The following is a 57,671-nucleotide window of genomic DNA, read 5'->3' on the forward strand; positions in this document are numbered from 1 at the left end:
TGCAGTATCGGTTAATAAACTGGAGTTTGCATAATTACTATATATGCTTATCAAAACCATATAAATTGTTAAAATGCACTTTTGAAAGAGAGGTACAGTATGCACAAAAGCAATTATGATCTTCCGTATGAATTAAGCGACGAGCTTTTACATAACCCATTTGTCGGTATATGTATTGCCGACGGCAAAGGCATTGTACTTGCCGTAAACGAAGCGCAAACAAGGATTACATCGCTTCCTAAAGAAACATGGGTTGGCAAATATATGAAAACCCTTGTAGAGCAGAAATTAATCTCTATCTCATCAACCGTCGAAGTATTGAAAGAAAAGCGTCCGATAACGCTTCACCAGGTCGTCAGCAACGGAAAATCATATGATGTAAGCGCAAAACCGATTTATGACAATCACGGCAATATCAAATTTGTCATAAGTTATCTGCTTGACATAACAACTCTTGTACAAACGCAAAACACAATAGAAAAACTCCAAAAAGACAAAGAACAGATTGAATATAAATATCAGCAGCTTCAGGAAGCTTTGGGACGACTTGGCAGTGTAGTGTACCAAAGCCCCGCAATGCATGATATTGTGGAATTGGCTAAAAAAGTGGCAAATACCCAAGCAACCGTCCTTATAACAGGACCCACAGGTTCGGGAAAAGAAGTAATCGCAAACTTGCTTCATGAAGAAAGCATGCGTAAGGATGAACCTTTTATAAAAGTAAACTGTTCGGCTATACCGGAGTCCCTGTTGGAAAGCGAACTTTTCGGATATGAACCGGGAGCCTTTACCGGCAGCGACAAAAAAGGGAAAAAAGGGCTTTTCGAAAGCGCCGACGGAGGCACTCTGCTTCTTGATGAAATAGGAGAAATGCCAATTTCATTACAAGCAAAGCTTTTGCGCGTTCTCCAAGATCAGCAGGTCAGGAGAATCGGCGGCAGCAAAACCATTCATGTTAACGTACGCCTTATAGCCTCGACAAACGCTTCGCTTAAAGCCATGATAGCCCAAAAAAAATTCAGAGAAGATTTATATTACAGAATAAACGTAATAGAAATAAAAGTTCCTCCTTTAAGCCAGCGCAAAGAGGACGTTCCTCTCTTAGCCGAACATTTTGTTAATATATTTAATACAAAGTATAATTGTAATAAAAAGTTATCTTACGACGCGCTTCAATATATCTCTTCAATGAATTATCCCGGAAATGTCCGTGAATTGAGAAACATAATAGAACGGCTTATCGTACAAAGCCACAGCGACGAAATCACATTGAGCGACACATTTGAGGCTTTGGGAATTATAAGCATTAAAACCGCGGCAGATGAAATTTCACTTGAAACGCAAATTCAAAAAGATATGTCTTTAAAAGAAATAATGAACCAATACGAAAACAAAGTTATAAAAGAATATATGAAAGTATACGGCAGTGCGGCCGCAGTTGCAAAAAAGCTTAAAACCGATCGTACTACAATATCAAGAAAAATAACCAAATATACTGTCGAAAATAAATCCGAAACTGAAAATTAAATACATTATTCTGTTTTTATACCACTATTATTTTTAAATGGTATATTAAAATTCTGCATTTTCTTCAAACTAAACATATAGGAAATGATTGCCGCCTCATAGTTTCCTGTAAGCTTTGTCAAATTTCCAAAATGCAAAATCTTCATATTTCCGGAAAATAACAAATTGCTGTTATTCCATCATATAATAAAACCCATACTTTCGTAATAAATTGAAAGTATGGGTTTTCCATATGTATGTTTGAAATAAAAATAAATTATGTCAATAGGGTTACAACAAACCAATATCTTTCATAATATCAACAAGTTTTTTCTCCTGGTTCTCATCAGGCATGATAAAAGGAGGCGTCACATATTCGCTTATATTTAAACCTCTTAAATTCAGAGCTCTTTTCATAACAGGTATATAAGGCGAATTTATTGTATATATCCTCATTGCTTTATTAACAATCTTTTGACATTCGGCCATTTTATCAAAATCTTTATTACCTACAGCTTTAACAAAATCAGCAAAAAGTTCCGGCATAAGGTTTGAAAGCCCGCCGATAACGCCGGCCCCCCCTCCCAGAACAACCGAAGCAAAATTTTCATCAAATCCGCTGTAAACTTCAAAATCAGGAAATTCCGGCAAAACCGTATTCATAATTTCCCGTGTGTGTGATATAAGGCTTATGGTGTCTTTGCATCCAACTATATTTTTATGTTTTTTTAGAAGGTTAAGTATAATTTGAGGCTTAAGATCATGCCCCGTTATATCAGGATAATTATATAAATATATATTCCCTTTAATTCCTTCGGCAACTATATCATAGTATTTCTCAATACTGTCGTCGGTAAGCCGGAAATAGTAAGGGGAAATAATCATAACGCCGTCGGCTCCCTTATCAAGGGCATAGTTTCCAAGCTCTATAGTTTCCTCGGCGATCATCCTGCTTGTGCCTATGTAAAGTTTTGTTTTGCCTTTGCAAAATTCAGCTGCTATGTCAATAAGACGTTTTATTTCACATATTTCCATGTTGAAAAATTCGCCTGTGCTTCCCATTATTACAATGCCGTCTATGCCGCCTTTTATAAGGTGATCATAAAGCTTAATATTGCCATCTTTATCGACTTTGCCATTTTCATCAAAAATAGTCACAGCCGGCGTTAAATACCTTGCCTTCATAAAAAATCCCCCTAACCGCTTAATAATCTTCAGTCAAATTTCTTTAAGGCATTGTTGGCCGCATTTTGTTCCGCTTCTTTTTTGCTCCTGCCCTTTCCCGTTCCAAGCGTTTTTCCACAGTGCGAAACCTGGGCTGTAAACTCCTTAACATGATCCGGACCGTTTTCGCCGACAATAGAATAAACAAGCGGTTCTTTACTTTCTTTCTGTAAAATTTCCTGAAGCTTTGTTTTATAATCGGCATCCCTAAAACTGTCTTTCAGTTCTTCAATTACGCCGCCCATTAAGTTAAGCACATATTTTTCGGCTTCATCTATGCCGCTGTCTAAGCATACCGCCCCAATAACCGCTTCAAAAGCGTCGGCAAGTATAGACGCGCGTTCCCTTCCGCCCGTTAGTTCTTCTCCTTTTCCAAGTAAAAGAAGTTTACCAAATCCTATTTCCTTTGCCTTTTTTGCAAGCGAGCCTTCGCATACTACGCTTGCCCTTAATTTTGAAAGTTCGCCTTCCGGCATATTAGGAAACCTTTTGTATATATATTTGCTGATTATAAATTCCAGCGCCGCATCGCCGAGAAATTCCAAGCGTTCATTATACTCAAGCCTTCCGAGCCTATGCTCGTTGGAATATGAACTATGTGTAAAAGCCAGCATAAGAAGGTTTTGATTTTTAAATCCGTAATTAATCCTTTTTTGAAATTCCTGTAACTGTGTACTATTCATCGCATTATTCCACAATGTTTTTAACATACTCTACAGCGTCGCCTACAGATTTAATCTTCTCCACGTCTTCATTATCAAATTCAATATTAAATTCCTCTTCCAAAGCAGAAATAATCTGGAACAAATCCAACGAGTCGGCTCCCAAATCAGCAAAAACCGTTTCCTCATTAATTTCAGACTCCGATATACCAAGCTGTTCCGCAATGATTGCTATAACCTGTGACTTATCCATATTTTAACTACCTCCAAAAAATTTTAATATTTTTATACAATACATTATAGCTTTTCTTCTATTTTTAATACAATATCATTTTCAACAAAAATTTCGCATTGTTTTATTGCATTTTTTATCCCTTTTGCCTTTGAACTGCCATGAGCTTTAACAACAAGAGATTTGAGGCCCAAAAACGGGGCTCCGCCAACTTCTTCGGAATCAAAACGCTTTTTAATATTCCTGAAAGGCGTTTTAAGCGCCATGGCCGCAAACTTATAAGCCCCCGCCGTAATTTCGCTTTTAATAATGCCTAAAAGTGCAAGGCTTAACCCCTCTGAAAGTTTAAGTATAGTGTTGCCGACAAAACCGTCGCATACGACAACATCGGCGCCGCCAAAAGGTATTTCCCTTGCCTCAATATTACCTGTAAAGTTTATATTTTCGGTTTCCTCCAAAATTTCATATGTTTCCTTAACTAGAGCGTTTCCCTTTTCTTTTTCCGCCCCTATATTTGCAACGGCAATACGGGGATTTTTAACTCCCATAACATTTTCAACATAAACCGACGCCATTTTTGCAAACTGCACAAGGTAATTAGGCTTGCAGTCAACATTTGCGCCGCTGTCAAGAAGGAACGTAAAACCGTTTGCCGTAGGGAGACACGTTCCGAGAGCCGGCCTTTCTATACCTTTAATACGCCCTATTATAACGGTTGCTCCTGTTAAAAGAGCTCCTGTGCTTCCGGCCGATACAAATGCGGCGGCCTGCCCGTTTTTAATAAGGTTAAGGCCGACTACCATTGACGAATCCTTCTTTTTCCTGATTGCGCTTGTCGGAACTTCGTCTGTTGAAATAACCTCTGAGGCGTTAACAACTTCAACCTTGTTTTTATCATATTTATATTTAGCAAGTTCTTCGTTTATAGTCTTTTCTATGCCGACAAGAACAATATTAGAACCAAACTCGTTAACAGCCTCCACAGCGCCCTTTACAATTTCAAACGGCGCATTGTCACCGCCCATTGCATCAACCGCAATTTTAACATTTTCCATAAACGAATACCTCCTAAATGCAAAATATTGTATTAATATAGATATATAGCAGAAAAGACAGCAGTCAAATGCTGTCTTTCCATAAAAAATATAAATTATTCAACGTCTAAAACTACTTTTTTGTTATATGAACCACAAGCCTTGCAAACTTTGTGTGGCATCATTAACTCGCCGCATTTGCTGCATGCAACTAATGTTGGAGTTGCAATTTTCCAGCTCTGGGCTTTCCTTTTATCCCTTTTAGACTTTGATACTCTGCCTTTTGGTACAGCCATTTCTACACCTCCTCATCCAATTTGAAAAGAGAACGTAAACTTTCAAATCTAGGGTCTATATAGTCGGTTCTGCATTCGCAGACGCCGTCGTTCAAATCCTTGCCGCAAATCGGGCAAAGGCCTTTGCAGTCCTCACTGCACACAACCTTCATCGGGAGGCTGGTTAAAATGCCGCGGCTGACTACATCTTCCAAATCAATAATGTCGCCCGAAAAAGTTTCTGCCTCTTTTTCTTTACCTGTATTAGAAAAATTTTCGTTAATCTTGAAATCAAGCTTAAAGCTGACCGGTTTAAGGCATCTGTCGCAAGCGGATTCAACCTCTGCTGAACCGTCGGCCAAAACATTAAAAACGCCGTCAAGATTAGTAACCGTTCCTTCAACCTTTACAGGCGACAGAAACTTATTAATTCCGCGGAAGCTATTTGTATTCAAAATATTTTTTTCAATATTAAAGCACAGGCTTGCGCCGTTTTGTTTTAATATTTCCGAAATATTAATTACCATTTAATCACTCCCACAGTCATACCTATAGTATTATACATATATCAAGTAAATTCGTCAACTATTTCTTTATCGAAACCTTAAATTATTTACATACAAGATCCCTTGTATCTCTTGCAATAACAAGTTCTTCATTAGTAGGAATAACAAAAACAGGAACCCTTGACTGTTTTGTCGTGATTTCGATAGCTTCTCCCCTGAGGCTGTTTTTATAGCTGTCAAGCGTAATTCCGAGATACCTGAGGTAATCGCAGATTATCTGGCGTGTCGCGCCGCTGTTTTCACCAAGGCCCGCCGTAAATACAATAGCGTCAACGCCTTTCATAACGGCAACATATTCGCCGATTGTTTTTGCAACCCTGTAAGCAAATGTGTCAAGTGCAGTAGCAGCCCTTGCATTACCGCTGCTTTCAGCTTCCTCTATGTCCCTGAAATCGCTTGAAACGCCTGAAATACCGAGCACGCCGCTTTCTTTGTTAAGTATCCTGTCCATTTCGGAAGGCGAGAGGTTTTCTTTCTGCATTAAGTAAAGCACAGCGGCAGGGTCAACGCTTCCGCTTCTTGTACCCATTGCAATACCGTCAAGCGGCGTAAATCCCATTGAAGTGTCAACCGAAACGCCGTTTCTTACGGCACAGATTGAACCGCCGTTTCCAAGGTGGCATGTAATAATCTTAAGTTCTTCAATAGGAATATTCATCATCTTAGCACATTCCTGTGAAACAAACTTGTGGCTCGTTCCATGGAAACCATATTTCCTGATTTTATATTTTTCATAGTATTTATAAGGTATAGCATAAAGGTATGCTTTTTCAGGCATCGTCTGGTGGAAAGCAGTGTCGAAAACGCCGACCTGAGGAACTCCCGGCATAAGCTTCTCACATGCCGCAATGCCTATAAGGTTGGCAGGGTTATGGAGAGGCGCAAGATCCGAGCATATTTCAAGCGCTTTTTTAACCTCATCGTTTATAATAACAGAATTTGCGAAATATTCGCCGCCATGCACCACACGGTGTCCTATTGCGTTAATCTCGCTTACAGTCTTTATAACGCCATGGTCGGGATCTAAAAGCGCGTCGATTACGGCCTGAACTGCCACAGTGTGGTCGGCAAGAGGCTCGTCAGATACAAATTTATCTTTTCCCGGAACTTCATGTTTAAGTCTGCCGTCAATTCCAATCCTTTCGCAAAGACCTTTTGCAAGCACTTTTTCCGTATCGCCGTCAATAAGCTGGTATTTTAATGATGAACTCCCACAGTTTAATACTAATATATTCATTTATTATTCTCCCCTTCTATCTCAAAAAATACTTATTATTTACTAATCTGCGCCTGTACGGCTGTCATTGCGACAACAGCTACAATATCCTCAGCCGAGCATCCTCTCGAAAGGTCGTTAACCGGCTTTGCGATTCCCTGAAGAACAGGTCCGTAAGCTTCCGCTCCTGCAAATCTTTGTACAAGTTTATAGCCGATATTGCCCGCGTCAATGTCAGGGAATATAAGGCAGTTTGCTTTTCCTGCAACCGGGCTTCCCGGAGCTTTCTGAGCGCCGACTTTTTCCACAATAGCGCTGTCAAGCTGAAGTTCCCCGTCAAGTTTAATTTCAGGAGCTTTTTCTTTTGCAATTTTTGTTGCTTCAACTACTTTATCAACATCCGGATGTTTTGCGCTTCCTTTTGAAGAATGGCTTAACATTGCAACCCTCGGTTCTCCTCCTACAAACGCTTCATAGCTCTTTGCGGAATCAACCGCTATACATGCAAGTTCAGCCGGGTTTGGATTCTGGTTCAAAGCGCAGTCGGCAAAAAGAAGTACGCCGTCGTCGCCGTATGTTGTATCTTTGCACACCATAATAAAGAATGAAGATACAAGCTCTGTTCCCGGTTTTGTTTTAAGTATCTGGAGCGCCGGCCTTAAAGTATCGGCAGTTGAATGAACGGCGCCCGACACCATGCCGTCTGCAACGCCCATTTTTACAAGCATAACGCCAAATGCCATAGGATCCATAAGCGTTTTAAGCGCCTGTTCAGGAGTTACGCCTTTGCTTTTTCTTATCTCGCAAAATTCCGAAACAAATTCGTCCATCCTGTCATAGTTTTCAGGATCTATAAATATCGCCTTTTCAATATCAAGGCCGCCTGCTTTTTCAATAATTTCATCTTTCTTTCCTATAAGCACGATGTTTGCAAGGCCTTCTTCCAAAACAGCCGCAGCCGCTTTTATATTCCTTTCTTCATAGGACTCCGGCAGAACGATTGTCTGAAGTTCTTTTTTAGCCTTTTCTTTCATTTGTTTTAAAAAATCCATTTTAAAACCTCCTAAAATTTTATTAATATTTGATGTACATAAACTGATATATACCTTAATGTATTAAAAATAAAACACTATTTCTAATTATATACAATCGACGTTTTTTGTACAATACTTTTACAAAATTTTTATGTTTATTTTTCCTTTTTGCTGATATAATTATTCTGAATAAATGCACACAGGAGGAAAAAATGAAAATTTCCGGAATAATATCCGAATACAACCCGTTTCACAACGGCCATAAATACCACATAGAAAAAACAAAAGAACTTGCCGGCACTGACGATATTGTTGTGGTTATGAGCGGAAATTTTGTACAGCGCGGAGAACCTTCCATAGCCGACAAATGGCTTCGCGCAAAATGGGCTCTTTTAAACGGAGCCGGCCTTGTTATAGAACTTCCGACCATATTTTCAACGGCGACAGCGGAAACATTTGCCTATGCGTCCGTTAGGCTTCTTAACGATACGGGTATCATTAAATATATATCGTTCGGAAGCGAAAGCGGCAACATTTCCGACATAAAAAAGGCGGCTTCCATACTTACTAATGAAACCGGCGCATTTTCTGAAAATATAAAAAAACATCTTTTGAAAGGTCTTTCTTTTGCTTCGGCAAGGCAGGCCGCTATGGAAGAAACATACGGAAACGATTTTTCATTCATGGCGTATCCCAACAATATACTTGCCGTAGAATATCTAAAAGCGATAAATAAGCTCAACTCCCCTATCCTGCCGCTAACCGTGAGCCGTTTGGGCGAAGGGTACAATTCTTTGAATATTGCCGAAAACGCTTCCGCAACTGCAATAAGGAAAGCCATTTCAGAAGGAAAATTCAAAACAATATCGTCGTCGATCCCAGAAAACGTATATGAAACCCTTTCCCAATGTATATCAAATGGATCCGCACCTATATACTTCAACAATTTTTTTCAAAGCCTTTTATATATTTTGAGAACGTCTGCTCCTGAAAAGCTTTCCAAAATTTCGGGCATAACGGAAGGCCTTGAAAACAGGATTATAAAAGCTTTTGAACTAAGCGGCAGTATAGAGGAAGCGTCTGCATTAATCAAATCAAAAAGATATGCCCAAACCTCCATACAAAGGGCGCTTCTCCACATACTGCTTAATATAAACGAAGACGACGTCAATTTTTATAAAAAAGGGGTTCATTCCCCGTATATACGGATACTGGGCTTTAGAAAAGACAAAGCTTACATCCTTAAACATATTACGGAAAATTCTAAAGTTCCCGTTATAATAAATATTAAAAAATCCGAAAAACATCTCGGCCCGGACGCCCTCAGGCTTCTAAACGCCGAGCGAATATTTACGGATATATACTCTATGGCCGCACCCAACAGCCGTATGAGAAATATCGGCCTTGAATACACAAAACCCATAGTAATTGTTTAACGGCGGTTAAGCATATACTGTTTTAAACAAACTATGGCGGTGTAATCCATTGGCTTTAAGAAAAACATTTTTATCAATAATCATATTAATATCATTTGCATTTTTTGCACTGTATCCGTCTGTTTTGATTTCATCCGTATCAAACAGTCTTATACTTTGGTATAAAGGCGTTTTTCCAACGCTGTTCCCGTTTGCCATGGGCATCTCAATGCTCGGCGAAACGGGATTTGCCGAATATTTAGGCAAAAAGCTCGATTTTTTGGTGCGCGTTATTTTCAAGGTAAATGGATGCGGCGCTTTTCCGCTTATCATGGGGCTCTTGGCCGGGTATCCCACTGGTGCTAAAATTACGGCTGATTTATACGCCAAAAAATTAATTACAAAGGAAGAGGCACAATGTATAATGTCGTTTTGCAATAACCCCGGACCTATATTTATAACGGCGACAGTAGGAGTTTCTTTAATGGGAAGCCGCCGCACAGGGTATATAATGCTGTTTTCAACTGTTTTGTCGAGCATAATAACAGGAATTATATTTTCGCATATATACCCCCATAAAATATCAAATACAGCTTTTATGAACAAGCCGCGCCAAAGTTCTGCAAAATCAATCGGAACCGTTATAAGCGACAGCATATATACCGCCGCCCATATTCTTATACTTATAGGCGGATACATAATACTTTTCGGCATTATAAATTCCATACTTAAAGAAACCGGATTTCTCACGCCGTTCGGCCGTAATATATCCCTTATAATATCCGGGCTTTTGGAAATGACAAACGGAATTAACGCCGTATGCCTTACAGACATGTATACATACGAAAAAGCAATTTTATCAACTTTTTTCCTAAGTTTCGGCGGACTTGCAATACAGCTTCAAATTGCCGGATTCACAGGAGAAATACCTATAAACAAAACGCTTTTTATATTGTCTCAAATTTTTAAAGCATTTACAGCCGCAATTATAATGGCAGTCGTAATATTTTTTTAGCCTATTCTCAGCTTCAGCTTACAAGAACACACAAGGTTTTAACTGGCGTCAGCGGCGTAATATCTGGGTTAAAGCCGCTTGCCGTAGGAGCTGCGGCGCCAGCGCGCCTTTATCTTGCTCTTACGACGCTGACATTCGTTAAAACTTTCCGAACTCACAAGAGGAAAATTTTTTGCGGTTCAAGGCGCATACGTTCCGGCTCCGCGGACCCTACGGCAAACGCATGCAGAACGGAAATGCGTAAAATTTTTTCTTGCATGGTGTGTATGCCCTGTAAACCGAAGCTAAACCATGTCTTAAAATTATATAATTTCTAATATAAATAAACATAAAAAGGCAAAATAAAAAGGCAGATAGATTAAATCCCTATCGCCTTTTTATCCTATTTTTTATTAATACCCCTTAATTCCTGTCTGTTTTCATATATAACTTCCATGCTTTGTCCGAAAAATTCGTCAAGCTTAATGCTTTCCTCCCTCATGCGTTCGCGCATTTCACGGAGCTTCTCGTTTGCGGCCGCAAGTATTTCATCGGCGTATTCCGTTGCCCCAATGCGCATTTCCTTCGCCTGTTTTTTTGCGTTTTCTACTATTTCCGTACTTTGGGCATAAGCCGCTTTTGTTATTTCATGCTCATCTATAAGACGGCGCATTTTATCTTCCGCCTCTTTCGCAATTCCCTCGGCTTCCTTCTGCGCCTCAATTATAATCTTATTTCTCTCCTGAACTATAATCTTACTCTGTTTAATATCATTAGGAAGGCAGTCCCTCAGCTCTGAAACAATATCGTATAATTCTTCTTTATCAACGGCAACCTTATTAGAAAAAGGCACACCCCTGCTGTTGTCAAGTATGTCTTCCAATTCTTCCAACAATCTCATCACGGCATCCATATGTATTCCCTCATTTCCTGTATTTTTCAAGAACAATTTTTTCAATTTCCGGCGGTACCATTCCTTTTATATTCCCGCCAAACATAGCGACTTCCTTAACTGTACTCGAACTTAAATAAAGGTAATTGACACTTGTAGAAATAAAAAACGTTTCAATATCGTTATGGAGACTTCTGTTTATAAGGGCCATCTGAAATTCATTTTCAAAATCAGTAACCGCCCTAAGCCCCCTGATAACAACTTTCGCGTCAATTTTTTCAGCAAAATCAACTAAAAGCCCTTTAAAAGAAGCAACTTCAACATTTTCAAGTTCCCCAGTAACAAGCTTTAAATGCTCAATACGTTCGTCAACCGTAAAAAGGGAATTTTTTTTATTCGGATTTTCCAAAATGCCTACAACAAGGCAGTCCACAAGTTTTGACGCCCTTGTGATAATATCTAAATGCCCATTTGTAACAGGGTCAAAACTCCCCGGATAAATAGCCTTTAACATCTTTTAATCCTCCAATGTCAAAAAAGACATAATAGTCGTTTTAAAGTTCTTTGTTCTGTATACCTTTAAACCGGCAACTTCAGGAATTTCATCTTTTGCAGAATGTTCCGCTATTATAATACCGTTTTCATTTAAAAGCGAAAGCGAAACAATCTCCTTAAATACCGCGCCGTATATCCCCGCTGCATAAGGCGGGTCCATAAAAATAATATCGAATTTTAAACTTTTTGAAGCCATATCCTTCAAAGCGGCAAAAACATCTGTTTTATAAACAACAGCCAAATCCTTAAGTTTCGTATGCCTTAAATTCGCCTCGATAACATCATACGGCTTGCTTGCGCTGTCTACAAAATATGCGGACTGCGCCCCCCGGCTTAACGCCTCAATCCCTATAGCTCCGGAGCCGCTGAATAAATCGAGGAAAACAGAACCGTAAATTTCCTGTGAAATTATATTAAAAAGGGTTTCTTTAATCCTGTCGGTTGTGGGCCTTGTTTCAAGCCCTTCGGGGGCGGCAAGCTTATGACCTTTCGCCCTGCCTGAAATAACTCGCATAAAGCCCTCCAAAAATCAATAAAAATATATGTACATGTGCCTTTAATTATAGCAAAACGGCATATAAAAAACAATATAAACTTTTTACCTGTGTTAATACCGTAAGAAAATAGTAAATATTTATATGCCGATTTCCCTATCCATGAATATTTTAGAAGTTTCATTTTTAAGAAAAATATTCTCTTCCGTCTCAAGTTCCCTGTCTTTCCTTATAATCTCCAATGCGGCATTCTGGGCTTCCTTGAGTATATTCATGTCTTTGTAAAGATTCGCTATTTTAAGCATCGGTATTCCATGCTGTTTCGTCCCGAAAAACTCACCCGGCCCTCTCAGCTTCAGATCCTTTTCGGAAATTTCAAAACCATCGTTTGTTCTCTGCATAGTGCTCATGCGCTCAATTGTAACTTTATTTTTGCTGTCGGTAACAAGTATGCAGTAACTCTGCTCGCTTCCCCTGCCTACCCTTCCCCTAAGCTGGTGCAGCTGGGAAAGGCCGAACATTTCCGCATTTTCTATTACCATTATTGTTGAATTGGGAACATTGACGCCAACCTCAATTACAGTAGTGCTCACAAGTATATCTATCTCGCCGGCAACAAATTTCTCCATCACTTCCTGTTTCTCTTCATTTTTCATTTTGCCATGCAGCGCCGATACATTATAGCCTGCAAAAGGGCCTTCTGAAAGTTTTTCAGCCGTGTCAAGAACATTTTCCGTTTCCCTTTTTTCGCTTTCTTCAATAGACGGGCATACTATATATGCCTGCCTTCCTTTATCTATTTGTTTTTTTATAAAATTATATATCCTTTCATGATAAGATGAATTAACCGCCCTCGTATCTATTTTCTGTCTTCCGGGAGGCAGTTCGTCAATAACCGAAATATCCAAATCGCCGTAAAGTATCAAGGCAAGCGTGCGGGGAATCGGAGTTGCAGTCATAACAAGCACATGCGGGCTGTCGCCCTTTTGTGAAAGGCTTATACGTTGATTAACGCCGAAACGGTGCTGTTCATCGGTTATAACAACAGCCAATTTTTTAAACTCTATTTTCTGCTGTATAACCGCATGCGTGCCTATAACCATTTGCGCCGTCCCGTTCCTTATAAATTCGGCAGTCTCCGCCTTCTCTCTTTTCTTCATGGAACCGCTGAGGAAAACAACGTTAATTCCGAGTTTTTCAAAAACTTCCTTAAATCCTTCGTAGTGCTGCTTGGCCAAAACTTCTGTAGGCGCCATAAGCGCGGCTTGGTATCCTTCCTTTACGGCAATATAAGAAGCAATCATAGCAACGGCCGTTTTTCCGCTTCCTACGTCGCCCTGCACAAGCCTGTTCATCACTTTGCCGTTTTCAAAGTCCTTTTTTATTTCGCCTATAACTCTTTGCTGAGCCTTCGTTAGCTTAAATCCAAGCTGTGACAATATTTCTTTTTCCGCTTTGTCATTTTTAATTATAAATCCTTTTTTCCCTTCCGTAACATTCGTTTTCATTTTAAGCAGGGCAGTCTGCAAAACAAAAAGTTCTTCAAATACAAGGCGGCGCCTTGCAATGAAAAAGCTTTCGTCATTTTCAGGGAAATGTATATTAAAAACGGCAAAATTTCTGTCGCACAGCTTATTTTCCATCCTAACATGCTTTGGAATTATATCGACAAGCTGGTTTTTCGTTTTTTCAAGAGTATCGTATATAAGCCCCCTCAATACTTTCTGGCTTATTCCCCTTGAAACCGTATATACAGGCGTAATTCTCCCGCCTTCAAGCATATGTTCTTTTTCTGCCGACTCATATTCAGGCGAAACTATTTCCCGCCTGCCGTACTTCACCTGATATTTCCCGGTAAATATAAATCTCCTGCCTTTTTTGAACGTGTTTTTTAAATAAGGCTGATTGTACCAAACGGCTGTTATTTCTCCAAAGCCGTCAAATATTTTTGCCTTTGTCACCGCCATATTTTTAAACCGTACGCTTTGCGCGTCTTCCGCAACTTCCCCGATAAACGTATTGATTTCGTCCTTTATTAATTCCGGTATGCTTTTTATACTGCTTCTGTCATCGTAATCCCTCGGGAAATATTCTATTAAATCCTTTACAGTATATATGCCCATATTATTAAGGTATCTGAGCCTTTGTTTGCCTATATTATGAATTTCCTCAACGGAATCATCTAAGTACATACATTTCTCCTCAATCCTATAAACAAAAATATACAAATATTTTTACACCTTGCCGTAAAAATCCCCGGTTCCCATTTGAAAAACCGAAATAGGAAACCGGGGTTAAACTAATAAATTTCAGTTCACAGCTAAAAGCCCGCCAATAAATACCACTCTGTAAAATGCCTTCTTAAAACTGCTTGACCGTTTACCCATGGAACCTTAGCGTATGCCAAAAGCCAATGAAATATTGCAGACCGCATGCCTTAGAAAAAGCCTTATATAATATTTTCAGGCAGATTGTTATTCAACTGAAATTATATAATAATAAAGCGGCTGGCCTCCGTTATGAATTTCAACTTCACATTCCGGGAAATTTTCTTCAATCTCATCAGCCAATTTCCTTGCATCGCTTTCGGTTACATCGCTTCCGTAATATATGCTTATTACTTCGCTGTCATCGTCGACAGCTTTTCTTACAACTTCGGCGGCTCCTTGGGGTATGTCCTTTGACACAACTTCTATATTCCCGCCTATCATTCCTAATATATCGCCTTCTTTTATCTCAACGCCGTCAATTTCCGTGTCCCTTACCGCATAGGTAACGGAACATGTTTTAACAAGAGAAATGCTTTCCTCCATAGCGGCAAGGCAGTCCTCGGCTTTCACGGCGGAATCATAGTTAATCATTGCCGCAATGCCCTCGGGCACTGTTTTAGAGTGTACGACCATTATATTTTTATCTTTTGTAAGCTTTGCAGCCTGCTCCGCCGCAAGTATAATATTTTTGTTATTAGGAAGTATAAATATATTTTCGGCGTTCACTTTTCCGATTGCGGTTAAAATGTCTTCCGTACTCGGGTTCATGGTTTGGCCGCCTTCTATCACTTCATCAACTCCGAGATTTTTAAATATCTCAGAAATTCCGCCGCCCATAGAAATGGAAATAAATCCCGTTTCTTTGGATTCAGCAACGGCCGGTCCCTCGGGAATTCGGCTGTTTTCAATTTTATTTGCAAAATCGATCTTATTAGTGTGCTGGATACGCATATTGTCAATTTTCAGCCCGTTAAGAGGCCCTATTTCAAGAGCTTTTTCAATTGCTTTTCCGGGATGATCCGTATGAACATGGACTTTAACCAAATCGTCGTCGGCAACAACCACAAGCGAATCTCCTATGGAAGTTAAATATGATTTCAAGCTGTTTACAATATCATCATGCACATTCTTTTTCAATATAAAAAACTCTGTGCAATATCCAAACGTTATATCGTTGTTTTCAACTGAAACAAGCGCTGAAAAATCGGGAGGCTTTGTTCCTTCCGCGTCTTTTAAAATAATTTCGCCCGTTTTATTTATACTTTTAAACGCCCCGATAAGTATAAGCAAGAGCCCCTTGCCGCCTGCGTCAACCACACCAGCTGATTTAAGCGCCGGAAGCATGTCCGTTGTTTTGTTAAGCATTTCGTTTCCGTCTTTAATAATATTTTCAATAAACATTTCAATGTCGTCAGTTTCAACAGCGTTTTTTTCACCGCTGTCGGAAAGAGCTCTCGCCACAGTTAAGATAGTTCCTTCTTTGGGCTTCATAACGGCTTTATAAGCTGTCGCAACGCCTTTTTTAAGCGCGCTTGAAAGTTCCATAACGCCCGCTTCCTCAAGCCCTTCGAGCCCTTTTGAAAATCCTCTGAAAAGCTGGCTTAAAATAACTCCGGAATTTCCTCTTGCCCCCCTCAGCGATCCATTTGCAGCCGCCTTGCTTACCTCCGAGATACTAAGCGAATTTATTTTTTCACATTCCTTAGCCGCCGCCAGCGCCGTAAGCGACATATTAGTTCCCGTATCGCCGTCCGGAACAGGAAAAACATTTAATGAATCTACAAGCTGCTTATTATCGTTAAGCTCATTAGCGCCCGCTATAATCATTTTTTTAAGCAAAAGGCCGTTTATGCTGTTTAAATCCACTGTAGTTCCTCCTTAGTTATCAACTCTGACGCCTTCGACGAAAATATTTATTTTTTCAACCTCAAGCTCAAGCGTCTGTTCAATTTTATATTTAACGGTGCTTATTATATTATCGGCTATAGCGGAAATATTAGTTCCATACTCAACAATAATATGGAAATCAATAGAAATTTTGTTTTCATCTACAATAACTTTGATGCCTTTTGTAAGGCTTTCAACTTTAAGAAGCTGAAAAAAGCCGTCTTTTACGTTTTTTGCAGCCATGCCGACAATGCCGTAACATTCCATTGCGGTTATACCGGCTATCCTTGCAATAACTTCGTTATCTATAGTTATAACACCTAAATCGTTTTCAATTTTAGCTGACATATGCATTTCCTCCTATAAGCTTAGTATGCCTGAATTATATCATAAATCTTATAAAACTCCTAGCGAAACTTTATGCAGATATTTCCGTCGGAAATAAACCGCTTCTTTTCATAAAATATTATACCATTATATTAATGTATTCAAAAGGCATTTTAAAAAATTATCATAAAAAAGTTCCTTTTTTATATTATTTTGCTTGCATTATAGGATTATTTCTGATAGAATACTTTTGTTGTGTCATGGATAGATGTTTAAGGAGGTGCAAAGTAATGGCAAAATGTGAAATTTGTGAAAAAAATCAGCAGACAGGACATAGAATCAGCATTAACCGTAGCCAGGTCAGCAGGCGTGCTAATAAAACTTGGAAACCTAATGTTAAAAAAATCAAAATCAACGATAACGGTACTGTTAGATCAATTTACATTTGCACAAGATGTATGCGTTCAGGTAAAGTTACTCGCGCCATCTAAATAAAACAAACTCTCAACATTTTTTGTTGAGAGTTTTTTATTTTCCCGTTGCGATCAGCACCATTTTCCGAATATCAGAAGCCCTCCTGCAATTACCATTACCGTCGCCGCCGCAAACCCCCACCACGGCAGGAAAATAACCATAAGCATACCTATTCCCATAGATGAAAGTATCACGCCCAACAGCTTTTTTTGCATGCTCCATACCCCTTTTTTATTTCACGGATTATATTATTATACTATTCATACCGTCCCATTTAGATACTAAAAAAGTATGCTTTATCAAATATAAAACCCCGCCATATTCATGCGGGGTGGATGTGGCAGTTAACGTCTGCCCGATTAAACTGCAACCAATTTCAGGCGAACTGCTTACAACAAATATTTAATTGCAAATCCAAAAGCTTCGTACCGCTTACAAAAATGTCATGAATACTTCTTTACATTCCAAAACATCCTAAGCCATGAATAAACGTATTGAAATTATAAAGAAAATTTCTTTATACTTTTTAAACCTCAAATTTACAATAATCAATAATGCCGCCGGTTATAAAACCAACCCTAATCGCGGCACTTCATTACAAGCAGGCATCCTTCTTTAACAGTTATTTTCGCATAATCGTCAAGCATAACGTTGCTTACGGCGATAAGCCTGCCGTCCTTTGAAAGGGCGCCGTTATAAAGAGGATATTCAAGACCGTATGTCGTTATGCCTCCTACTTCCATTGAAAGCGGTATCATAGAAATAATTTCACCCTTTTCTCCGAATATTTCTATTTCTCTGTCCACAACAAAAATTTCATTTTTTTCGTTCGCCATAACGGCCTTTATTCCTTTTTTATGTATATAATAAAGCAGGTTACAGTTTGCAAGCGTATGATCCATACGGTTTCCTATACCGCCGATTATAATAATTTCGTCCGCTCCGTGATCAATAGCGGCTTCTATACCGAGAAGCGTATCGTTTTCATCTTTATGCGTCGGAAATGTTTTAACAGGCACGCCCTTTTTTTTGAAAAATTCAAATGTTTCCATATCCGTACTGTCAAAATCTCCGACTATACAGTCAGGAGTAACCCCCAGTTTCAATGCATGGCGCATTCCGCTGTCGCAGCATACGATATATGCATTATTTGTATACTTGCCGCAGAAGCCGTAATCCTTTATATCCGCGCCTGCAAAAACAACTGCCTTCATACATTCTCATACTCCTTAAATATTTCCAAAAACTGTCTTGACGCCTTTGCAGGATCAGGACTGCTGAAAACAGCGCTTCCTGCAACCACTATATTAGCCCCTGTGTCTAAAACTTCCCTGAGATTGTTTAAACCGACGCCTCCGTCGATTTGTATATCGAAATTATACCCATTCTCTTTTTTAATATTGTTTAAAACAGGAATCTTGGCAAGCGCTTGTGGTATAAGCTTTTGCCCGCTGAACCCCGGATAAACAGTCATAACCAAAACCATTTCAACACAGTCGAGCACATTTTCAATGGCGCTCAGCGGAGTATCGGGCTTAATTGTAACGCCGGCTTTGCATCCAAGCGCATGTATCTTGTCAATAATTTCTTTAAGATTACCGACAGTTTCGGCATGTACGTTAAGTATGTCCGCTCCGGCTTTGGCAAAATCCTCAATATATTTTTCGGGATTTTCAATCATTAAATGCACGTCAAAAACCATATCTGTAACTGGACGTATACATTTAACGACGGGGGCGCCGAATGTAATATTCGGCACAAAATGCCCGTCCATTATATCAAGATGAAGATACTCCGCACCGGCTTCTTCAATTTTTCTGATTTCTTCAGTTAAATCAGAAAAATCCGCCGATAAAAGTGAAGGCGCTAATATAAACATTTTATTTCTTCCTTTCATTACTCAGTTCATCATAAATATTTACATACCTGTTATAACGCATTTCGTTTATCCGGCCGCCTACATGGGCTTTCACTGCGCACTCCGGTTCGTGAATATGGCTGCATCCGCTGAAACGGCAGTTCCCGATATAAGGCCTGAATTCCCTGAAATAATATTGCAGTTCATCTTTTTCAATATCATCAAGGAAAAGCGACGTAAACCCCGGAGAATCTACAATAAAACTGCCGTCGAATATTTCCATTAATTCGGCATGCCGCGTCGTATGTTTTCCACGCTCTATTTTAGCGCTTATTTCTCCGGTGTTAAGGCCAAGCATAGGGTTAACCGCATTTAAAAGGCTGCTTTTTCCAACGCCCGAAGGTCCTGCGAAAACAGATATTTTACCATTGAGCTCCTCTCTGAGAAGATCAATATTTGTACCTTCTTCAGCGGACAAAGGAATTACTTTAAATCCGCTTTTTGTATATATCTCGGCAATATCCTTATATTTTTCGCTTTTATCAATATCTATCTTATTTATGCAAATAATTACATCAAGCTTTTGCCGCTCTGCAAGTATTATAAACCTGTCCAGAAGGTCGGGATTAAGGGCAGGGCTTTTGGCCGCAAAAACGATTGCCGCCTGATCTACATTCGAAACCCTAGGCCTTATAAGTTCATTCCGCCTTGCAAATATTACGTCAAGGCTCCCTTTCCTTCCGTTTTCATCTATAACCGAAATTTCAACAAAGTCGCCTACAGTCGGCGTAACCTTTTCCAAGCGGAACTTACCCCGCGCGCGGCACTCATAAACTCCGCATCCCGTATTAACATAGTAAAAACCGCCTATGCCCTTAACTATCGTACCTTTTAACATTAATTCCCCCCTGCCGAGAAATCAACTATCTGGCTCCATTGGTAAACATTATCAATATAAAGCTGCACTTCCTCCTGTCCGCTGCCATTTAATGTGACACTGAACGGGAAATCGTTAATTGTTTTGGATTCATTATAAACTACTTCTACGGAACTTCCGTTTGTTATTTTAAGCATCTTAACGGATATATTCTGCTGGTCGTTATATGACGACGGCGCTTCGATACTGAATGTTTTTGACCCTGTCGCCTGCGATGTGTTCTGACTGCTGTCAGCGCCCTGCTCTGAATTATCAGAGCCATTATTTTCCCCTGTTGTGTCTTCCGGCGTTTCTTCCGGTTCTTCTTCTGGTTCTTCCGGCTTTTCGCCAATAACTACAAGATCAATTTTTGTATCCCTTTCAACCTCGGTCCCTTTATCGACAGACTGTGACAATACTTTGCCCTTCACGCCGTCAGTTTCCGTATCCTCAGTAACATTGCCGATAACAACGCCCTCTTGCTGAGCAAGCTTTTTAGCGTCTTCAAGCTGCATACCTATAAAATTAGGAACAGTAGCATTGTCAGTTTCAGGCCCCTTGCTTACAGTAAGAGTTATAGCGGTTGCAGAAGTAATCTGTACCTGACCTTCCGGTTCCTGCTCCATAACTACGCCTGCCGGTATTGAATCATCAAACTCATATTTAACTTCCGGCTCCTTGCCGCCCTGCTTTTTGATTTTATCGACAGCAGTTTCAAGTTCGTCGTAAATGACGTCGGGCATGGCAAATGATTTAGAGCCTAAGCTTACTACAACATCTATAACGTCGCCTTTGCTTACGCTTGTTCCAGCCGCAATAGACTGGCTTATAATACTGCCTTCGTCAATTTCATCATCATATTCTTCACCTGTTTTGTTTAGCGTAATGCCCATACTTGAGGCTGTTTTTTCGGCCTCCTCAAAAGGTATGTTCTCAAAATTTGGAAGTTCCGAAGTTTTAACTGACGCTCCGTTTCCGAATACGCTCCCGCCGTTTAAAACCTTAGCTCCAACAAACGAAATTATTGCGATTATCACCAGAGCGGTAATAATTGCCGCTATTGTGACTTTCCTTTCCCTCGCCCTGTAATATTCATCATCCATGTCGTCATCTATATCGCTGCCGGCCTTTGGCCTTTGCCGCTGCTGCGCTTTTTGCTGTTTAGGAGGGTACGCCTTTTTCGGCGCTTCATTTCTAGGAGTCTGCCTTTTAGGCATATCGTATTCATATTCGTCGTCGTCGCCTTTTGATATTTTAAGTTTATTGAATTTTTTATTATACATATCAAAATCTACCGCCTTTTCGGGTAAATTATATTCTTTGTCTGGATTGTTTTTCCCTTTTGCAAGCTCAACCTTTATTTCCGGCTCGTCTGCGGCTTCAACGCCGTTTTCGGCTGCTTTTGTAATTCCTACCGTAGCTGCCGCCGCCGACGCTTCATCAAGAGTAAGCTTTTCCGGTTCGGTGTTGTTTTCTATCTTTTCCGGTTCGTCAGCAAGCTCGTTTTTAGCTTCGCTTACAGCTTTTTTTCTGTAATTTGAACTTTCTTCAGCAAGAGCTTTCTTTAAATCCTGAAGCAGAAGCCCTATATTTGCATATCTGTTGTCTTTTTTCTTTTGCGTTGCTTTTCTTACAATCCCTTGGATCGTATCGCTTACATCAGGATTATATTCTTTCATATCCGGAAGCTCATTATTAAGATGCTGCAAAGCTATGGCAACGGAAGTATCGCCGTCATAAGGGACTTTTCCTGTAAGCATTTCAAACATGGTTATGCCTAGGGAATAAATATCGCTTTTTTCGTCTACATATCCGCCCCTGGCCTGTTCCGGCGAAAAATAATATACGGAGCCAAGCGCATTTGTAGTTGTAGTAACAGTTGATATAGCCGCGGCCCGTGCAATTCCGAAGTCCGTAATCTTGATATTTCCGTCAACGCTCACCAATATATTATGCGGCTTAATATCCCTGTGGACGACGCCTTTTTTATGCGCATGGACAAGAGCCGACGCCATCTGCACAGCTATAGAAAGCGTTGTAACATTATCAAGCGGGGCGCTGTTCAATATAACCTGTTTAAGCGTATCCCCATGCACATACTCCATAACTATGTACTGTATATTTCCATCTTCTCCGACGTCGTATACATTAACTATATTGGGATGAGAAAGCTTTGCCGCCGCACGGGCTTCTATCTTGAACCTGCTTTTAAAATCCTCATCGCCTGTATATTCCTCTTTAAGAACCTTTATGGTAACACTTCTGTCAAGCTTTAAATCTGTCCCGCGGTAAACAACAGCCATACCGCCCGTGCCGATTTTTTCCAAAATCTCATAGCGCCCGCTTAACACGGTGCCTATAGATAACATCATGTTTCCACCTCAAATCCAATTAATACAACAGAAATGTTGTCTTTTCCGCCGTTTTTATTAGCCTCTGAAATGAGGCGTTTTAAGCTTTCGTTGATATTTGTATTTTCACTCAAAATTTCAGCAATAGTTTCGTCTTTAACCATTGTTGTAAGTCCATCGGAGCAAATGAGCACATAATCTCCCTCTTTAAGTTCTTCGATAAACAAATCTGCCTCTATATCGCCGTTTGTGCCAATCGCCTTTGTAATAATATTCCTTTTTGGGTGGTCTTTGGCTTCTTCTTCAGTCATTCTGCCGTGTCTTACCATTTCCATAACATACGAATGGTCGCTTGTAACCTGCTTAAATCCGTTTTTCCCAAATATATATGCGCGGCTGTCGCCGATATGCACCACTATAAGCCTGCTGCCCTCTATAACGCCGCATGTAAAAGTAGTGCCCATGCCTTCAAGATTTTCCCTGCTTTTAGATCTTTCATATATTTTCTTATTGCTGTAAGATAACGCCCCTACAAGGCAATCGGCCAAATCGCCGTCTTGCCCGTCATTATAGTTTTCATTTATATATTCCAGGAAATATCCGATAGCCTCCCGGCTTGCAACTTCTCCTGCATTATGTCCTCCCATTCCGTCGGCAACAATATATAAATTTTTTATTTTGTCGTTACTGCCTGCAATATAAAACGAATCTTCATTATTCTGCCGTATAAGCCCTCTAACGCTTTCTCCAACAGCCTCCATAAAGGCAGTCACCTCCTGCTTGCCCTGTAACCCTTTCTAAGCTGGCCACACGCGGCATTAATATCGCTTCCTAATTTACGTCGGATAGTCGTTTCTATACCCTTTGAATTTAATATTTCAGCAAAATTAAGTATTGTCTGTTCGCTGCTTTTATAAAAGTTTCTCTCTTCAACGTCGTTTACAGGTATAAGGTTAACATGGCACAGCATATTCCTAAGCCTTCGAGCCAACTGCCCGGCACATTCAGAACTGTCGTTAACCCCCTTAATCATCGCATATTCAAAAGTAATCCTTCTTTTTGTTTTGTCGGAATACTCCTTGCACGCAAGCATAAGGCTGTCAAAATCGTATTTTCTTGAAACGGGCATAATTTCATTCCTAATTTCATCGTTCGGAGCATGCAGTGAAACTGCCAAAGTTATTTGGAGATTCTCTTCCATAAGCATCTGCATTTTGTCAATTATGCCGCATGTTGAAAGCGTTATATGCCTTTGCCCTATGCCAAGCCCTTTTTCATCATTAATAAGCCTTATAAATTTAATTACATTTTCATAGTTGTCAAGAGGCTCTCCGCTTCCCATAAGCACAATACTCGACACTCTTTCCCCTATATCGTTTTGTATTTCATAAACCTCGCTCAACATTTCCCCGGCCGAAAGGTTTCTTTCTACGCCGTCTATTGTGGATGCGCAAAACGAGCATCCCATACGGCATCCCACCTGTGTCGAAACGCACACGGCATTGCCGTAAGAATATTTCATCAGCACGGCTTCAATAAGTCTGTCATCCTCAAGGGAAAAAAGATACTTCGCCGTTCCGTCTTTTTGCGACACCCTTTTTTCAACAATTTCAATATTTGAAATTTTATAGTTTTCATTCAGTTTTTCTCTAAGTTTTTTAGAAAGATTTGTCATTTCATCGAATGACTTCACATTTTTATTATGAAGCCAGTCGAAAATTTGTTTCGACCTGAACTGAGGCTCTCCCATTTCCTTAACTGCAAAAATAAGTTCCTCTTCCGACATGGATCTCAGATCCGGTTTTCTCATATTGTTACCCCTTCCTTCTCATACATGATATAAAAAAGCCGTCCGTCCCATGGATATTAGGAAAAAGGCTAACAAATCCATTCACTGCCGTACTGCCGCATACGTCTTTCGGCAGGGTTCCCGTTAAATCAACAGGTTCAAAACCATAGCTTTCCAAAAACCACATCATGTTTCCTATATTTTCTTTTTTACAGATTGTGCATGTGCTGTAAACCAAGATCCCGCCCGGTTTAACATACCTCCCGGCCGAGCTTAGTATTTCCCTTTGAAGTTTTACAAGGCCGTCAATATCATTTCCCGTGCGGTTAAACCTTATGTCCGCCTTTTTACGCATAAGGCCGAATCCGGAGCACGGCGCGTCTACAAGCACTCTGTCAAACTTATTTTTATCTTCTTCATAAAAAACGGACGCGTCTTTTAATTCTGTTTTTATTATGTTTATTCCCATACGTTTTGCAGAGTCCTCAATCAATTCAAGTTTATGTTCATAAATATCTCTTGATGTTATACTCCCCTTGTTGTCCATAAGTTCAGCCATAAAAAGGCTTTTTCCTCCCGGAGCCGCACAAATGTCAAGTATATTTTCCCCTGCCTTAGGGTCAAGCGCTAAAACGGCCAACGCCGAACTTTCGTCCTGTATATGGAAAAGGCCATCTTTAAAACCTTTAAGCGCCGATATATCCCCTGTTCTTGAAATATGCACGGCATCCGTTAAATATGTGCCTTTTTTAGTATTTACGCCGTTTGATTCAAGCATTTGTTCCAACCGCCTGCCGTCCGTTTTAAGCCTGTTGGCAATAACCGTAATATCGGCAGGTTTTCCGTTGGCTTCGCACAGCTCCTTCACAAAATCATACCCAAACTGGCTAATCCACATTCTTACAAGCCATTTTGGATGAGAATATTTAATTTCCAAATATTCTGCCGGTTCTTCTTTCTCATCCGGAAAAGATATATGTTCCGGTATATTCCGCAAAACTGCGTTTGTAAATCCCGCCAGTTTTCCAAGCCCCTTATCCTTAACGAGTTTAACGGCCTCGTCGACAGCGGCTCTTTTCGGAACGTCCATAAATTTGATTTGATAAACGGCGCTCCTCAAAACGGCCAGTATCCAAGGTTTCATTTTTTCAGTCTTAACAGACGATACGGCGTTTATAACATAATCCATAAAAAAAATATTTCTAAGAGTACCGTTAACAACTTCGGTAACAAACGCCTTATCCGTATCGGACATTGCGCCGTTTTGCCTTAAAGCTTTTTTCAAAGCCATGTTGTTATACATTCCGTCTTTTGTTATATTTACAAGTATTTCCGCCGCAACAAAGCGAGGATTGATAACTATCATAAATTTATCCTTTCGGTAAAATGCTTATTAAATTCCTAATGATATATTTTACCCTATTTATACAACAACCGCAAACCTTTTTGGACAATATTAAAACTTTTTTTACAAATTTAATTTTTACTTTAAAATTGCCAATCAATAACCATGCTTTTTAAATTTTCGCCAAGTTTTTTCAAATACCGTTCGTCGCACGAAAAAACATCGGCTCCCCTGTCGTCATACAGAAAAAATACATTTTCCGTACTGCTTTCAATTATATATACGGCGCTGCTGAAACAAGCCCTGCCGCCGCTTATATCGGAAAGTATAATCTTTTTAAAAATCTTTTCTGCATCTATACTGTCCGTTCTCCATATATGCCTACGCGCTTTATATTTTTCTCCGTCGTCTTCCCACAAAAAGCTGTTTGAATAGTAACTTTTTATTTTTATGCATTTTTCCAAAAATAATATTTCTTCGGCACATCCGCCGCCATATATGTCCTCATATAAAATTACAAGTTCTTCGGAAAAACCACATTCATTCCAGATGTCAAGAGACGCTTCAACACACTTATTCACATATTCTTTTCTTAACATCGGCTCTTGTCCTTTATTAAAATTAAAATCATAATATGGGCTTTCTCTGCATAATTCAAACGAAACAGTTTTTTTCATTTTACTGCAATAAGAATTAAATAAGCATTTTGTATTAAAATCCATTTTTCCTCCTAAAAAGCACAGGAGCAAACGCGCCCCTGTGCTTCAAAATTATCCTGCCGCATTTGACGGCAAACCGCGGCCTATATTCTTTACTTAATGTTCCAAGCCTTTTCTTATAGATTCTTCCCTGTTTTTTATATCTATATTGTCTTCATAGAAAACATGGAAATCAGGATCAACCTTGCCAATCCCAAAATAACGCGCTTTATAATCTTTGAAAATCTCCCAGAATTTCTTTCTAAGTATAACAAGCGCAATCAGATTTGTAAATACCGGCACTGCCAAAACGCAGCTTACAAGCGACCAAAAAAGGTCAGCGTCATTACCGCTCATCGTTATATATCCAACTATGATTATGTTCATACAGGGAAATAAAACCTTAAATACCTGAATAATATTATCCCTTAAAACAGTCTTTTTCCTAAGAAGGTGGCGTATAACTGCAACATAATATGTATACCATCCGGCTGTTGTCGTAAGCCCAAAGAGAACTGCCATAATTCCCATAAAAATCCTGCCGAACATACCATATGAAGTTTCAAAAGCCGTCATTGTAAGCGTGGCGCCTGTTTCGCCGTTTGACCAAACTCCGGTACATAATATCGCTATTGCCGTGACCGAACATACAATTATCGTATCCACAAAAACCTCAAAGGCACCCCAAAGACCCTGGCGCATCGGATGTACAGTATTTGCAGAGCTGTGTATCAAAGGCGACGAGCCCTGTCCTGCCTCATTTGAATTGATAGAACGGTTTAATCCCGAACGCAGCGCCGTTGTAACCGTTGCGCCGACAAATCCTCCCGCGGCGGCAGTTCCCGTAAAAGCATCCTTAAATATCATTTGTATTACTGAAGGCACATTTTGAATATTTAATATGACAATAATGATTCCGCCCAGAAGGTAAACAACACACATGATAGGGACAATAATCGTCGCGAATTTCGCAATACGCGGAGTGCCTTTCCATACTACATAGAGTATTATTATAGTATAAACTACAGTTGTCGCCATCATAGGTATTTTAAAGGAATTGTTAAGCATTTCCGAAATGGTATATGCCTGCGAGCCTTGAATAAACTGAAGTATAAATCCTACGCAAAACGCCGCTCCCAGTACATATCCGAATTTAATTCCCATTTCGCGCCCTATGCCTTTTTCCATATATTCCATAGGCCCGCCGTAGTATTCGCCTTTTTCATCCTGTGAACGATAATAACATCCAAGAGAAGTTTCTACCAATTTAACCATCATGCCGAAGAAGGCCCAAATCCACAGCCAGAATATTGCTCCCGGACCTCCCACCGCTATAGCTGAAGCGACGCCTGAAATATTACCCGCTCCTACGCATCCGCCTATAGCTATGCACACGGCTTCAAACGGGGAAATGCTTCCGTCTTTTTTCGCATTTGATTCATTATTTCTGATGCTTCCCGCCGTATACTTGAGTATATGCCCAAATTTTACAAAGGGGAAAAAACCTGATCTAACGGTAAAGTAGAAGCCTACAAGCATTACAAAGATAATAAAAGGCAATCCCCAAAAAATACTTTCCAGCTTAAATATAAAATCTGCAATCATAAATACCCCTCCTGTCAGCATAAAATAAATTCTGCTTCAAATATAAAACCCGAATTAATTTTTAACTCCCTTTTTTATATCACCTCATTTTTGATCAGTTTACCATATGATATTAACAGACTCTAGCGTTTATAATAACATATTATATAATTTTTTCTTTAAAATTATATTTTTTTATATTTTATATATAATACAATTCGTATATATGCTAAATTTAATTAGATATTATTAACATTAAAACGATATTAAGAAGCGCCGTCAGTGCAAAAAGCCGATTTTGATAATAAATCAACCATGCGTAATGACCGAACGCAAAATTATATGTAAAATGCAGCCGGTTAAATGTCATTTTCCCCAACATTCTTTTGAAACATTAAGTCAACCATATTTGTTCTCTTATTTTCATTTATCGGTATTTACAAATCAGTACTTCTCATTCATTTCATTTTGTGTCCCCTCTTAATATCTTTTAGAATCATATGCGCGCTCATTTTTTTAAATCCAATTCCTACTTACACCAAACATGTTTGTTAATCTAATGTTAAACGCTATTGTAACTATACAGTCAATTATAAGATCATATAAACCCGTCTCAAGAACAAAAATTTTACATTTTTGTTCCTGCCAACAAATCTTTATTGTGAATTATTTACTATAAAATTTTATATTCAATATAATGCAGACCATTTTCTTGTATATATTAGCCAGTTATATTTTTCAAATTTGTATATCTATATGATATTTAGTTTTACATTAGCTTCGGTTTACAATGGCACACACTCCTCACAAGGAAAATTTTCCACATTTCGGCGTTGCATATGCTTGCCGCAGGAGCCACTGTGCCTTGAACTTCAAAAAATTTTTTCCTTGTAAGGTCGGAGAGTTTTAACGGGCGTTAGCGGCGCAATAGCTGTGTTAAAGCCGCTTGCCGTAACAACCGCTACGCCTACTCGTCTTTACCTTGCTCTTACTCCGCTAACGCCCGTTAAAACCGTGTGCGCTCTTGTAAACTGAAGATGCGCAATGCACAAAAAAACCGGGATCGTATCAAACCGATCCCGGTAAATCCATATATTGTTTAAATATATACTATTATTATCCACGTTAATCAGAAAACAATACTAATCGTCCCTTCTTCCAAACAGAAGCACAAGTCTTAAAAGGTTGGCAATAGCAACTGCCGCACTGGCAACATATGTCAACGCCGCCGCACTTAAAACTTTCTTAACCGGCTCAAGCTCGCTGCCGGAAAGTATCCCGTTATCGCCAAGCATCGCAACTGCCCTTCTTGAAGCATTAAATTCTACGGGCAGCGTTACAAGGGCAAAAACAACGGCAACGGCAAAAAGTACAATTCCAAACTGAACAAGCGCATATCCCATACCGGAACCTGCCTGCGAGCCAAGAAGTATGCCTATTATAATCATAGGCATGGCCATTCTCGAACTTATATTTGTTAACGGCACAAGCGCGCTTCTAAGCCCCAAAGGAGCATATCCAACCGCATGCTGTACTGCATGGCCCGTTTCATGCGCCGCAACGCCTATAGCGGCGAGGGATGTTGATCCGTATACCGAATCCGAAAGCCTGAGAACCTTTTTGCCGGGATCATAATGGTCGGTTAAATTTCCTCCTACACGTTCAATCCTTACGTCATAAATGCCGGCTATATTTAAAAGCCTCTGCGCCGCTTCCGCTCCTGTCATGCCATATGAATTTCTTACATTTGAATATTTCCTGAAAGTGCTCTGAACTTTCGACTGTGCATACAAAGCAAGCAGCATCGCCGGTATAAGTATATAAATATACTGGAAATTAAAATAAAACATACAAATTCCTCCTAATAAATATTGCATCTATACAATCTATACATTATTTACGTTTACATACTGATTTTGTCTGTTTTATTTTAAAACTATACCTGTTTCTATTTTATGCCCCCGCATATATGCGTCGGCGCCCATTGCCTTGCCTCCTTTTGCCTGAATAACGGAAACCAAAACGGAGCCGCTTCCTGTTTTAACAATAAATCCCTTTTTGGCAATTTCCATTATTTCACCGCAAACACCGTCTGCATACTGTTTGCCCAGATCCTCGACTTTCCAGATCTTAAACATTTCGTCATTATAATAGGAATATGCCCCCGGCTGAGGCGACAGCCCGCGAATAAGGCAGTCTATTTCACCTGAACTTCGGCTCCAGTCTATATGCCCCGTTTCCTTTTCAATCATCGGGGCGTAGGTTGATAAAGCGTCATCCTGTTTTATCTTCACAGCTGTGCCTTTTTCAATATCCGACATTGTCTTTATAAGAAGCTCCGCCCCCACCAATGCCATTTTTTCAGTAAGCGTGCCGTATGTGTCGTTCTTTAAAATTTCAATTTCTTCGCTGCTTATTATATCGCCGTTGTCAATTCCTTTTGCCATCTGCATTATAGTAACTCCGGTTTTTCTGCATCCGTCGATAATCGACCATTGGATAGGCCCGGCTCCCCTGTATTTCGGAAGTATGGAACCGTGCACGTTTATGCTTCCGTGCTTTGGCATAAAAAGAACTTCCTCTGTTAAAATCTGTCCGTATGCAACGACAACAAATATGTCTGCATTAAATCTTCTCAGTCTTTCAATAAATTCCGGATCTTTTGCGCTTTGCGGCTGTAAAACTTCCAGGCCATGTTCAAGGGCTTTCTCTTTCACAGGTGAAAAAAACACTTTTTTGCCCCTTCCTTTCGGCTTATCAGGCTGGGTTACAACAGCGCATATTTCATGGTTTTCAATTAAAGCTTCAAGGGATTTAACTGCAAAATCGGGTGTTCCCATAAACAAAACTTTCATATATTTTACTCCTCACCTTCGTCAGGCAACGCCAAGTCAAAGTATAATATGCCGTCAAGATGATCCGTTTCATGGCATATCGCACGCGCTAAAAGATCTGTTCCGACAATAGTAAATTCCTGGCCAAGCCTGTTTAAAGCTTTGGCTTTAACTTTTTTCGGCCTGTCTACAAGCGCGCTTTCGCCCGGAACGCTCAGGCAAGCTTCATACTCAACCATAGAACCTTCTTTCTCTATAATTTCGGGGTTAATCATTTCAATCAGCCCTTCGCCTACGTCTATAACAACGATCCTTTTAAGTACGCCGACCTGAGGAGCTGCAAGCCCAACGCCGTTTGCATCGTACATTGTTTCCGCCATATCGTCAAGAAGCTGTATAATGGAAGGCGTAATCTCTTTAACTTCCTTGCACTTTTTCCTAAGTATTTCATCCGTTTTTAACCTGATATTTCTTTTTGCCATATTATCCTCCTAATAAACAGTATTTATGCCATGCCAAAAACCTGCCTGTATTCCCGCAAAACTGCATGAAATATATGCCCAACCCGCTATTTGGCCGCTTCAACACGCATGGCTGCGACAGCCTTCGATTTACAGGAAAACGCAGGCCTCCCGTCACGCCGCATATCCGGCTGACAATCTCAAACAAAAGTATAATGCGGTTTAAACATGAAAATTTCTTGGTTAATCATACATGCGGTATACATAAATAAGTTGAACACACTTATACGCCAAAAATTATAAACGGTTTAATCCTGTATTTCCCTGTAAACCGAAGGCAACTTTATTTTATAACAAATTTAAATATTATACAATACTTTGCGGGTTAAGCGAAATATTAACCGTAACCCTTCTGCACCTGCCTTTTCTGTGTTCGTTGACACAATTAACTACAAAATCCCTAAGGTCGTTTTCATCATTTCCTTTAATAAAAATACGCCATCTGTATTCGTCGTTAATTTTTGAAATAACTGCCGGCGACGGCCCAAGTATCATGAACTTTTCATCGCCGTTATTTTTTTCCAATATATACGAAAGGCGGTTAGCCTCGTCTATAACTTCATTTTCCCTTTCGCCGAATATAAGGGCTGAAAACAGATTAGTAAAAGGCGGATACCCCATGGTTTTCCTTATTGCAATTTCTTTTTCATAAAAACTCTCATAATCGCTTTTAGCCGCAAGGTTAATTATATAATTGTCGGGATTATACGTTTGTATAACTACTTTCCCCGCTAGCATATCCCGTCCGGCCCGTCCGGATACTTGGGTTATCAGCTGGAAAGTTGTTTCGCCGCTTCTGTAGTCGCCTGTGTTAAGCGATATATCGGCCGCTATAACTCCTACAAGGGTAACTTTCGGAAAATCATGGCCTTTGGCAATCATTTGAGTGCCTATAAGTATGTCCGCGTTTCCTTTTCCGAACTCGCTTAATATATCACGGTGGCTGTTCTTTTTGGAAGTTGTATCCATATCCATCCTAAGAACCACGGCCGACGGAAAAAACCTTTTAACCTCTTCTTCAACTTTCTGCGTCCCCGTTCCGAAATATTTTATATATTTAGAACCACATTCAGGGCATATTTCGGGTACGGAAGCCGTTTGCCCGCAATAATGGCATCTGAGTATATTGTCATGCGAATGATAGGTGTATGAAACATTGCACCTTTTGCACATCATAACATGTCCGCATTTCCGGCATGAAATAAATGTCGAATACCCGCGCCTGTTTATAAACAGTATAGTCTGCATGTTCCTTTCAAGGTTATACTTAATCTCATCATAAAGCCTGCGGCTGAAAATGCTCCTGTTGCCAAAGGCAAGCTCCTGACGCATATCGACAATTTCAGTTACAGGCATTTCCCTGTTAAACGGCCTGTTTTTAAGCTTAACAAGATCGATTTCACCGTTTAACGCCCGAGTATATGTCTTAATTGAAGGAGTTGCCGTACCGTAAACAACTTTTCCGCCGTTTCTGCACCTGTATTCGGCAACCTCCCTTGCGTCATACTTAGGAGTATTTTCTGAAATATAGCTTCCTTCATGTTCCTCGTCTATAATAATAATGCCGATATTTTCAAATGGAGCAAATACAGCGCTCCTCGGACCTATTACTATTGATATTTCCTTGTTTTTAGCCTTCTGCCAAACTTCAATCCTTTCACCCGGGCTCATTCTGCTGTGATTTATTGCCGCGGCGTTTCCGAAACGTTCAAAAAACCTTTGTGAAAGCTGCGGAGTTAACGATATTTCCGGCACAAGTACAATGGCTTCTTTGCCTTTAGAAATAACATTTTCAATGGCTTTTAAATAAATTTCGGTCTTTCCGCTCCCCGTAACCCCATGAATAAGAACAGGCTTATCAGACGGCGCGTTGACTGCTTCAAGCGCAAAATTCTGTTCTTTTGTCAATTCGATTTTTTTCTGCTCTGTTTTAACCGAATTAAATACAGGCCTGCGCTTCTGTTTAATTTCTTCCTTCAAAATGCCTCTTTTAATAAGCGTTTTAATCGGCGAATCGCTTATTTTCAGCCGCCTTTTTATTTCCGATGCTTCAGAAGGCCCGAATTTTTCTATAAACTCAATAACGAAAAGCTGCCCGATACGGCTTTCCATAAGCTTTAATCTGCTTTTTTCATTTTCAAGCTCCTCTTTTGGTACGTTAAACCCAATAAGGCGAACTTCGTTTCTTATTCCGACGCCTGCCGGCATAACCGTTTGAAGGCACTGCGTAAGCGTTGTATAATACTTCTTTTTCATCCAGCGTGAAAGGCGGATAGTTTCTTCAGAAAAAACAGGGTACCTGTCAAGCACGCCGATAACCATTTTAATTTTATTTTCATCAACGCCCGGGCTGTCGGAAAATCCGACAACATAGCCTTCCGTGCGGGTGTTTTTCGGCCCGAAAGGGACCGAAACTCTCACGCCGACTTCCATGGAGCTGATAAGTTCCAATGGGATTTCATAATCAAAAACCCTGTCTATATCGGCGTTTGCGGTTTTTAATATTACCTGCGCAAACCTTTTAATAAAAACACCCCCAAAATAATTTTATTTACGCTGATACAGCAGAAAAAAGCCGAATTTTCACAGCTTTACGCCTTCTTTGAAAATTGCGGCTTTTATAATTTTCTATAAATAAATTTTATAGAGGAATACAATCGTAAATCCCTTAAAAATTTTTTATTGTTCTAAAGCATTATAATCAACGTCAAATGTTTCTTCTACAGTTTGTACAGGTTCGTCGGTTTTTTCAGGTTCTCGGCGCGGCACAATGGCAATTTGGCCTTCATAAAGTTCGTTAACCGCAATAGAAACAGGCTTATCCACTTTCAAATTTTTTGTCAGAGGCTCGGCGTTGTCCACCAACTGCCTAGCCCTTTTGGCCGCTGCAATTACAATTGTATATCTGCTGCCGATGACGTCTTCGCCTTCCGCCCCTTTATTGATCTCCTCAAGCAAGTCCGTATATGATGGCCTTAACATATTAAATCTCTCCTTTAAAAGTTTTATAAAATTCTAAATTCCTGAAAACGCGCGCCTTTTCAGCGGATGTAATATCTATAATTTTTTTAGCCGCGCTTTCTACAAAATCATTAATTACAATATAATCATACCTGCAAACGTATTCCATTTCTTCAACGGCACGTTCAATCCTTTTTTGAACAACTCTTATATCTTCCGTGCCTCTTCCGACAAGACGTTTTTCAAGCTCTCCTATAGAAGGCGGAGCCAAAAATATCAAAACCGCTTCCGGATACAGCTCTTTAACCTGAAGGGCTCCTTGGACTTCTATTTCAAGTATTATGTTAACTCCTTTGTCGATCTGTTCTTTAACATATTCTTTAGGGGTGCCGTAATAATTGCCGCAGAAACAAGCATACTCCAACAGCTCCCCGCCTTCAATCATTTTATCAAAATCATCTTTGTCTTTAAAAAAGTAATGTATGCCGTCCTGTTCATAGGGCCTTGGCTTTCTAGTTGTTGCCGAAATCGACAATGAATATTCGCCGTTTTTAATAAGATTTTCGACAACCGTTCCCTTTCCTGCCCCGGACGGGCCTGATATTATAAGTAAAATACCTTTTTCATCCATAATTACTCTCCGCTTTCATTTGAACTTACAAGCCTGTTATTTACAGTTTCAGGCGTGATAAGGCTTAAAACAACATGTCCGCTGTCCATTATAAGCACGCTTCTTGTTTTTCTGCCGTATGTAGCGTCAACGAGGTCGCCTTTCTCCCTTGCGTCCTGTATAAGCCTTTTTATAGGCGCCGACTCAGGGCTTACAAGGGCAACCACCCTCGACGCGTTTACAACGCTTCCAAAGCCTATATTTATAAACTTCGCGCCTTCCATTAATAACGCCTCCTATTCTATATTCTGCACTTGCTCCCTGATTTTTTCTATTTCGGTTTTAAGCTCAATAGCCGCTTTTGTTATTGTAATGTCATTTGATTTGGAACTTGTTGTGTTGGCTTCCCGGTTCATCTCCTGAACAAGAAAATCAAGTTTCCTCCCTATAGATTCTTCTCCGTTTGAATTAAAAATCTGTTTAAGCTGCTCTATATGGCTGTACATTCTCGTTATTTCTTCGTCAACGCAGGATTTGTCGGCAAATATCACAACTTCCGCCGCGATTCTCTGTTCATCGACCGGGGCCTTGTCAAAAAGCTCCTCAAGCCGCGACGTCAAACGCTGCCTGTATTCTTCAACAACAACAGGACTTCTTTCTTTTATCAAATCCGTAATGCTTTTTATTTTTTCGGCTTTCAGAAGTATGTCCCCTTTAAGGGCCTCGCCTTCTGTTTCGCGCATTGAGATAAAATTACACAAAGCCATATTCAAAGCGGGCTCAAGCGTTTCCCAAATAACGTCGCCGTCCTCTTCCACTTTTTCGGCGGTTATAACTTCAGGAAATTTTGCCACAAGGTCAAGCTTGCTTCGGCTTGAAATGCCGTATGAACTTTCAAGGAAGTCAAGTTTTTCAAGATATGCCTTTGCAAGATGTTCATTCAGCTTTATACATACGTCATCCTCGGAAAAGGTTTCAAAATTAATATAAACGTCAGTTTTTCCGCGCAGTATTTTTTTGGAAACAGCCTTTCTGATTTTATCTTCAAGATAATTCATAAATCTCGGCAATTTAACTGTTATATCGTTATATCTGTGGTTAACGGATTTTATTTCAACTGTAAACCTCCGGGAATAAGCCTCGTTTTCACCCTTGCCGTACCCTGTCATGCTTCTTGCCATAATTTTCATCCCTTTATATAAAAAGTTAACTGCATATTTTATTTATTATATATTACCTTATGCCGTATAATCAAGCAAAACTTATTAAAAATAAGACATAAAGGAAAATTTATGATATACTGTTTTAAAGTTTGCGTTCTGCTGTGACGGCAAAATTAATTTTTATATATTCTCGGAGGAAAAAAATATGGCTTTAGACGGAATAGCTGTAGCTAATATAATATACGAACTTAAAGAAAAACTGCTCGGAGGCAGAATAGACAAAATTTACCAGCCTCAAAAAGACGAGCTTATAATTTCGGTAAGGAGCATAGGAAATAACTTTAAACTTCTCGTTTCCGCAAATCCGAGCCACCCAAGGCTTCAAATCACATCCGCCCAAAAGGAAAACCCCATGACGCCGCCGCTTTTTACCATGGTGCTCAGGAAATATATTGCCGGCAGTAAAATAACCGGCATAATACAGCCTGATTTTGAAAGGATTGTTATAATCGAAACCGAAGGCGTAAATGAAATGGGCGACAGCGTTGTAAAAAAGCTTATTATTGAAATAATGGGCAAACATTCAAATATAATCTTAGTTGATGAAAACAATAAAATTCTTGATTCAATAAAACGCATAAGCCATGATACAAGCTCCGTACGCGAGGTTCTGCCCGGAAAGGAATATGTTTTTCCTCCTTCCCAAGGCAAAAAAAATCCTCTTTCCCTTAACATAGAAGAATTTTTAAACTTATTTAACGAAAAAAGCTCCCTTAGACTTCAAAATATAATTTACGGATCATATACAGGAATCAGTCCCGCAATAGCTTCGGAAATATGTTTTAGGGCCGGTTTTGATGCGTCGGTACATGGCGAAGATATTAATGCGGAAGATATTCATACACTTTTCTCAGCCTTTGCGGCGCTTATAAAAGACGTTAAAAATAACGCTTTTAGACCTGAAATAATAATAGAAACAAAAACAAACCGCATTACAGACTTCTCGCCCGTTGAGATGAAGCAGTACGGCCATATGAAAAAAGAGCATTACAATTCAATCTCGGAGCTTTTGGAAACATTCTACAGCGAACGTGACAACGCCTATCATATTAAGCAAAAAGCCCATGATATGCGCCGCATCGTCGTAAGCAATATAGAACGCTGTATAAAAAAACGTGAAATACAGGAAAAAACATTAAAAGACAACAAAAATATGGATAAATGGAAACTAAAAGGCGAACTTCTGACAGCCAACATATATTCGGTTGAAAAGGGCACAAATACGTTTAAAACAATAAACTATTATGACGAAAGCATGCCTGAGATAGAAATTTCAATCGATCCAACTCTCACGCCTTCCGAAAACGCTCAAAAATATTTTAATAAATACAACAAGGCCAAACGCACCATTGCCGCAATAAAAATACAGCAAAAACAAAATGACGAAGAGCTTGCATATCTTGAAGGCATACTTGTGGCAATAGACGCATCTACAGAGCAGGCAGATCTTGCCGATATAAGAAGCGAGCTTGTGGAAGCCGGGTATATCAGACGCAAAAAAAGCGACTCTTCAAAGAAAAATGCGAAAGTCAAAAAATCCAGCCCTCTCCATTTTGTATCTTCAGACGGGGTTGATATTTATGTTGGGAAAAGCAACATCCAAAACGACGAACTTACAATACACTTTGCTAAAAGCGACGACATATGGCTCCACACAAAAAACATACCCGGTTCACATGTAATCATATCTTTATCGGGCCGGATGTCCGTTCCCGAACAAACGCTTTTAGAAGCCGCTAACCTCGCGGCATACAACAGTAAGGCAAAAAACGGCAGCAATGTTCCGGTTGATTATTGTCCTAGAAAAAATGTAAAAAAGCCCGGAGGAGCCAAACCTGGCATGGTTATATACGAGCAATATAAAACAATCTATATAACGCCGGACGAAATAAAAGCTGAAAATATGAAGAAAGCATGACTTAACCTAATTTATCCTAAAGCGTCTACACTTGCTTTGTAAAGCTTTTATCTTTTAAAGGTCGGTTTTTCCACTGCTCTGAATTACTGCGGCGGCAAACTGACTAAAATTCGCTTTACGAAACACTGTGCGCCGCCGCCTGCATATCGTTCATGCGCTTGCCTGACGCCCGTAAATCCTTCACTCCTGTGCTTATGAACTGTAAAAGGCTTAAGGCATAAAACATGCAGGAATGTATAAATTCATATTAATGCATGCATAGCGGCGTCTATACAGCGTTTTGTGCCGTTTATGATAATAAACTGAAAAACCTCGTTTCCTCCATGATTTTATCTCTCCCATTTCCGTTTAATTTTTTATTATATAAAAATATATAACCTCGGAATACATTTTTATCAGAATCAAAAGTATTCCGAGGCACAAAAACAATTTTTAAATTTCCCGAGCAGTTGTTTCGATTAAAATATAACAGTCAAAAAGCCTGTTCCATGGCATTGAAACGGTTTTAACTTTACTTTCCTCTATCTCTATACATTTTCCCCCGGCCTGAAACCGTATGCCTTTGAATTTTCCCAATACTTGTTCCGGTTCTAAAAGGGAATAAACTTTACTGCTGTAAATCCTATCCTCCGCGCTTATTTTATACCCTTCAGCGCCTAAAGCGCGCTTAATTTTAAAATTATATATTCCGTCTTCAAGTATATGGCGCCCCAAAAGCGATACATGGCTTTCTGCAAATGTTTTCGGCTCCTTTGTTTCCTCTTCCATAATCCCGTATATTTGTGCGTGCGCAACCCCAAGGCCGATAGCGTTGGCAGCCGTATTCCATGAACTGTAGCACTTCAATTCCGCTATTCCCATGCCTTCAGAACCGCCGTCATAATTCATAAGCCTTTCAAATAAAGGATGTTTTCCGCTTGTAAGCGTTTTGTTGTCATAAATTTCTATAAGCCCCACATTTCCTGTTTTATTTCGCCTTCCCATTTCCTTTGCCGCTTTATCCGGATCGGCCTGTCCAGAATAATCGTAAAGAAATATCGTAAACGCTTTTTCTGTCTTTGCATTGGCCGCATCAACAAAATTCAACGCATTCTCCATAAGTTTCCTGCTGTTTAAAACGTCATACTCATGCACAGACTCGCCGGCGCCATAATATTCTTCAAAAAACTTCGTTGTCTTGCCCGTTCTTTTTGAAACGTCCCTTGCGTATATAAGTTGAGGTATTTCATCCATTCCGAAAATAAAATTAACATGTTTTCCTCTGCCTTCCAATGCAAGCGAGGCCTGCGTAACGCCATAAGATTTTAATATCTTTTTGTATATGCTTTCATCGCCGGTTGTCGTATATGTCCTTGCAAAACTGAACTTAATCGGGCTGCCGTTTTCAAGCGGTATAAACTCCCCGCCGCCATTATTATATAAAAAGGCAATAAAATTCGGAAGCTGCAAATCATCGCTGCTGACAACGATTTCGTCTATAAAACCGCTCTTCTGCCAATCTACAAACGAACTGAACATTTCCGCCGTGTTTTCAAAAGGCGCTTTATACCGTTCAAGCCATGGTGCGAAATTCTCTTCTCCTTCCGCATACAGCAAAAATTCTTTTTCCCAGCTTTCAAGGCTTTCAAGTCCCATTTCATCCGCTTTATTCCTGACATATCCCCATTCCATTAAAAACTGCGACGGTTCGGAGGCCTCAAATTTTTTTCGTATGCCGTCGTCAAAGGCAGAATTTTTGTTATGCTTAAAATAGAAATATCCAAGCCCGTGCACAGGTTCATTGTCAAACCAAAAACTATTGTTCCTTGTTTCAGGCAAATTCCTCGGCATAGTCAAAGCTATATAATATTTAGGCGCCGTACATTTTTTAACCAAAGAATGAAGCTCGTCGACAGCCGCATTTTTGTATTCATAATTATCTGTGACTCGGCTGCCGACAAGCCCGCCCGTAAAATATGACGACGTGTTTAAAATAACCGTTGTATCAGTCTTATTGTTGCTTTCAACAAGTTTTCTAAGCTGTTCCCTAACCTTTGAACTGTCGGCAAACCTTCCTTCGCCGCCATCGGGAAAGTAATCCAAAAATGTTTCATCAACCGTATAAAAATTGTCGCCTGCCATTTCGGCAAGCTCGCCTAAATATTCAACGCTTACAGGCCTGCTGTCTATAGGGGCTGTTATAAGAGTCCCGCCAAACACAACGCTTACAGATACTATATTTACGGCAAAAGTTAAAACAGCCGTTAATAAACGTTTCATTACATTTTCCCCCTAAAGATAAAGTACAAATAAAATTTACGCTTTTAAAACCAGCAAGATTAAGTGCAGTACAGATTTGATTATAAAATCAAATTAGGACATAAATTAAAGTAATTTATAATTTGAAAATACAGATAAAAGTAATTAAATATACGATTTAAAATAAGGAAACAAAATTCTGTTTAAAATATCCCAATTAAAAATTAAGGAACACAAATCTTACTCATCCATTTGCATACGCCCTAAAACTTCTCCGCTCTTTGCATCTTTGCTTTCATATATCTAATTCGAATCACAGTTAATATACCTATTTAAAATTTATATCCACAGAAACAAACGATACATTCGGCATAACTCCTATGTAATTAAAATCAGTTTACAAGAGCACACACGCTTTTAACGGACGTTAGCGGCGCAATAACTGTGTTAAAGCCCTTGCCGTAGGAGCCTGCCGCCCGCGCGTCTTTTCCTTGCCCTTACGCCGCTAACATCCGTTAAAACCATCAGGACTCACACGGAAAAATTTTTTGCAGTTCAAGGCGTATACGCGCCGGCATAGCAAATCCTACGGCAAGCGTATTACAACACGGAAATGCGGGAAATTTTTCCTTGTGGAGCATGTGCCCTTGTAAACTGAAGCTATGATTAACATAAAATATATGCGTATAATAAATTGCTTCAATACAAAATTCAGGAGAATACCAATAAACTCTCAATATAAAACTAAATCGTAAACTTTACTTCACTATTTCGCAACGGTTAAGTTATTTATTTAATTCCTGAGTCTGCCCTCATTTAATTTTTTAATTCAGCCTAACGGTCTTTATTTTCATTGATAATATCATTGTATCCCTTAATTACTTCCAATACATCTGAATTGTAGTCAACGTTCATCCTAAGCATAACAGGATATTTATCCAAATCAGGAATTTGTTCCCATGCCCATACAAACTGCATTGCACAACCAATATCATTAATAATTTCCAAAGATTCTTCCGTATAAACTCCTGATGGATATACATAATACCACATTCTCGGACCAAGCTTTTCATCAATAAGCTTTTGCGCAAATTCATAATCATGCGCAAGCTGTTCCGAAGTTAAGGAAGTAATTTTTACATGCGACTTTCCATGCAGATGAATATCAATCAGCCCTCCGTCCTCCATAACTTTAAGCTGAGGCCAACTTAAAAAAAGATCGTTTCCATGACGGTAAGGCGTTTCCTTAGAAGCGTCTGTTATTATATAAATTTCAGCCGGAATATTATACTTATGAAGTATTGGATAAGCCAATTCGTAAACCGAAGTATATCCGTCGTCAAATTGTATAATTACAGGCTTTTCAGGCAGGGTTCCTCCACTTTTCTGGCCTTCAATCCATTCGTCGGTTGTTATAAACGCATAGCCGTTTTCAAGAAGTTTTTTAAGATCCTTTTCAAATTTCTCAGGCGTAGTTGTCCAACTACCGGTTTGAGAAACATCAGTTGTTAAATGATGATAAGTAAGGACGGGACATGATTCCGGCTTTTTCCCAACTTTTTTTCTGTTAATTTCATTTTGATTTATTAGCATTTCCGAAGGCGTTTCATCGCCTATGATAACATTTGCTTCACTTCCCTGTAAAACATCCGGCTCCTGCACCTCGCCTGCAAACGCCGGAACGGTAAACGCCATAGAAAATAAAAGCAAAAAAGATAAATATTTTTTCATACTATCCTCCTGTAAAAATCAGACATAAAAGGTTGTAATTTATCCCATCCATATTATTTTCCACAGTTTTTACAAAATGTCAATAGAACGAATATTACAAATTTATTAAGCAAAGCTTCAAGATTGAATTTGCAAAATCCCGCTTTAAAAATGTAAGGCAATAAGTTTTTCTCTGAATTTCAAATATATTTTCCGCTGATAAAAAATTATTATTATATTAAAATTCTTCTATTCAAATCATAGCTAGCAAAAATATTATTGTATATTTCTACAACAGAAAACATATTGCCATAAAAATAAAATAAACATTATTCGGTTATTGCCGCATATATACGAGCCATAAATTCCGGAAACTATAACAGACGCATACGAAAGTTTAATACTGGAAATATCAACTATTGCTTACGTCGAATATAAATGAAAAAAGGTATGCCTTATGACATAAAAACATCATTTGGCATACCAGTTTTTTTAGTATTAGTTCATTGCCTTTGCAACTTCATCAGCAAAATTTTCTTCTTTCTTTTCAAGGCCTTCGCCTGTTTCAAAGCGTACAAAACGCGCAACCTTTATCGGCGCGCCTACAGTTTTTGCAACGGATTCAATATACTGTTTAACAGTCATATCGCCGTCTTTAACATAAGGCTGCTCAATAAGGCAAAATTCTTTCAATTCTTTTGCAAGCCTTCCCGTAATCATCTTTTCGATTATATTTTCAGGTTTGCCGGCATTTTTAGGATCTTCCATAGCCTGTTTTGTAAGGATTTCTTTTTCATGGTTAACAAATTCTTCCGGAACATCTTCCGTAGCAATAAATTTAGGATTTAAAGCCGCAATCTGCATTGCAAGGTTTTTACCAAGCTCAACAAGTTCGTCCGCCTCTTTATCGCATGCAAGTTCAATTAAAACGCCGATTCTTCCTGCTCCGTGAATGTAAGATACAAGTTTTCCGCTGCCTGATTTTTCAAACTTTTCAAAACGCCTGATCTGTAAGTTTTCACCGATAACCGCAACTTTTTGGCTGAGAGCGTCGGCAACAGTTAAGCTTGTGTCAAATTTCCATGGCTCTGCAAGCATTGCTTCCGCATCTTTAGCATCTGTTGCAATAGCATGTTCGGCAACCTGCGCAACATATTCCTGAAACACAGGGTTTTTAGCAACAAAGTCTGTTTCGGAGTTAACTTCAACAACTACGCCGGCTTTATTGTCATCGGCAACAAGAACCGTAACAATGCCTTCGGCCGCAATACGTCCTGCTTTTTTCTGTGAAGCGGCAAGCCCCTTTTCCCTTAAATATTCAACGGCCTTGTCCATGTCCCCATCTGTTTCAGCTAAAGCTTTTTTACAGTCAAGCATGCCAACGCCTGTCATTTCTCTTAATTCTTTAACCATTGCAGCAGTAATAGCCATATTTTTTTCCTCCTAGTGTATTATAATATATCTTTCCAAAAAACGGCCCAGCCCCTAAACCGTAGGCTGAAGCCGTTTAATTAATATTCAGTATAAAAATTATTCAGCCTGAGCCGCTTCATCCGCTTCTTCAGCCAATTCTTCCTGCTCGCCCTGTTTTGCCTCGAGCACGGCATCGGCAATCTTTCCTGCTATAAGTTTTACGGCACGGATAGCATCGTCGTTTCCAGGGATAACAAAGTCAACTTCTTCAGGATCACAGTTTGTATCAACAATAGCAACTACAGGAATACCAAGTGTATGCGCTTCCTGAATAGCAATCCTTTCTTTGCGTGGATCCACTACGAACATAACGTCAGGTATTTTTTTCATTTCTTTGATTCCGCCAAGGTTCTTTTCAAGCTTTTCCATTTCATGAAGAAGATTTGCAACTTCTTTTTTAGGAAGAACTTCAAATACACCCTCTTCCTGCATTTTTTCAAGTTCCTTTAACCTAGCGATCCTTGTTTTGATTGTTTCAAAGTTTGTAAGCATGCCGCCGAGCCATCTCTGGTTTACATAGTACATTCCGCATCTAACGGCTTCTTCTTTGATTGAATCCTGGGCCTGCTTCTTTGTGCCTACAAAAAGTATTTCTCCGCCGTCTGCGATAATGTCGGAAACTGCGAAATAAGCTTCGTCAACTTTCTTAACTGTTTTCTGAAGATCGATGATGTAAATTCCGTTTCTTTCAGCAAAGATATATGGAGCCATTTTAGGGTTCCATCTTCTTGTCTGATGACCGAAATGCACGCCTGCTTCTAAAAGCTGTTTCATTGAAATAATACTCATTATATTTCCTCCTGTGTCGGTTAATCCTCCCCATTTTCATAGTTCGGCAACCCTGTCGGAGGGCACCGGCCGAATATTAAAAATAGGTGTGTTATCAGTAACGCCTGATATTATATCACATTTGTCACAAACTTACAAGCACAAATTTTAAAAACGCCATATATAAAAATACAGCGCCAATATATGTTTTGCTTAAAGCCTACAATAAATTCATGAAATTTTATTTTTTCAACGCAATTAAAAACAAATACCATATGAACGTTAACAGAACGTACATTTAATAAGTTTAGTACGTTTTACCCTAAAATATATAAAATTAAATCTATCCGGTATAAAATAATTGTTCATATATGCAGAAATTGCAGTCAATAAAAGTTCTATAAAACAGCCGCGACTTTCAATACGGAAAATCCGCATGAAAATCACGGCTGTTATTATTACATAAGCGTTAAAACATTTAAATACAATTTTAACATATTTTCAAAAGAATATCTGTGAATAAACAAATATTAAAGCATTTCAACTATAACGGTTGTTCCCATTCCTCCGCCTATGCAAAGGGTAGCCATGCCTTTTTTAGATTCGCGTTTCATCATCTCATAAAGAAGCGTAACCAGTATCCTTGCGCCCGATGCGCCGATAGGATGACCAAGCGCGATAGCGCCGCCGTTTACATTAACTTTATCCATGTTGAAACCAAGCTCCTTTGCAACGGCAATGCTTTGAGCCGCAAAAGCTTCGTTACACTCAATAAGATCCAAATCATCTATCGTAAGCCCCGCTTTGTCAAGCGCTTTCCTGCTTGCAAATATAGGCCCGATACCCATAATCGAAGGATCTACGCCTGCGCTTGCATAGCTTACAATTTTGGCAATAGGTTTAACGCCGAGCTCTTTAGCTTTATCGGCGCTCATAAGCACAAGCGCTGCCGCTCCGTCGTTAACGCCCGATGCATTTCCGGCAGTAACGGTTCCGCCGTCTTTCTTAAATGCTGGTTTAAGCTTGCTCAAGCCTTCCATTGTTGTCCCGTGTTTTGGATATTCGTCATCCGAAACAACAATTTCGCCTTTTCTTGTCTTAACCGTTACAGGAACTATTTCATCTTTGAATCTTCCGCTTTTCTGAGCCTCTTCAGCCCTCTTTTGGCTCCTTAAAGCAAATTCATCCTGCATTTGGCGGGTAATGCCGAACTTTTCAGCAACATTTTCGGCTGTAATTCCCATATGGTATTTATTAAACGCATCCGTAAGGCCGTCCCTTACCATACTGTCAACAATAACGCCGTCGTTCATCCTGTAGCCGCCCCTTGCTTTTTCAAGCACATAAGGAGCCTGCGTCATATTTTCCGTGCCGCCGCAAACAATTACATCGCTGTCTCCGCACATAATTGCCTGACTTGCCATAGCCACAGTGCGAAGCCCAGATCCGCATAACATATTTACGCAAAGGGCCGGCCTTTCAACGGGTATTCCCGCATTTACAGCCGCCTGCCTTGCTATGCCCTGATACTGGCCTGCCTGAAGTACGCATCCTAAATATGTGTCGTCAACGTCTTCCGGTTTAATTCCCGCCCTGTTTAAAGCTTCTTTTATAACTATCGTTCCAAGCTCAGCGGCTGAAACTGTTGAAAAAGCTCCCTGAAACGATCCGATTGGCGTCCTTACGGCGCTTGCAATAACTACTTCTCTCATTTAAAATTAACCTCCATATAAGCTGTTTTTAATATTACCTGTTAATAAACACCGGTTTTCTTTTCTCTACAAACGCTGTCATTCCTTCTTTTTGATCGGCGGTTGCAAAGCAAAGGCCGAAAAGGTTTTTCTCATAATCGATTGCGCTGTCCATATCAAGCTGTATTCCCCTGTTTATTGCTTCTTTTCCGTAAGAAACGGCAATAGAGGCGTTTTTAATTATTTTATTTGCCATTTTATAAGCTTCTTCCATCAGCTGTCCATCTTCGGCAATTTTATTTATAAGGCCAATCCTAAGCGCTTCTTCCGCTCCTATTTTATCGGCCGTAAGCACAAGTTCCTTTGCCCTTGTAAGGCCTACAAGCCTTGTAAGGCGCTGAGTTCCCGAAAATCCCGGTATAATGCCAAGGCTTGTTTCAGGAAGTCCGAATTTTGTATCGGCGTTTGCAATCCTGAGGTCGCACGCCATAGAAAGTTCGCATCCGCCGCCGAGGGCATAACCGTTAACAGCCGCGATAAAAATTTTATCCATTGATTCCATTCTTCTCAAAACTGTTGTAATATGCCCTGCAAATTCTTTCGCTCCTTTTGCGTCAAGATCCTTCATGTACGAAATATCGGCCCCGGCGGCAAAAGCTCTTCCTTCGCCTGTTATAATTACAACTCTTATCTCGTCATCTGCCTCAACTTCATCCAATGCATAACTTATTTCATGGAAAATAGCAGGCGTAAGAGCGTTTAATACTTTCGGCTTATTTATTTTTAAAAGAAATATTTCCCCTTGCTTTTCACAGATTATTTCTTTATATTCCGGCATTTTTAAATTCCTCCCCAAAGAAATTTTTAAATAATTTATTTATTGTAATCATAAAAACCTATACCGGCTTTTCTGCCGTATTTGCCGGCCCTTACCATTTTCCTTAAAAGCGGCGCCGGCCTGTATTTATCGTCGCCCGTTTCCGAAACAAGCACTTCCATAATATGTAAAACAGTATCGTTGCCTATAAGATCCGAAAGAGCAAGAGGCCCCATTGGGTGGTTTGCGCCAAGCTGCATTGCTTTATCTATATCTTCAACAGATGCAATGCCTTCAGAGAGCGTAAATATAGCTTCGTTAATCATAGGTATAAGAAGGCGGTTAACGACAAAACCCGGACCTTCGTGAACTTCAATAGGATCTTTTCCGAGAGTTTTTGATAATTCAAAAACTGTATTGAACGTTTCATCGCTTGTTTCATATCCCCTTATAACTTCGACAAGTTTCATAACGGTTGCGGGATTAAAATAATGCATGCCTATAAATTTATCCGTTCTTTTAGTCGCGGAAGCGATTTCTGTTATCGATATTGACGACGTATTTGTAGCAAATATTGTTTTCTCGTCACAAATTTCATCCAGCTCTTTGAAAACAGTTTTCTTAACGTTCATGTTTTCTACAATAGCTTCGATAACAATATCGCAGTCCTTTAAATCAGCCATTTCGGTTGTAACTTTAAATTTGGCGACGATACCCGCTTTATCTTCTTCAGTAATTTTTCCTTTTGCGACAAGCTTGTCAAGGCTCTTTCCGAGCTTAGCCATGCTTTTTTCCAAAATCTCGTCTGTCATATCCCTAACAACAACTTCAATTCCTGCTTTTGCAAACAGCTGGGCAATATCCATCCCCATCTGCCCTGCTCCAATGATACCTGCCTTTTTCATTCTGAAAGCCTCCTGTCAAATAAAACTTATAAATGGATGCATTGATATTTAATATTATGTTTTAGATTATATGGCAAAACAAACGCTTTTTCAAGATTTGATATATATTAAACAAATAACAGAAATGAAAATAACACGTTTTTTAGCTAATATGCCATTTTTTTAACAAATCAAAACAGTAACTAAAGTTTACCTGTACAAACAGCATAAGTATAAAAATTACTGTCAAAACTGCTAAATACTGTAAATACGGGCTTCTTTAAAATATGAAATAAAGTAAAATACCAGAGAGAAATTCCCCTCTGGCATCACAAACTTTTCTTAGACAAAATATTTTGCATGCTAACTCTTTTTATTGTTATTAAAATATCTCTCAAAAGATTTGCTGGCCCTTAAACTTTGTCATGATTTTTTCTCTTCGTCTTTAACAAATCCGCATTTCTCATTCGAACAAACGATTTTCGGATTTTTTGTCCCTTTTTCCACCATGTACGCTCCGCATACCGGGCATTTTTCATTAACGGGTTTATTCCAGCTTACAAATGAACAATTATCCGGGTTATTCTCGCATCCGTAATACTTCCTGCCTTTTTTCGTTTTTTTGATTAAAACCTTCCCGCCGCATATAGGGCATGGAACTTCGGCGTCCTCAAAAAACGGTTTGGCATTAGAACATTCCGGAAAATTAGGGCATGCAAGGAATTTCCCATACCTTCCGTACTTAATAACCATATTGCTGCCGCATTTTTCACAAATAATGTCGGTAACTTCGTCTTTTATTTCAATTTTGCTTAGTTTCTCCTGTGCATTTACAAGTTCTTTTTCAAACGACGGATAAAAACCTCTTATTATATCCTTCCATGCAATCGTCCCTTCCTCGACACAGTCGAGGTCTGCTTCCATCTGCGCCGTAAAGTCAATATTAACTATGTCTTTAAAATAATTTTTCATTATATCGTTTACAACTTCACCCAGCTCCGTTGTGTAAAATAGCTTTTTTTCTTTTGCAACATAGTTCCTGTTTAATATAATCGCTATTGTAGGCGCATATGTGCTCGGTCGGCCAACGCCGATTTCTTCAAGCGTTTTAATAAGAGAAGCGTCGCTGTAACGCGGCGGCGGCTGTGTAAAGTGCTGCAAAGGATTTATATTTTTTGCCGAAACCGAATCCCCTTCATTAAGCGGAGGCATCTTGCCGCTTTCATTCTCGTCTTCAACTCTGTCGTAAACTTCCAAAAAACCTTTAAACCTAAGCGCTGAACCCGAGGATTTAATTGTATGGTTCCCGGCCGTTATACTTATAGACTGCGTTTCATACTCTGCCGGGGCCATTTGGCTCGCAACCGCGCGTTCCCATATAAGCTTATAAAGCTTATATTGCTCCTTTGTTAAAGAATCTTTTATGCTGTCCGGCGTTTTGGATATATATGAAGGCCTGATGGCTTCATGCGCATCCTGCGCTTTATTTTTCGATTTGTATATTACCCTCTGCGGGCTGTTATATTTTTCACCGTAATTTTCGCCTATAAATGATTTTATATCCTCATAAGCATCGTCGGAAATTCTTACGGAATCTGTACGAATATAAGAAACAAGACCCGTTGTGCCTTCCCCTTTAATGTCGACGCCTTCATACAGCTGCTGTGCAATCATCATAGTTTTCTGTGCCGTAAGGTTAAGGTATTTGCTGGCCTCCTGCTGAAGCGTGCTTGTTGTAAACGGCGGCAGAGGTTTTTTAATCCTTGAGCCTTTTTTTACTTCCGATACAATAATGCCGCTTTTGCGGATGTCGTCTATAATCTTTTCCGCTTCTTCTCTGCTTTTAATCTCCGCTTTTTTATTTCCTTCACCGTAATACTTTGCCGTAAATTCGGTTTTTCCGTCCGTAAGTTCAAATTCTATTGTCCAATATTCCTCCGGTATAAAAGCCGAAATTTCCTCTTCTCTGTCGCATATAAGCCTCAGCGCAATAGACTGTACGCGCCCGCCGCTTAATCCCCTTTTAACTTTCTTCCATAGAAGGCTGCTTATTGAATATCCGACAATCCTGTCCAAAACTCTCCTTGCCTGCTGGGCGTTAACAAGATCCATATCTATTCCCCGCGCCTGCTTTATGGAATTTTTAACGGCGTTTTTAGTTATTTCGTTAAAAGTTATCCTGCTGTAGTTTGTATTTTCAAGGTTCAAAGCAGAAATTAAATGCCAGCTTATGGCCTCCCCTTCACGGTCAGGGTCGGTAGCAAGATATATCTTGTCCGCGGCCTTTGCCTCTTTCCTAAGTTTTGCAAGCAGATCGCCTTTTCCTCTTATAGTTATATAGCGAGGTTCAAAATCATTTTCAATATCTACTGCAAGCTGGCTTTTGGGCAGGTCCCTCACATGCCCCATGGAAGCTTCTATTTTATAGTCGCTTCCCAAAAATTTTTTAATAGTCTTAGCCTTCGCCGGGGATTCAACTATAACAAGCTTTTTCCCTTTTGTTTTAGTTTTTGGTTTAACTTTAGCTGAAGCTTCTGCTTCTTCAAGTTTTTTAGCCATTACCGCACCTCTGTCATATTTGTTTATAAACTTCGGATGTATCTTTCGCCCGGAAGTTTTTGTATTGCTCCTTTTAATTCAAGCATAGTTAATATATATTGTATTTCAGGTATTTCCATTTTAATCTTATCGGCAATATAATCAAAGCCAACCGCATCATAACTTAAAATACTGTATACCATTTTTTCTTCTTTGTCCAATATTAAACCGCCGTTTTTTTCTTTTTTGCTTTCTTTTTTCTTCCGGCTTATTCCTAATTCAAAATAGATGTCTTCAACTTTTGTAATCATTGGACAGCCTTCTTTTATCAAATCGTTTGTTCCCTGTCCGGACAAACTTGTTATATTTGAAGGCAGGGCCATAATAACCCTGCCGCTGTCGCCCGCAAAGTCAACCGTCGTCAGCGTTCCGCTTTTTCTTCCTGCCTCAACAACAAATAAACCTTTTGAAATTCCGGCAATAATCCTGTTTCTTTGTACAAAATTAAATCTGTTTGACGGGGTATCGGGCGGATATTCGCTTAAAAGACAGCCTTTTTCTCCGATAACTTTCATAAGCTCCCTGTTTTCACTGGGATAGCAATGGCAATGGCCAAAGGCCAACACGGCAACGGTAGCTCCGCCGACGTCAAGAGCCCCTTTGTGGCCTAAAGAATCTATGCCCTTTGCCATACCGCTTACAATCGTAAAACCGTCTTTTGCAAGTTCCTTTGAAAATTTATACGCCATGTTCCTCCCGTATTCCGAACACCTCCTGGCGCCTATGATGCTTATATACGGCATTTCATCAAAATCCGGCAGGTTCCCCTTAATGTAAATACCGACAGGCGGTTCGTGTATTTCCCTTAATAACTTCGGATAATCGCTTTCATTTATGGATATATATCTAAGGCCGCATTTTTCAACCTCTTCGATCCATCCGGGCAGAAGCCCTTTGCCCTTTTCTAGCATTCTATATGTTTTTGTATCTTTAACAACAGATTCTATAATTCTTTCTTCGGCGTTCCAAACATTTTCCGGACTGTTAAACTCATTCAGCAAGAGCCATGTTTTCCTAATATTCAAGCCCAAACTTTGAAAAAGCCACATCATATAGTATTTGCTGTCCATAATCAAACGACCCTTCATTTTAATAAATACGCCCTTAAATAATAATAGTAAGTTGAAATAAAAGCAAGCAGAACATTAAATTTATATTTGTTTTTTTCAAATTGTAGAGTTTTTACAGAATAGGACGCCATATATCTAACGTCAATGCAGTCCGTTGAAATATTGATATTCTTTAATATAAAATAGTATTATAGGCGCATCCGCCAGATTTATAACATACGGAAAAACGGGCGCTTCATATTTTAAAACCCCCGTTTCTATCTATAAGTTTAAATTATTTTCCATATACGGCGCAAAACCCGGCCACTACGTAAATATATTGTTTTCATACACAATAAATACGCATTTATAGTCCTTTAATTTATTCATCAATTATGCCGGCGTCGGCCAAATCGCCGTAATCAAACAAAAGAGCTCCGTCATACATAACTCTTATACTGTAACCATTATAGCTGCAGTCATAAACAACGCCCTTTTCAAGCTTTTTTTCCGGCATGCCTTCCAATACATACCTTTCATCATCATTCCAAATCCAAACTTCCCCTCCCATAAAATATGAATCATATTTATATATCGATTCCAGCTGATCTGAAGTAATCCATTCATTTTCCCACTCTTTTTTTGCCTCTTCTGGCGAAAATTCGTCCGGCGTATAATCTTCGTTTAAACTTCCGTCTTTATTAAGAAGGCCTTTGCTTATTAAATCCTGAGGATTAAAAAACCACTGTCCGTTCTCCCTTTTAAACCTTATGCCGCTATATGTGCCTTCCGCATTTTCCTCCAACGCAAATGATTCCGGCATATCATATATAAACATTAAATCTTTTGCTATATAGCCCGTAATTACAAACCCATATACAATATTTCCAGTCCCATAATAATAATTATGCATAGAACTTACGGTTTCGCCAAAGGTCAAATCGCTGTTTCCCGATACTCTGTGCAGCTCGGATTCTGAAATCCAATTGCTTTCAAGCAGTTCTTCATTCCATTCTTCCTCCGTTTTAAAAAGGCCGAAATATTCTGCGGCATCGTTAAAACCTCGCGGTTCATGATAATATATACCGTTCTCCATATCAACAAACTTATCGACAATACTTCCTGCCGCGCCTGAAGAGAATGTCCGGAAATTCGACCAATCTTCGTACACTTTTCCGAAAGTCTCCCTAAACCATTCATCAGAAAAAGCTTGACCTGATAAATTGTCATAATATTTCCTTAAATACGATGTATCGCTAAAAAATTTATAACATTCCCCGCGCGTATTTTTATATGTCACGCCATATAAATTCCAATAACATATTTCGTCCATATCATTATTGTCAACAACTTTGTACTCATAGCTGTCGAGTCCGCCTTCCACATATATTGGATATATGTCTTCATATGTATATCCCCTGATTTGGCGGAACCCGCTGTATTCGCCAGTACCCGGCTGCGAATAAAGATTATATACGTCAAAAACCTTATTTTTTCCGTTTTCCCAAATTGTTATATACCTGAATTTTTCTTTTAAATCGGCCACTTTCATTATCTCAAGACCTTTGTTATATTGCTCTTTTGATATAACGCCGTCTTTTTTAAGCTGCTTTATAAGCGGCAGGCCGCCGCCTTTTTGACGCTGGAGCAGAGCTTTGCACGTAAGCCACACTGCATCGCCGCGTGTAAAAGAAGGGCTTAGCGAATAAATACCGTCAGTTAATCCTATAGAATCGGAAAACGAAAGGGCAGTTCCGTATGAAAAATCTCCCCCCGAAAAATCGCTGTATCTAAGAGCCCTTAATAAGAATGTAATATATTGCTGTGCATTCATATTCCTATTTGGCTCAAACAATGTTCCCGTCACGCCTCTTACAAGCTCATTTTCATAGGCATATCCAACGTATTTGTCAGCCCATACATCAACGTCTGTAAAAGGATGATCCCAATTCCCATTTAACGCTTCTTTTTCTTTCCCCATAAGTCTTATAAGCATTATTACCGCTTCCTGTCTTGTGACAGCCCTATCCAAATTGTAAACAGTTTTTCCTGACTCTTCTGTTTCCATTCCTTCAAGCAATCCAAATTCATGCATTGCATCCGCCAAACTCTCAGTATCGGAACAAATCTCAGCTGCACTTACAAAAACTCCAGCAGAAAAAAACATACATAACATAATTAAAAAAACAACGGCTTTTTTAATCATAATATCTTCCTCCTTGTACCCCAAACCAACTATATTTTCAGTTAACTTGTTTCATACATGTTAGATAAACCGCCGAAACGAAAGCGTCATAAACCGGCACTCTCAATAAAAAATATTATTTTAGCTACTGATTTAAACATTTAATGCATAAGACCCCCCCTTTTTTAATACTTTAAATAAAAATTATCTGTTATCATCCCCCTCCTTAATTACGGCATAAAAAATTTTTCAATATCCGCGTCGGTTTGTTTAGCGGCTTCATCATAAAACACAGGTTAAAAAATTTATTGCAGGAAATCTGCATAACACCACCAGTCAATATATAATTTAATTCTAATTCACAATTCATTATATCTTATTTATAAAAAATAGCTGTTTTATTTTTTACTAAACTTATACAGCTAACCACAACTATTTTTAACTTAAAGCAAAAATTTATCTTAATGTTATCATGCGTAAATATTTTTACAATACAGAACATATTTGCTTTTAATTTCAGTATACACAATTAAATCTGCAAATTCCAGTATATGTTGCAAATTCATATAATTTTTTACAGAAATATAACCAAATTTTTTACAGCATAATTTACATTTATTTTGAAAAGAAATGTATGCACATCGGAGCAATAAAAAAAAACGGTTAAAATCAATTTAGATTTTAACCGTTTTTTTAAGAGCCGAAAACGTGACTCGAACACGCGACCTATTGATTACGAATCAATTGCTCTACCAACTGAGCTATTTCGGCATATAAAAATTCATTTTGTATCACATTAAATTCCACACCGCTACTTGTGAAACCTCAACCGTTATTCTGATAATTAAGAACAACACGTCTGACAATTTGCCAGCACCAAACGAACTGAATTTATTATATCACATTATATTTTAAATTGCAAGAAAAAAAGAGCAGTTTTTTCTGCTCTTTAATAATTTTTTTATTTACATTGCAAAATTACTTATTTTCCTCACAGTTGCAGTCATCATCACAGGATTCAAAATCATCGTCAAAATAATCTTCTTCATCATCCCAATCGTCATATAAATCGTCATAGCCGTGACCTCCCTGTTTTTTCACAAGGAAATAAATTACGCCTACAGTAATTGCAAAAGCTGCCAAAAGCAAGCCTAAAATCATACACTGCGTTTTCTTGTCCTCTGAATTTTTAACGTCCGAAACAAGCGTCCTGAATTCATTAAAACTCAAATTTTTCATACCGAAAACCTCCTTGAATTAGTATTATTAGCTGTAGCTTTTAAAAAAATTCTTTTTATGGAAAAATCCATTTTTATTCATATCGCTGTACTGCTGATACGCTTTTTTTAAAATCTGCCTTTCATCATTAAATTTAAGCAAATGGTAGGCTTCGTGAAATTTATAAAAGCCCGCATCGGCAAAATATTCCTCGCTTTGTGGTTTATTGTAGAAGGAATCGGTTTCCATAAGGTACCAATGCACCGTCTTGTTAACCATATCTTCATCACCACGGAAACTATACTGCGTTTTCCCTACATATTTAATTATTTCAGCAATAGATCCTGTTTCCTCGTTTACCTCCCTTAAAGCAGTTTCACTATGGACTTCGCCTTCTTCAACCGTTCCCTTTGGAAGGACCCAGCCCATATACTTGCCGTTTTGGTTTTTGTAGAGAAGCAGTATTTTCCATTTGTGAATCACAATCCCACCGCAACTCACTGCTTCTATCACATTTTTATACCTCCGAAAAAAATATTAAATCCATTGGTACAAGTATAACTCTTTTTCAGCAATATTTCAAGCTTTCTTGAATGGAGAAAGGCCTAAATGTGACTTTATTTTGATAAATGCGTTAACCCAAAGCAAAATTACATAAGGTATAAAAACGAAAAGATACCACTTTGTTTCCCAAAGAAGTATAAAATTAAATAATCCATGCAGAATCCACGGGCTAAAAAAAGCCGCAAAAAGATAAAAAATTCCGCCCTTTAAATAATGGTATATTCCGAAATAATACCCCATGGACACAGCAAACAATCCGTGGGCAGGCACAGAAATTACAGCTCTCGACAACGCCGTTTCAAAACCGCCCAGCACCGGATTAAAAATATATATAATATTTTCGGCTCCTGCAAATCCCAGGGATATAAAAACGCTGTAAACTATCCCGTCCACAGGTTCATTTAATTCCTTGTTTTTATACATCAAAAAGTAAAGAAAAACCAGTTTTAAAAGTTCTTCATTTCCCGCTGAAGTTACGAACGCTGAGAATATAATCGGATATGCCCTTGAAACGCTTAGCTTCATAAGGAAAACGTCGTTTAAAAGAACCGGTACGGATATATAAAACCCATAAAGCGCCCCCAAAAGCAAAAGGCGCAGCGGTTCCTTTTCATATCTGTCCTTAATAAACATAAAAACAAGAAAAATTATAACAGGAGCAACAGCAAGGGATAAAAGCATATAATCCTCCGATAAAAAATTTTTATGCCCTTATTCTGTCCCATTTTTAACTCTGTATAAGTTTAATTAAAAATTTAACTAAATGCACCTCTGCTCTTTACTTGTCATCTGTTTTCCTTCTCAATAGAATTATAAAGCATTTTTCTTGCAATAACCGAAGGGTTCATACTGCCGTCGCCGTTTTCAAGCACTACGGCAACAGCATATTCCGGTTCTTCTGCCGGAGCAAAACCCACAAACCACAAATGGTCGGCTCCCTGCGGATTTTCGGCAGTTCCCGTTTTCCCAGCAACTTGAAAATATTCGCTGTCGGCATTATAACCTGTGCCGCTGTTTACAACGTCCGTCATCATTTCTTTAAGCTTTGCGCATTCTTCTTCTTTAAAAACCGTTTCTAAAGTTTGGGGCAGGTTTGTCTTTATAGTTTTCCCACTGTAATTCAAAACACTGTCAACAAGGTATGGTTTCATCATAACTCCGTTATTCGCCACAGCCGCCGTAAGGCTTGCCATAAAAAGCGGCGTAACCGTAGTTCGTCCCTGTCCGATAGATGTTTCGACAAGTTCGCTTTCTGTAGAATCTCCATTCAGGAGAACCGTTGATTTGCTTGAATTCAAATCAAACTTAAAATCTTTATTAAATCCAAGTTTATCCGCCGTATCCCTTAAATTTACCGCTCCCATCTTTTTTCCGAGTTCCGCGAAATAGCAGTTGCAGCTTTGGGCAAAAGCGGAAGTCAAATTTACATTGCCATGCGCTTTATCGTTATAGCAGTGAATAATCTTGCCGTCAAACTCGGCAACGCCGGTACAAGTATACTCAAAAGAATTTACATCTCCTAAATTTCTCATTGCCGAAACCGCCGTAACTATCTTGAATGTAGAACCCGGCGGATACAGTCCCTGTGCCGCCCTGTTAAGAAGAGGGCTGTTCTCGTCCTCCCTCAAGCTGTCCCAATTCTCCGCAACGGACTGAGGATCGTAATTAGGCTTTGAAACCATGCATACAACACGCCCTGTTTTGACCTCGATAACAACAACAGCCCCGTTATTGGTGCGCATAAGATCGCTTCCTATTTTTTGCAGGTAACTGTCAACAGTCAAAACAACGCTGTTGCCTTCCGGTTCATCGCCGCTTATAAAAGCTTTAAGCCTCTGCATTATTTCATTGTCAAGTTTCTGAAGTGTAAAATTCTGCGTTGCTTCCACTCCGCTTTTTCCGACGCCTGTATATCCGAGAACATGCGCCGAATTTTCCCCGTCAACATATATGCGCCTGTATGCATCGCCGTCTTTTTCGCTGTATGCCATTAAGTTGCCGTCAATATCATAAATAGAGCCTCTTTTAATATTCGAATCTGTAGAATTTATGCGCGGATTGTACGAATTGGTTGTAAGAAATTCTTTGTCGACAATAACTATCTTAAAAATATATCCAATCGAAACAAGGAACATAAGCGCAAATAACGCAAATACCCTCTTTATGCTCTTTTTGCTGCTGTTCAATATACGGCGCCCCCCTCTTCAGCCAGGGTCTGCTGGTACCCGCAAAGCCATTGTATTAAACCGATAGTAATTATGCTTACGACTATAGAACTTCCGCCGTAACTTACAAACGGCATCGTCACGCCCGTAAGCGGTATGAGCTTTATAACGCCGCCTATTATAATAAAAGTCTGAAAAGCCATCATAGCTATAAATCCCGACGCAAGCAGGGCGTAGTACCTTCTTTGACTGTAAAAGGCTATTATCATTCCCCTTGCAAAAAGCAGAACAAATATTAATATAACGCCTACGCCGAAAATCGTACCGAACTCTTCAAGTATCGCGGCAAAAATAAAGTCTTTTGAAACTACTGGTATGCTTGTAGGCATGCCTTTTGTAAGCCCGCTTCCAAGCAGCCCTCCCGTGCTTATGGCAAAAAGCGACTGCGCAATTTGATACCCGCCGAAATCTATATCGCTCCACGGATCTTTCCATGCCGCAACACGGACCTTAACATGATCGAAAAGGTTGTATGCAATTACGCTTGCAAACGATGCGGCGCACATGCCGCCGAAAAATAACCATTCGTTTGACGTTGCGATATAAAGCATTATCATGTAAGTGAAGAAGAATATCAGCGCGCTTC

Annotated in this window: 52 protein-coding genes and 1 tRNA gene (1 of these 53 cut by a window edge); 5 read left to right on the top strand and 48 right to left on the bottom strand. The window is 39.4% G+C overall.

The window, feature by feature from the left end; all coding sequences use genetic code 11:
* Positions 1-99: 99 nt before the first annotated feature.
* Entirely contained in the window at positions 100-1,527 is a 1,428-nt protein-coding gene (locus tag NE664_06825) for a sigma 54-interacting transcriptional regulator (protein MCQ4726376.1), read from the top strand.
* A gap of 270 nt (positions 1,528-1,797) precedes the next feature.
* On the opposite strand, the gene NE664_06830 is transcribed toward NE664_06825, so the two are convergent.
* The 8 genes from NE664_06830 to pta form a co-directional block, all read right to left on the bottom strand.
* Positions 1,798-2,691 (bottom strand): dihydrodipicolinate synthase family protein, encoded by an 894-nt coding sequence (locus NE664_06830; protein ID MCQ4726377.1) that lies wholly within the window; start codon positions 2,689-2,691, stop codon positions 1,798-1,800.
* Between the two features lie 29 nt (positions 2,692-2,720).
* On the bottom strand, positions 2,721-3,440 hold the full coding sequence (gene rnc, locus NE664_06835; GenBank protein ID MCQ4726378.1) for a ribonuclease III: 720 nt from the start codon (positions 3,438-3,440) through the stop codon (positions 2,721-2,723).
* Positions 3,418-3,645: an acyl carrier protein gene (acpP, locus tag NE664_06840; protein ID MCQ4726379.1), complete on the bottom strand. Its 228-nt coding sequence runs from the start codon at positions 3,643-3,645 to the stop codon at positions 3,418-3,420. Before acpP ends, rnc begins: the two co-directional genes overlap by 23 nt.
* Positions 3,646-3,689: 44 nt before the next feature.
* Positions 3,690-4,679, bottom strand: coding sequence for a phosphate acyltransferase PlsX (gene plsX / locus NE664_06845; GenBank protein ID MCQ4726380.1), 990 nt, complete (start codon positions 4,677-4,679; stop codon positions 3,690-3,692).
* Positions 4,680-4,774: 95 nt separating this feature from the next.
* Positions 4,775-4,954, bottom strand: coding sequence for a 50S ribosomal protein L32 (gene rpmF, locus NE664_06850; protein MCQ4726381.1), 180 nt, complete (start codon positions 4,952-4,954; stop codon positions 4,775-4,777).
* A 2-nt stretch (positions 4,955-4,956) separates the two neighbouring features.
* The gene (locus NE664_06855) at positions 4,957-5,460 is read right to left on the bottom strand and encodes a DUF177 domain-containing protein (GenBank protein ID MCQ4726382.1); all 504 of its coding nucleotides are present in this window, start codon (positions 5,458-5,460) and stop codon (positions 4,957-4,959) included.
* Between the two features lie 82 nt (positions 5,461-5,542).
* Positions 5,543-6,736, bottom strand: coding sequence for an acetate kinase (locus NE664_06860; GenBank protein ID MCQ4726383.1), 1,194 nt, complete (start codon positions 6,734-6,736; stop codon positions 5,543-5,545).
* A gap of 35 nt (positions 6,737-6,771) precedes the next feature.
* A complete protein-coding gene (gene pta, locus NE664_06865) occupies positions 6,772-7,767 on the bottom strand; it encodes a phosphate acetyltransferase (GenBank protein ID MCQ4726384.1) in 996 nt (331 codons plus the stop codon).
* 194 nt (positions 7,768-7,961) lie between these two features.
* Here pta and NE664_06870 point away from each other — a divergent pair, with 194 nt between their 5' ends.
* Both NE664_06870 and NE664_06875 read left to right on the top strand, forming a co-directional pair.
* Positions 7,962-9,185 carry a nucleotidyltransferase gene (locus tag NE664_06870; GenBank protein ID MCQ4726385.1) on the top strand — a complete coding sequence of 408 codons (1,224 nt, stop codon included), beginning with the start codon at positions 7,962-7,964 and terminating at the stop codon, positions 9,183-9,185.
* 49 nt (positions 9,186-9,234) lie between these two features.
* Positions 9,235-10,179 carry a hypothetical protein gene (locus NE664_06875; protein ID MCQ4726386.1) on the top strand — a complete coding sequence of 315 codons (945 nt, stop codon included), beginning with the start codon at positions 9,235-9,237 and terminating at the stop codon, positions 10,177-10,179.
* Positions 10,180-10,561: 382 nt separating this feature from the next.
* On the opposite strand, the gene NE664_06880 is transcribed toward NE664_06875, so the two are convergent.
* From NE664_06880 to NE664_06905, 6 genes are all read right to left on the bottom strand, one after another.
* Positions 10,562-11,071, bottom strand: a complete 510-nt coding sequence (locus tag NE664_06880) for an ATPase (GenBank protein ID MCQ4726387.1) — start codon at positions 11,069-11,071, stop codon at positions 10,562-10,564.
* Between the two features lie 10 nt (positions 11,072-11,081).
* Complete coding sequence (coaD, locus tag NE664_06885; protein MCQ4726388.1) at positions 11,082-11,564, bottom strand: pantetheine-phosphate adenylyltransferase; 483 nt, start codon at positions 11,562-11,564, stop codon at positions 11,082-11,084.
* 3 nt (positions 11,565-11,567) lie between these two features.
* On the bottom strand, positions 11,568-12,119 hold the full coding sequence (gene rsmD / locus NE664_06890) for a 16S rRNA (guanine(966)-N(2))-methyltransferase RsmD (GenBank protein ID MCQ4726389.1): 552 nt from the start codon (positions 12,117-12,119) through the stop codon (positions 11,568-11,570).
* A gap of 120 nt (positions 12,120-12,239) precedes the next feature.
* Positions 12,240-14,291: an ATP-dependent DNA helicase RecG gene (recG, locus tag NE664_06895; GenBank protein MCQ4726390.1), complete on the bottom strand. Its 2,052-nt coding sequence runs from the start codon at positions 14,289-14,291 to the stop codon at positions 12,240-12,242.
* Between the two features lie 282 nt (positions 14,292-14,573).
* Complete coding sequence (locus NE664_06900) at positions 14,574-16,235, bottom strand: DAK2 domain-containing protein (protein ID MCQ4726391.1); 1,662 nt, start codon at positions 16,233-16,235, stop codon at positions 14,574-14,576.
* Between the two features lie 12 nt (positions 16,236-16,247).
* Complete coding sequence (locus NE664_06905; protein ID MCQ4726392.1) at positions 16,248-16,604, bottom strand: Asp23/Gls24 family envelope stress response protein; 357 nt, start codon at positions 16,602-16,604, stop codon at positions 16,248-16,250.
* A gap of 269 nt (positions 16,605-16,873) precedes the next feature.
* Between NE664_06905 and NE664_06910 the strand changes: the two genes are divergently transcribed.
* Positions 16,874-17,074 carry a 50S ribosomal protein L28 gene (locus NE664_06910; protein MCQ4726393.1) on the top strand — a complete coding sequence of 67 codons (201 nt, stop codon included), beginning with the start codon at positions 16,874-16,876 and terminating at the stop codon, positions 17,072-17,074.
* Positions 17,075-17,128: 54 nt separating this feature from the next.
* On the opposite strand, the gene NE664_06915 is transcribed toward NE664_06910, so the two are convergent.
* The 18 genes from NE664_06915 to NE664_07000 all read right to left on the bottom strand — a co-directional run bounded on the left by NE664_06915 (position 17,129) and on the right by NE664_07000 (position 35,705).
* Positions 17,129-17,272, bottom strand: a complete 144-nt coding sequence (locus NE664_06915) for a hypothetical protein (GenBank protein MCQ4726394.1) — start codon at positions 17,270-17,272, stop codon at positions 17,129-17,131.
* Positions 17,273-17,635: 363 nt separating this feature from the next.
* Positions 17,636-18,271 carry a thiamine diphosphokinase gene (locus tag NE664_06920; protein MCQ4726395.1) on the bottom strand — a complete coding sequence of 212 codons (636 nt, stop codon included), beginning with the start codon at positions 18,269-18,271 and terminating at the stop codon, positions 17,636-17,638.
* Positions 18,268-18,936 carry a ribulose-phosphate 3-epimerase gene (rpe, locus tag NE664_06925; GenBank protein ID MCQ4726396.1) on the bottom strand — a complete coding sequence of 223 codons (669 nt, stop codon included), beginning with the start codon at positions 18,934-18,936 and terminating at the stop codon, positions 18,268-18,270. Before rpe ends, NE664_06920 begins: the two co-directional genes overlap by 4 nt.
* Before the next feature lies 1 nt (position 18,937).
* A complete protein-coding gene (gene rsgA / locus NE664_06930) occupies positions 18,938-19,813 on the bottom strand; it encodes a ribosome small subunit-dependent GTPase A (protein MCQ4726397.1) in 876 nt (291 codons plus the stop codon).
* Positions 19,813-22,203 carry a protein kinase gene (locus NE664_06935; protein MCQ4726398.1) on the bottom strand — a complete coding sequence of 797 codons (2,391 nt, stop codon included), beginning with the start codon at positions 22,201-22,203 and terminating at the stop codon, positions 19,813-19,815. Before NE664_06935 ends, rsgA begins: the two co-directional genes overlap by 1 nt.
* Complete coding sequence (locus NE664_06940; GenBank protein ID MCQ4726399.1) at positions 22,200-22,943, bottom strand: Stp1/IreP family PP2C-type Ser/Thr phosphatase; 744 nt, start codon at positions 22,941-22,943, stop codon at positions 22,200-22,202. The genes NE664_06935 and NE664_06940 overlap by 4 nt, the downstream gene beginning before the upstream one ends.
* A gap of 8 nt (positions 22,944-22,951) precedes the next feature.
* The gene (gene rlmN / locus NE664_06945; GenBank protein ID MCQ4726400.1) at positions 22,952-23,992 is read right to left on the bottom strand and encodes a 23S rRNA (adenine(2503)-C(2))-methyltransferase RlmN; all 1,041 of its coding nucleotides are present in this window, start codon (positions 23,990-23,992) and stop codon (positions 22,952-22,954) included.
* Between the two features lie 4 nt (positions 23,993-23,996).
* Positions 23,997-25,337, bottom strand: coding sequence for a 16S rRNA (cytosine(967)-C(5))-methyltransferase RsmB (gene rsmB, locus NE664_06950; GenBank protein MCQ4726401.1), 1,341 nt, complete (start codon positions 25,335-25,337; stop codon positions 23,997-23,999).
* Between the two features lie 122 nt (positions 25,338-25,459).
* Entirely contained in the window at positions 25,460-26,038 is a 579-nt protein-coding gene (locus NE664_06955) for a hypothetical protein (protein MCQ4726402.1), read from the bottom strand.
* A gap of 93 nt (positions 26,039-26,131) precedes the next feature.
* A complete protein-coding gene (locus NE664_06960) occupies positions 26,132-27,619 on the bottom strand; it encodes a sodium:alanine symporter family protein (GenBank protein MCQ4726403.1) in 1,488 nt (495 codons plus the stop codon).
* A 1,121-nt stretch (positions 27,620-28,740) separates the two neighbouring features.
* On the bottom strand, positions 28,741-29,448 hold the full coding sequence (locus NE664_06965) for a zinc metallopeptidase (GenBank protein MCQ4726404.1): 708 nt from the start codon (positions 29,446-29,448) through the stop codon (positions 28,741-28,743).
* A 75-nt stretch (positions 29,449-29,523) separates the two neighbouring features.
* Positions 29,524-30,453 carry a methionyl-tRNA formyltransferase gene (fmt, locus tag NE664_06970; GenBank protein MCQ4726405.1) on the bottom strand — a complete coding sequence of 310 codons (930 nt, stop codon included), beginning with the start codon at positions 30,451-30,453 and terminating at the stop codon, positions 29,524-29,526.
* Between the two features lie 5 nt (positions 30,454-30,458).
* On the bottom strand, positions 30,459-30,914 hold the full coding sequence (gene def / locus NE664_06975; GenBank protein ID MCQ4726406.1) for a peptide deformylase: 456 nt from the start codon (positions 30,912-30,914) through the stop codon (positions 30,459-30,461).
* 345 nt (positions 30,915-31,259) lie between these two features.
* The gene (gene priA / locus NE664_06980) at positions 31,260-33,458 is read right to left on the bottom strand and encodes a primosomal protein N' (protein MCQ4726407.1); all 2,199 of its coding nucleotides are present in this window, start codon (positions 33,456-33,458) and stop codon (positions 31,260-31,262) included.
* Positions 33,459-33,632: 174 nt separating this feature from the next.
* On the bottom strand, positions 33,633-33,935 hold the full coding sequence (gene rpoZ / locus NE664_06985) for a DNA-directed RNA polymerase subunit omega (protein ID MCQ4726408.1): 303 nt from the start codon (positions 33,933-33,935) through the stop codon (positions 33,633-33,635).
* 1 nt (position 33,936) lies between these two features.
* Positions 33,937-34,545, bottom strand: coding sequence for a guanylate kinase (gmk, locus tag NE664_06990; GenBank protein MCQ4726409.1), 609 nt, complete (start codon positions 34,543-34,545; stop codon positions 33,937-33,939).
* A gap of 2 nt (positions 34,546-34,547) precedes the next feature.
* On the bottom strand, positions 34,548-34,808 hold the full coding sequence (locus NE664_06995; protein ID MCQ4726410.1) for a DUF370 domain-containing protein: 261 nt from the start codon (positions 34,806-34,808) through the stop codon (positions 34,548-34,550).
* Positions 34,809-34,820: 12 nt separating this feature from the next.
* Positions 34,821-35,705 carry a YicC family protein gene (locus tag NE664_07000; GenBank protein ID MCQ4726411.1) on the bottom strand — a complete coding sequence of 295 codons (885 nt, stop codon included), beginning with the start codon at positions 35,703-35,705 and terminating at the stop codon, positions 34,821-34,823.
* Positions 35,706-35,892: 187 nt separating this feature from the next.
* Here NE664_07000 and NE664_07005 point away from each other — a divergent pair, with 187 nt between their 5' ends.
* Entirely contained in the window at positions 35,893-37,665 is a 1,773-nt protein-coding gene (locus NE664_07005; GenBank protein ID MCQ4726412.1) for an NFACT family protein, read from the top strand.
* 432 nt (positions 37,666-38,097) lie between these two features.
* Here the strand turns inward: NE664_07005 and NE664_07010 are convergent, their stop codons facing one another.
* The 16 genes from NE664_07010 to NE664_07085 form a co-directional block, all read right to left on the bottom strand.
* On the bottom strand, positions 38,098-39,924 hold the full coding sequence (locus tag NE664_07010; GenBank protein ID MCQ4726413.1) for a DUF4127 family protein: 1,827 nt from the start codon (positions 39,922-39,924) through the stop codon (positions 38,098-38,100).
* A gap of 813 nt (positions 39,925-40,737) precedes the next feature.
* Positions 40,738-41,634 (bottom strand): polysaccharide deacetylase family protein, encoded by an 897-nt coding sequence (locus tag NE664_07015; GenBank protein MCQ4726414.1) that lies wholly within the window; start codon positions 41,632-41,634, stop codon positions 40,738-40,740.
* A gap of 477 nt (positions 41,635-42,111) precedes the next feature.
* Entirely contained in the window at positions 42,112-43,044 is a 933-nt protein-coding gene (gene tsf, locus NE664_07020; protein MCQ4726415.1) for a translation elongation factor Ts, read from the bottom strand.
* Between the two features lie 99 nt (positions 43,045-43,143).
* Positions 43,144-43,875 carry a 30S ribosomal protein S2 gene (rpsB, locus tag NE664_07025; protein ID MCQ4726416.1) on the bottom strand — a complete coding sequence of 244 codons (732 nt, stop codon included), beginning with the start codon at positions 43,873-43,875 and terminating at the stop codon, positions 43,144-43,146.
* A gap of 509 nt (positions 43,876-44,384) precedes the next feature.
* The gene (locus tag NE664_07030) at positions 44,385-45,566 is read right to left on the bottom strand and encodes an acetyl-CoA C-acetyltransferase (protein MCQ4726417.1); all 1,182 of its coding nucleotides are present in this window, start codon (positions 45,564-45,566) and stop codon (positions 44,385-44,387) included.
* 34 nt (positions 45,567-45,600) lie between these two features.
* Positions 45,601-46,383, bottom strand: coding sequence for an enoyl-CoA hydratase-related protein (locus NE664_07035; GenBank protein ID MCQ4726418.1), 783 nt, complete (start codon positions 46,381-46,383; stop codon positions 45,601-45,603).
* Between the two features lie 35 nt (positions 46,384-46,418).
* On the bottom strand, positions 46,419-47,267 hold the full coding sequence (locus NE664_07040) for a 3-hydroxybutyryl-CoA dehydrogenase (protein MCQ4726419.1): 849 nt from the start codon (positions 47,265-47,267) through the stop codon (positions 46,419-46,421).
* 402 nt (positions 47,268-47,669) lie between these two features.
* The gene (gene topA / locus NE664_07045) at positions 47,670-49,805 is read right to left on the bottom strand and encodes a type I DNA topoisomerase (protein ID MCQ4726420.1); all 2,136 of its coding nucleotides are present in this window, start codon (positions 49,803-49,805) and stop codon (positions 47,670-47,672) included.
* Between the two features lie 23 nt (positions 49,806-49,828).
* On the bottom strand, positions 49,829-50,932 hold the full coding sequence (gene dprA / locus NE664_07050; GenBank protein MCQ4726421.1) for a DNA-processing protein DprA: 1,104 nt from the start codon (positions 50,930-50,932) through the stop codon (positions 49,829-49,831).
* Positions 50,933-51,275: 343 nt separating this feature from the next.
* Positions 51,276-53,099 (bottom strand): S-layer homology domain-containing protein, encoded by a 1,824-nt coding sequence (locus tag NE664_07055; GenBank protein MCQ4726422.1) that lies wholly within the window; start codon positions 53,097-53,099, stop codon positions 51,276-51,278.
* 677 nt (positions 53,100-53,776) lie between these two features.
* Positions 53,777-53,849, bottom strand: a tRNA-Thr gene (locus NE664_07060).
* A 207-nt stretch (positions 53,850-54,056) separates the two neighbouring features.
* Complete coding sequence (locus NE664_07065) at positions 54,057-54,317, bottom strand: hypothetical protein (protein MCQ4726423.1); 261 nt, start codon at positions 54,315-54,317, stop codon at positions 54,057-54,059.
* Positions 54,318-54,344: 27 nt separating this feature from the next.
* On the bottom strand, positions 54,345-54,809 hold the full coding sequence (locus NE664_07070) for an NUDIX domain-containing protein (GenBank protein ID MCQ4726424.1): 465 nt from the start codon (positions 54,807-54,809) through the stop codon (positions 54,345-54,347).
* 66 nt (positions 54,810-54,875) lie between these two features.
* Positions 54,876-55,541, bottom strand: coding sequence for a PrsW family glutamic-type intramembrane protease (locus NE664_07075; protein ID MCQ4726425.1), 666 nt, complete (start codon positions 55,539-55,541; stop codon positions 54,876-54,878).
* Between the two features lie 104 nt (positions 55,542-55,645).
* The gene (locus tag NE664_07080; protein MCQ4726426.1) at positions 55,646-57,046 is read right to left on the bottom strand and encodes a penicillin-binding transpeptidase domain-containing protein; all 1,401 of its coding nucleotides are present in this window, start codon (positions 57,044-57,046) and stop codon (positions 55,646-55,648) included.
* Positions 57,043-57,671 carry the 3' end of an FtsW/RodA/SpoVE family cell cycle protein gene (locus NE664_07085; GenBank protein ID MCQ4726427.1) on the bottom strand. The gene runs 685 nt beyond the window's last position, so 629 of the gene's 1,314 nt are visible here — the last part of the coding sequence; its start codon lies off the right edge, out of view; its stop codon occupies positions 57,043-57,045. Before NE664_07085 ends, NE664_07080 begins: the two co-directional genes overlap by 4 nt.

It is taken from the genome of Anaerotignum faecicola, from assembly GCA_024460105.1.
Classification (GTDB): Bacteria; Bacillota; Clostridia; order Lachnospirales; family Anaerotignaceae; genus JANFXS01.

Bases quoted from the DNA above. Each gene is read 5' to 3' on its own strand.
- NE664_06830 (MCQ4726377.1), bottom strand. From the start codon at position 2,691: ATGAAGGCAAGGTATTTAACGCCGGCTGTGACTATTTTTGATGAAAAT.
- rsgA (MCQ4726397.1), bottom strand. From the start codon at position 19,813: ATGTTAAAAGGTACGATAGTTAAGGGCATAGGCGGTTTTTACTATGTT.
- pta (MCQ4726384.1), bottom strand. From the start codon at position 7,767: ATGGATTTTTTAAAACAAATGAAAGAAAAGGCTAAAAAAGAACTTCAG.
- NE664_07015 (MCQ4726414.1), bottom strand. From the start codon at position 41,634: ATGAAAAAATATTTATCTTTTTTGCTTTTATTTTCTATGGCGTTTACC.
- NE664_06960 (MCQ4726403.1), bottom strand. From the start codon at position 27,619: ATGATTGCAGATTTTATATTTAAGCTGGAAAGTATTTTTTGGGGATTG.
- rlmN (MCQ4726400.1), bottom strand. From the start codon at position 23,992: ATGAGAAAACCGGATCTGAGATCCATGTCGGAAGAGGAACTTATTTTT.
- coaD (MCQ4726388.1), bottom strand. From the start codon at position 11,564: ATGTTAAAGGCTATTTATCCGGGGAGTTTTGACCCTGTTACAAATGGG.
- rpmF (MCQ4726381.1), bottom strand. From the start codon at position 4,954: ATGGCTGTACCAAAAGGCAGAGTATCAAAGTCTAAAAGGGATAAAAGG.
- NE664_06915 (MCQ4726394.1), bottom strand. From the start codon at position 17,272: ATGCAAAAAAAGCTGTTGGGCGTGATACTTTCATCTATGGGAATAGGT.
- tsf (MCQ4726415.1), bottom strand. From the start codon at position 43,044: ATGGCTATTACTGCTGCAATGGTTAAAGAATTAAGAGAAATGACAGGC.
- NE664_06870 (MCQ4726385.1), top strand. From the start codon at position 7,962: ATGAAAATTTCCGGAATAATATCCGAATACAACCCGTTTCACAACGGC.
- plsX (MCQ4726380.1), bottom strand. From the start codon at position 4,679: ATGGAAAATGTTAAAATTGCGGTTGATGCAATGGGCGGTGACAATGCG.
- NE664_07075 (MCQ4726425.1), bottom strand. From the start codon at position 55,541: ATGCTTTTATCCCTTGCTGTTGCTCCTGTTATAATTTTTCTTGTTTTT.
- acpP (MCQ4726379.1), bottom strand. From the start codon at position 3,645: ATGGATAAGTCACAGGTTATAGCAATCATTGCGGAACAGCTTGGTATA.
- NE664_06955 (MCQ4726402.1), bottom strand. From the start codon at position 26,038: ATGGATTTTAATACAAAATGCTTATTTAATTCTTATTGCAGTAAAATG.
- recG (MCQ4726390.1), bottom strand. From the start codon at position 14,291: ATGTACTTAGATGATTCCGTTGAGGAAATTCATAATATAGGCAAACAA.
- dprA (MCQ4726421.1), bottom strand. From the start codon at position 50,932: ATGAAGGGTCGTTTGATTATGGACAGCAAATACTATATGATGTGGCTT.
- NE664_06880 (MCQ4726387.1), bottom strand. From the start codon at position 11,071: ATGGATGCCGTGATGAGATTGTTGGAAGAATTGGAAGACATACTTGAC.
- rsmD (MCQ4726389.1), bottom strand. From the start codon at position 12,119: ATGCGAGTTATTTCAGGCAGGGCGAAAGGTCATAAGCTTGCCGCCCCC.
- NE664_07040 (MCQ4726419.1), bottom strand. From the start codon at position 47,267: ATGAAAAAGGCAGGTATCATTGGAGCAGGGCAGATGGGGATGGATATT.
- NE664_06825 (MCQ4726376.1), top strand. From the start codon at position 100: ATGCACAAAAGCAATTATGATCTTCCGTATGAATTAAGCGACGAGCTT.
- rpoZ (MCQ4726408.1), bottom strand. From the start codon at position 33,935: ATGTTAAGGCCATCATATACGGACTTGCTTGAGGAGATCAATAAAGGG.
- rnc (MCQ4726378.1), bottom strand. From the start codon at position 3,440: ATGTTAAAAACATTGTGGAATAATGCGATGAATAGTACACAGTTACAG.
- NE664_06995 (MCQ4726410.1), bottom strand. From the start codon at position 34,808: ATGGAAGGCGCGAAGTTTATAAATATAGGCTTTGGAAGCGTTGTAAAC.
- topA (MCQ4726420.1), bottom strand. From the start codon at position 49,805: ATGGCTAAAAAACTTGAAGAAGCAGAAGCTTCAGCTAAAGTTAAACCA.
- NE664_06910 (MCQ4726393.1), top strand. From the start codon at position 16,874: ATGGCAAAATGTGAAATTTGTGAAAAAAATCAGCAGACAGGACATAGA.
- gmk (MCQ4726409.1), bottom strand. From the start codon at position 34,545: ATGGATGAAAAAGGTATTTTACTTATAATATCAGGCCCGTCCGGGGCA.
- rsmB (MCQ4726401.1), bottom strand. From the start codon at position 25,337: ATGATAGTTATCAATCCTCGCTTTGTTGCGGCGGAAATACTTGTAAAT.
- NE664_07055 (MCQ4726422.1), bottom strand. From the start codon at position 53,099: ATGATTAAAAAAGCCGTTGTTTTTTTAATTATGTTATGTATGTTTTTT.
- NE664_07000 (MCQ4726411.1), bottom strand. From the start codon at position 35,705: ATGGCAAGAAGCATGACAGGGTACGGCAAGGGTGAAAACGAGGCTTAT.
- rpsB (MCQ4726416.1), bottom strand. From the start codon at position 43,875: ATGAGTATTATTTCAATGAAACAGCTTTTAGAAGCAGGCGTGCATTTC.
- NE664_06905 (MCQ4726392.1), bottom strand. From the start codon at position 16,604: ATGTCAGCTAAAATTGAAAACGATTTAGGTGTTATAACTATAGATAAC.
- fmt (MCQ4726405.1), bottom strand. From the start codon at position 30,453: ATGAAAGTTTTGTTTATGGGAACACCCGATTTTGCAGTTAAATCCCTT.
- NE664_06855 (MCQ4726382.1), bottom strand. From the start codon at position 5,460: ATGGTAATTAATATTTCGGAAATATTAAAACAAAACGGCGCAAGCCTG.
- NE664_07010 (MCQ4726413.1), bottom strand. From the start codon at position 39,924: ATGAAACGTTTATTAACGGCTGTTTTAACTTTTGCCGTAAATATAGTA.
- NE664_06860 (MCQ4726383.1), bottom strand. From the start codon at position 6,736: ATGAATATATTAGTATTAAACTGTGGGAGTTCATCATTAAAATACCAG.
- def (MCQ4726406.1), bottom strand. From the start codon at position 30,914: ATGGCAAAAAGAAATATCAGGTTAAAAACGGATGAAATACTTAGGAAA.
- rpe (MCQ4726396.1), bottom strand. From the start codon at position 18,936: ATGTTTATATTAGCGCCTTCACTTTTATCGGCGGATTTTTCTGATTTA.
- NE664_06935 (MCQ4726398.1), bottom strand. From the start codon at position 22,203: ATGATGTTATCTATAGGCACCGTGTTAAGCGGGCGCTATGAGATTTTG.
- NE664_07035 (MCQ4726418.1), bottom strand. From the start codon at position 46,383: ATGCCGGAATATAAAGAAATAATCTGTGAAAAGCAAGGGGAAATATTT.
- NE664_07065 (MCQ4726423.1), bottom strand. From the start codon at position 54,317: ATGAAAAATTTGAGTTTTAATGAATTCAGGACGCTTGTTTCGGACGTT.
- NE664_07005 (MCQ4726412.1), top strand. From the start codon at position 35,893: ATGGCTTTAGACGGAATAGCTGTAGCTAATATAATATACGAACTTAAA.
- NE664_06920 (MCQ4726395.1), bottom strand. From the start codon at position 18,271: ATGAAGGCAGTTGTTTTTGCAGGCGCGGATATAAAGGATTACGGCTTC.
- NE664_07030 (MCQ4726417.1), bottom strand. From the start codon at position 45,566: ATGAGAGAAGTAGTTATTGCAAGCGCCGTAAGGACGCCAATCGGATCG.
- NE664_06940 (MCQ4726399.1), bottom strand. From the start codon at position 22,943: ATGGAGGCTGTTGGAGAAAGCGTTAGAGGGCTTATACGGCAGAATAAT.
- NE664_06965 (MCQ4726404.1), bottom strand. From the start codon at position 29,448: ATGTTTTATTTTAATTTCCAGTATATTTATATACTTATACCGGCGATG.